Origin of the sequence: Ochrobactrum sp. XJ1 (assembly GCF_024701725.1) — a bacterium.
Classification (GTDB): domain Bacteria; phylum Pseudomonadota; class Alphaproteobacteria; order Rhizobiales; family Rhizobiaceae; genus Brucella; species Brucella anthropi.
This window is the reverse complement of sequence record NZ_VDGD01000017.1, coordinates 1-55708: the sequence shown is the minus strand read 5'-3', so window position 1 is coordinate 55708 and position 55708 is coordinate 1. Positions and strand designations below refer to the sequence as shown.

Sequence of the window (55708 nt, the reverse complement as noted above, 5' to 3'; positions counted from 1 at the left end):
CGAATGGATGCGAGATTGTCGGACGAGATCAGACAGACGCTGCGTTCGAATCGGTTCTGTGCTTCCAGCCAGGCCAACGCGGCGCTAAGTGCTTCCGATGCATAGCCTTTTCCGCGCGACGAGGGCGAAAGCACCCATCCAGCCTCCGGAATGCCCCGTAACGACGGATCCACGTCTCGGTGAAAATCAGCAAAACCCAGATCTCCAACATAAAGGTTCGTCGCCTTTTCCCGGACGGCCCAATACCCGAATCCCAGAAGCGGCCACAGCCCCTTAAAGGCCAGTAGGCGCATCCACGATTCTCGAAGTGTAGATGGTTTGCCGGAAATATGTTCCACGACGGAAGGCTCCGCCCAGATGTCGGCAAGACGTCCGAAATCCTCAGCCTCATGCCCGCTCATAATCAATCGTTCTGTTTCCAGAACTGGTGCGGCGTCATTCGGCACACTGCAATGTTTCATGCAACCAGCCTTTCAAAACTAGCCCACAAGTACTGTAAATATGGCATCGTAAAGTTAAAGGTTCTGTTGCAAAAAATCGATTGAAGGCTGAGAGAGCGCTAACAATTTACAGCGAGACTTTTGATGAGCGATTTTAAGTGGCGTCATTTTCGGGGTGAAATCATCCTTTGGGCGGTCCGCTGGTACTGCCGCTATGGGATCAGCTACCGGGATCTTGAACAGATGATGGGTGAACGGGGCGTGCCCGTTGATCATTCCACGATCTATCGCTGTGTTCAGAAATATGCGCCGGAAATCGAGAAGCGGCTGCGCTGGCACTGGCGCCGTCCGCAATCGACGAGTTGACGTGTCGATGAGACCTATGTGAAAGTTCGCGGTAAATGGACATATCTTTATCGAGCCGTCGACAAGTTCGGCAACACGATCGATTTCTATCTGTCGCCGACGCGCAATGCCAAAGCAGCCAAGCGATTTCTCGGCAAGGCTTTGAATGGCTTGAAGGACTGGGAAAAGCCAACGGTCATCAACACAGACAAGGCGCCGACCTATGGGATCGCAATTTCGGAATTGAAGGCCGAAGATAAGTGCCTTCTGCCTTTGGTCCGACTACGCCGCAGAAATGACGGCTGGAAAAGGCAACCGCCGCGCGCCCGTGCAACCAATCACAAACAGCTTGGCAACACCGTTTCCAGTATCTTGTCGTCAATGAGGTGCTCGCCAGTTCAGTGCGTATCGGGTGAATCGAAGCTGACCGCTGCGTATCAACGCGCCCTTGTCGACCAGATCCTGCAAATCGCGGGTGGCGGTAGCGCGTGAGGTCTTTGTTATGGCCAGATAGTTCTCGGCACTGAGGCCACCGATAAAGCCATCCGGTCCCGCTTCGAACAGACGCGCAATGACTTTCTCCTGACGGGGATTGAACGCTCCCCTGAACCGGTCGTAGAAATGTGCCTTGGCGATGTAAAAGGCGACGCGATCCAGCGTAGTTTGTTGAGCAGTCAGCACGGTTTGGGAAAACCATACCAACCATTCGGTGACGTCGAGGGTCCGCTGATGGGTTTCCAACTGATCGTAATAAGCCTTCCGTTGCTGTTCGATGGTGAAACTGAGCATGATCAGGCTCGGTTGCCCCAGCGATTGGCCGAGCGCTTTCTCGGCCAGTGCGCGACCAAGTCGTCCATTGCCGTATTCGAACGGGTGAATGCTTTCGAACCACAAATGGCTGAGCCCGGCGCGGGTAAGCGCGGGGAGGGGCGTACTGCCTGTCAGAGCACTTGCGTTGAACCACGATATGAACTGATGCATTTCGTCTCGCACCTGCGCTGATGGCGGCGCCTCGAAATGAATCGTCGGACGGTCCAACTGGCCAGAGACGATCTGCATAGCGTCGGAATGGCTGCGATAAGCACCTATACTTTCCAGATGCCGACTGCCTGTCATCAACATCGTATGCCACCGAAACAGAGTGGCGTCATCAAGCGGCAGGGCATAGGTGCCATAAACGTCGACCATCATTTCCGCGATCCCGTGTTCACGCGGTTGCACCGAACGCCGGTCCGTGTCCAGGCCGAGTTGTCGCCGCAGTGATGACTGGACGCTCAAGCGGTCCAATGTTTCGCCTTCGATCGCGCTCGTCTTGATCGCTTCGTCGCTCAAGAGTTCGATGCGCAACCGGTCGCGGTCGTCGGGATCGATGTGACGCACAGCGCCGATGACTTCGCCGGAGGAGAGCAGAAATCGCTGTTCCAGTGCCGAGAGTGCAGACGCGTCATAGCGAAAATGCGGCCAATCAGGCTGTGTCCAGTTCCAGGGCATGAGCGATAACATCCATTTCTATCGCTCACTATATCAGATATTAATGAGTAATAGAAGTCGCCCCTGATACTCACCGCCCTGTTTGTGGAGAATATGTTGTGCGTCCGCTTTGCGCTTTTTTCCAGACATTAGCGTAGCATTCTCACGCGTTCCAGAGCCGGTCGTTCCGCTTTTTTGCTGCTAACTAACATGATGGGGTGGGAAGCGGATGAGCGGGTTTAGGGTTCGAGTCTTCGTAAGCGGACCTTTAACTGGTCGGTGGCCGCGGCAGACTTGAAAGCGCATTGCATATAATGACGTTCCAGGGCAGCTGAAAAACCCACTTCGATCTAATTGGGACGCAGCGCCTCAAAACTGATAATCTCGTCGTCCCTATGCGGTGCTCTTCCATGCTGGTAGTTGCCTGACACCACTATATCGACAAAGCCCGTGCGCTGCAGCGCCATCAAGAACTCTTCGACTCCCCACCACCGCAACTTAAACAAATCGAGTTCGGATTTCACAAGATTTCCATCTCGCCAGAGTTCATAGCGCAGATGGGTCAGTGTGGTTTGCGCGATATAGTCGGTTTCAACCCGATGATCTGTGAGTGTTAGCAGATCTCCGTCCTGGGTTTTCCAACTTCGGACCGAACCGGTCGGCCCAAGAAAACCGCCTATGGGATCGAGGTCTATGATTAATTTTGCCCCTGGGACCAGGCAATCATAGAAGCGCCTTAGCACGCCGGTCGCCGATGTCAGATCCGTGATCAGCTGAAACGACCCCGCCGGAATGATGACGGCAATAAAGCTTTTGCTATAAGAAAACTCTTCGAAAGTCTGTCGTGTCACGCTTGCGGAAAGGTTTCTCTTCCTGCATTCGTCCTGGCAGTAACCAAGCATCTCGTCAGACGCATCGAACCCCTCTATCGAAAACCCGGACTCAAGCAGCGGCACATAAACACGACCGTTGCCGACAGCAGGTTCGAGGATCGGACCTTCGGCGCCAGCGAGCCGTCGCTGATAATATTCCACGTCGCCGAATGAACGCCCGACCGGTTTATCCAGATTATAGACCCAGGAAGCCAGTGTTCCGTAACGATTATTCATTCCAGCCTCGTAGGATCGATTTAGCCGTAGCACTTTCACCATACGCGAAATCAACCGCGATATATTTAAAGGAAACGATCCTGGCAAGTTTTAAGTGACTAGAAGGGGCTGGAAACCCTGTCGGTGAAGCGGCCACTCTGGGTTTAAGCGACGTCCAATTCTTGACACTGCGTAATCTGATCTGCGCGTTTGCGAGGTGGTTCCCTGAAGAAGTTATAGTGGACGCAGACAGTCGAGCACGCACAACTCAACCGCGTTGTCTGCCGACGCCCGAGAGCTGGAACTACATGGTCCGCCTATATCGGCCCCAGACGCAAATTCTCGACGGAAGCTGGAAGTTCCCCGTTTTGGAGGAAGTGAAATGAAGCGTCGCACTTTTCTTGCAGGCGCCACCGCATTGATGGTGCTGCCGTCACTTCCGGCTTTCGCGCAGAAAGACATCAAGACTGTCGCCCGTGAGGCTTACATATACACCTATCCGATGGTGAAGATCTACCTCACAATATATCAATACGCACTGGAATCGGGCGGTAGCCAATATAAAGGGCCACTCAATACTCTGGTCAGCATCGCCAGGGTCTACACGCCTGAAGATACGGCAATCATCACGCCGAATTCGGACACTCCCTATTCCTTCATCGTCTTCGATCTGAGAGCGGACCCCGTCGTGGTGACGATGCCGCCGATCGAGAAGAACCGCTATTATTCGCTGCAATTGATCGACCTCTACACCAACAATGTCGACTATCCGGGAACGCGAGTTGACGGCAATGGCGGCGGCGATTTTCTGATTACCGGCCCGGACTGGAAGGGCGACGTGCCGAAAGGCATAAAGCGCGTGATCGAAATGCCGACTGCACTCGCCATAGGCATCGTCAGAACACAACTATTCTCGCCTGCCGATCTCGACAAGGTGAAGGAAATCCAGGCAGGCTATAAGGCCGCACTTCTTTCCGCCTATGCAGGAACGGTTGCTCCAGACGCTCCTCCGGTCGTCGACTGGATGCCCATCTCGGATGATCTGATGGTCACGAACTAATGGCAGCTCGCTGCATTCCTGCTTCAGTTTGCTCCCCCTTATCCGGACGATCAGCGGCAACGGGGAAATATTGACAAACTCGGGATCAGGGAAGGGGGGACATGGCCCGGGGATGATCTTTCAACCGAAACTGTGGCTCTGATGAAAGAGGTCGCGGTCGCAACGGAAAAAGAAATACGCGACGAGGCTGCACGGTTGACAGATTCTTCAAAGACCTTCGGAACGCCTGAATTCATGAAGGGTAGATACTTGACGCGAGCCGCGGCGGCGCAGGGCGGCATCTATGGTAATTCCGTGCAGGAAGCGCTCTATGTCATATATGCTGTCGATGCGCAAAAGGCCATACTTGACGGTAAGTCCGGAAAATACACACTGACATTCCGGCCAGAGACATTTCCGCCGGTCGATGCCTTCTGGTCACTGACCATGTATGACAGAGCCGATCAACTCCTTGTCGCCAACTCAATCAACCGTTACCTGATCAACTCGGCGATGCTTGCGGACCTCAAGAAGAACGACAAGGGGGAGACAGCCATCCATCTGCAGAATGATAGCCCAGGACCTGAGTTGGAATCGAACTGGTTGCCAGCTCCGGCCGAAATCTTTTATGTCGTCATGAGGCTGTATTTGCCCAAGATGGAAGCGTTGGAAGCACGGTGGTCACCGCCGCCAATCGAAGCTCTTCCGTGAAATCTCATGCCCAAATTATCTCATGTCAACTTTGGAGATCGACGACTTTTACAAAGCTCTGTGACAAAGATCTCCCATTCAAAGGGAGTCTTATGCCTTCCATCGTCAGACGGTCTAGCCTTCGAGCTTTTGGATATTCTAGAACGCGTCGAGGCGCTTGGCGTCGATGCCGCCGCCGCAACGTTGATCGAAGATGCTCGGGACCAGATCAGGCGTTCGGGAGACGAAGTCGAAGAGCGTAAGCGGGAGCGTGACGAAGAGACGGACAGCGATGCGGATTGGACCCATATTGTAACGCAGAAGAAGGAGGATGCTATCGTTTCGGCGGCCCTTCCAACGACCCGCTCGATATTCGACGACGTGGACAAATAGAGACCTAACGGGTTCGCCAAGTGGCCAGGTAGAAGCGAAGAACGACCGGTGGAGGCTGGACGCTCAAGCAGTTGGCGAGTTTCTTGAAGAGGTCGGCAGATTAACGGCGGTTATTTGCGCAAGTGCAGCGGAAACCGGCCAGTCCGCTGTTGGCCCCATTCAAGACCATGTCACCCGTTCGAGCTCATCAAAACGGCCGATCAAGCGGATGGCGTTATACTCTTTTTAACTGTGAAAGGGCTCATAAAGAGCAGCGCCCGCTTTGAGGGCCGCTAGTTTGAGCCGCTTGTCTCGGGTCCAAAGTGATGTGCGCTGATCAAGTAGGACAGAAGCGAGCAAGTGAGCATCCGTGTAGCCAATACCCATGCTAAAAACGCTATGCCTCTCAATGAGAGTCATAACCTCGTCGTTGGTTGCTACGATAGCCTCACGCTGTGCGCGGAGAAAAGTTAACACAGCGGTCCTGTCGCGTAGGCTGCCCAAAGCAAGTTCGCCAATGACTGCCGGATGGCAAAGCAGAAGATCGTTACCAATAATTTTTACAAGATCGTTATCACCTCGGCGGAAATGATCAATCCAAATGGAAGTATCTGCTAATATCACTTATTCACTGAGCTCCGACGGCGGGGGGCGGCTTCAGCGTCCGGCATGGTACCTCCAAGAGCGATAAGCCGTTTACCAGTCTCGACGCGCACGAGTGCTTCTAACGCTTGGCGGACCAAAGCGGCTGTCTCCTTTGTGCCCGTCAGGGATCTGGCTTTTTCCAAGAGATTATCATCAAGATTAATGGTTGAACGCATAAAACTACCTCCTGCAGTTGAGTCAATTTATCACCAAATGGTGCTGATTTCAACACCTGGGTGTCACTCTGATTAACATGACGTGGCTAGCGTGAGTTGTTATGAGGAGGCTCGGCATTCTCACACTCCTGACTGGTAATCATAATCACCGGTCTGGCCTAGAACGTTAAATGGATAGGTAGCTAGTGAAGATAACATTGACAAACTTTGCCAATCTGCGATTTTAATTGCAGTGAAGGGAGAATTTGATGGTAACGATGAACGTATCGCTCCCTCATCCTATGAAAGAATGGGTTGAGGCTCAGGCCAAAACGGGACGCTATTCGAATGCGAGTGACTATGTGCGCGATTTGATCCGCAAAGATCAAATGCGCAGCGATAAGATCGCAGCGATGCAGCGCTTTGTTGACGAGGGTTTACAAAGTGGCCCAGGAAGTCGTTCACAGGATGAACTCTTCGCAGTGGCAGTCGCTAACGCCGAAAATCTCTGAAACGCAGCTGATGGAATTTAAACTCTCTGTTCTTGCGGAAGACGATATCATTGCTATCGCCGAGCAGGGTATAGCAATGTTTGGGCCTGTGCAGGCGAAACGCTATCATGTAGAGTTGTTTAACATGCTGGATTTAATTGCAAACAATCCACAAATAGCACGTGCACGTGAAGAAATTTCTCCACCTGTGCGGGTGCACCCGTTTAAAGCCCACCTCATTATTTATCAAATTGAAACAGACGGAACAGTTTTTGTAATTCGGATACGTCATGTATTTGAAGATTGGGCCAGGGATTCGTTTTAATCTTTGCTTTGATCGTTTCAGATTTCGATGCAGCATGGCCTGGATTTCATACACGAGATGAATGTTTCTGACGCGGAATCCGAGCAGATACGCTACAAGCCGTTATCGTCGCAATCGGCAGTAGGCTCGTAGTCGTCGCCCAAATCGTGGCTCATGGGGGGACGAAAACTCGACTTAAATAAAGTTGCCAGTTGGAGTTTATTCTGAATAATTATAGTAGCTCGTTCAGAGCTATAGCGGCATCACCATCGATGATGAGGCCGTTGACGATGCCACTTTTCAGCAGCGCCTTAGCTGCTGCCGCTTTTTCCTGCCCGGCGATGAGCAGCACCACCTGAACCTTTTTCAGTTCGGCAAAGCTGAGAGCGATAGTGCGCTGGTTCATCTCGTGCTCGACCTGTTGCCCGTCTTTATCGAAGAAAATACCGTTGGTGTCGCCGATTGCACCGGCGGCACGCAGGCCTTTCAGTTCCGATTTGCTGAGCATGTTCTGGCGGCGTAACAGGGAATCCTCTGTCAACTCGCCAGCACTGATGAAGCAAACCGAGGCCGTGCGGGCGATCGCCAGCGCACGCGCTACAGAACGCTGCGAAATGAGGACTTTTCGGTCGTCTGCGGAATCAGCGATGAAGGGAACCGGCAGGAAGAAGCCTTGCCCACCCGTCCGCCGCGCCAGCATGTGCACAACTTCAAACGGATTATAGGCGGAGTTCGCGGTCAGCGATCCCATGACGGAAATGAAGCGCGCCTGCGGTGCGCGTACACCTGCAAGTTGCAATGTCATCTGCTCGATGGTTCGGCCCCAGCCGGTGCCGATGGTCGCTTCCTCATTGTCGGCCAGAAAGCTTTTCAAATAGGTGGCGGCGGCAACACCCACGGCACGGAATGAAACCTGCTTGCGGATTTCGGATGCCGTGTCTTCATCGGCGTGAAAGCCAAATGGCGGCGTTGAAATACAAAAATCCAATCCATGGCGGCGCATCAGTTCGTTTTCAACGGGCAATGTGCCTGCGTTCTGGTGGTCGATGGAGATGCTGACAAGGCCGCTCTCGCGGGCTTCGCCCAGTATTTTGTTCACGCGCGCCCGGGTAAGACCCAGCCGAGATGCAGTCGCCTCCTGGTTGAACCCGCCAACGTAATAGAGCCACGCCACGCGCACCATGAGGCTGTCTTCGGATTCACTCATCTGTCCCTCATTCAATTCCTGTACGGTAAATTACAAATGTATTTCTGTTTGACATTTGTAATACGACGACGCTTAATACCAATCGTTCCGGCGGACAAGAGCGCGAAAGAGCGGGCAGGTCAATCGGAATGGAACCTGAAGCAAAGGCAGCCGAATGGCGTTTCTGGAGGAGCAGAGACCGGCATTCGCCAGTGCGACGGGTGTGGAGGAGTGCGGAACGGCGATGACGCCCTCCGTAACAGGCACTGACCAGCTCGAACTGAACTGCATGTGTGCCGGGAAACAGCAATTCAAAGCCAGTTGTGGAGCCAACCACATGGCTTGTGGGAGGAAAAAATGGGTTCGGGACTTTTCAGGAAAACCATGGCTGTCGCAGCTCTGGCCATGCTTATGGGCACGGCAAGCGCGTCGGCCACCAGTGTGGCCTGGGTGCATTCCAATGCTGCGGCGCAGTCCGAGCAGCGCGCAAAAGCGGGCTTTGATGCCTGGCTCAAGGAAACCAACAAGGATTGGAGTATCAGCGTCCTCGATAGCGGCGGCTCGGGCGAACGCACCGCGTCGAACATTCAGGATGCCGCGTCGCGCGGTGTGGACGCTATCATCGTCAGCATGTCTGATCTGCGCGCATCGCGTGCAGCCATTGATGCCGCTGTTGCGGCCAAAATCCCGGTTTTCGCCATTGATAGCGGTCAGGTCGACGGCGTTGTGGTCGATGTCACCACCAATAACTGGGCCATGTCGGCCGATGTGTCGCCCTACTTGCTCAATGAAATGGGCGGCAAGGGCAATCTGATCTTCCTGCGCATGGCAGAGCACCACGGCACCCGCAAGCGCGGCGATGTGATGGAAACCGTGCTGAAGGAATATCCGGAAGTGAAGGTCATTGCCGAGCACAATATCGATTACACGGCCTTCTTCGAAGACACGACCAAGACCATGCAGGACTATGCATCGCGCTTTGGCGAAGACATCAATGCCGTCTGGGCGCCGTGGGATGAGCCTGCACAGGCAGCCATAAATGCGCTGAATGCCGCCGGATTGAAGAATGTCAAAGTCATTGGCATTGATGGCCATCCGCAGGCTATCGAAGAAGTCTGCAAGCCTGACAGCCTGATGATTGCAACGGTCTCGCAGCCATTCGAAAAGATGGGCGCGCAGACCGGCGAATGGATCGAGAGCATCGTGGTCAAGAAGGAAGATGCTGCAAAGGTCATTCCGTCGAAGACTGTTTATCTCGATGCGCCGCTCGTCACCAAGCAGAACTGCAAGGACTTCCTCCCGAAGAAGTAGGCAAGCCCCCAAAGTTGCCTGCATCTGGCCGGAGCGTGAACGTTCCGCGTTCCGGCCCCTTTAGAGTAGATTGAATTCATGGGAGTTCTCCGATGGCGGTAAGCCTGTCGCAGATCGTTATGTCCTATCCCGGAACGCTGGCGCTGGATCAGGTGAGCGCCGAGTTTCGGTTTGATGAGGTGCATGGACTGATCGGAGAAAACGGCGCCGGAAAGACCACTCTGGTCAGTATTCTTGGCGGTAGCAAAAGCCCGACTTCGGGCACGATCACCATTGATGGCACCGAGGTGAAGCTTGCAAGTGCCGGTGATGCGCTGCGCAAGGGTATCGCGCATGTGTCGCAGGAGGGCAGTCTCGTTCCCGGCTTGACCGGCGCGCAGAATATTCTGCTGGGTGACGAGCCTCGCATGGGCCTCGGTGTCATAGACAAGCGCAAGCTGCTGTCGCGCGCCAATGACTTGCTCAAGCGCTGGTTCCCGCAAGTTTCCATCGACCTCGACGAGCAGGTCGATATGCTGCCTATGGCAGATCAGAAGATCATCGAAATTGTCCGCGCACTGCGTGGCAATGTCCGTCTGCTCATCCTCGATGAACCCACGGCAACGTTGCCCGCGCGCGAAAAAGAGAGCCTTTGGGAGATCATCAAGACTTTACCGCAGCAAGGGGTCGGTATCGTTTTGATCAGCCATTTCCTTTCTGAAATCAAGGCATTGAGCGATAGAATTACAGTTCTGCGCGATGGTCGTCACATTGCGACGCTTCAGGCTACGGAAGCAAGCGAAGCCGGGTTGATCGATATGATGCTGCAACGCTCGGGTGGCAAGACGGCGATAGCGCAGGAAGCCAGTGACAATCGCAGTTTCGGTCCTGTGGTGCTGGAAGTCAGCGATTGGCAAGCCGGTGGTCTGTACGTTGACAAATTTTCCATCCGTGCGGGCGAGATCGTCGGGCTGATTGGCTTGACTGGCGCTGGCCATTTTGGCTTTGCCCGTTCGCTTTATTCGGCGAGCGGCGTCACCAGCGGCACCTGCCGTTTTCAGGGTGACACGATTGCCCGGATCGATGCGCGTACCATGCAGAAAAAGGGTGTTGCGCTGGTTCCGGATCACCGCATGGAATATTCGCTGATCGGCGATTGGGATGTGCGTGAAAACCTTGCCATGGTGCATCCGTCCTTTGCGGCCTTGGGCGGCACAGGCGTTCTGTCGATGCGCCGTGAAGCGCAGGAAGCTGACCGCACCATTCAGCTTCTGAACGTGAAGGCGCATTCGCGCAATCAGTTTGTGAAGGATCTGAGCGGCGGCAACAAGCAGAAGGTGTCGATCGGCAAGTGGCTTTACGGTGCAGACGACCACTACCGGTTGATGATTTTCATCGAGCCGACGGAGGGTGTCGATATCGGCGCGAAGCGTGAAATTCACGCACAGATGCGCAGGCTTGCCGACAAGGGCGTGGCCATTCTGGTCACCTCGTCCGACCTTCTGGAAATTGCCGACGTGGCAGACCGCGTCATCCCCTTCGTGAATGGCTCTCCGGGTGCGGAAATTCCGCGTGAGGCCTTTTCCGAAGCGAAGTTTATTGCCGCAATGGCAGGAGTTATCCAATGAATACACAGAACCCCGCCGTTGCCCCGCAATCGTCGCGTCATGCGCAGAGCTTCACCAAGAAGCTCAAGGGCGAATGGCTGCTGAAATATTCGACGCTCTTCGTGTTGCTGCTATTGTTCGCGGGCTTCTCGTTGACGGTGGACCGTTTTCTGACAGCCAATAATCTCCTCAACATTCTTCAGCAGATTGCCATGCTCACCATCGTCGGTGCGGGTCTGACCTTCGGTTTTGCCGCGCGCGAAATGGACCTTTCGGTCGGCTATATGGTCGGGATGGCGGGCATTTTGGTGCCGCTGCTGCTGGTCGCGGGCACGCCACTGCCATTGGCCTTGCTTGCTGGATTGGGGGCAGGGTTTGTCGTGGGGGCCGTCAATGCGGCGCTCGTCACCCTTGTCGGCGTGCCTTCGCTAATTGCCACGCTGGCCGTCGGCTCCATTCTTTATGGCATCAACTTTCTGATGACCGGCGGACGGGCGATTTATGGTGGCCTTCCGGCCAGCTATCTCTGGCTGGGACAGGGACAGCTTTTCGGTATTCCCGTGCTTGCCTATGCAATGGTCATCGTCGTGTTTGTCGCCTGGTTCATCATGGAGCGCACCGTCTTCGGCCGCTACATTTACGCGGTCGGTGGCAATCTCAAGGCTGCCGAACTTTCGGGCGTCAATGGTCGCTTCTATCGTGCGGCTGCGCTGATCGTCTGCTCTATCTTTGCAGCGGTCGCGGGGGCGCTTTTGGCGGCGCGCCTCGGTTCCGGCCAGCCCAATGCCGGTGAGCGCTATCTCCTCGACGGCCTAGCTACGGTTTTCATCGGCATGACCATGTTCCGACCCGGCACGGCAACGGTTGCCGGAACCTTCTTCGGGGCGCTGTTTATCGGCGTCATCAATAACGGCCTCAATCTGATTGGCATGGACACTTACATCCAGAGTATCGTGAAAGGCCTCATCATTCTCGTCGCGGTCGCGGTTGTTTCGCGCACCACCAAACTAAAGCTCCTGTGAGGGCACTGAACCGGACATCATGAAAAATTTGCAACAGACAGGTCTGTCGGAGGCGCACGTGCAAAATCCGAGTAATTCCAATCTTCTCGAACTCTATAGAACGATGCGTCGCATCCGCACTTTCGAAGAACGCGTCGGCGAGCTCTTCGTGCGCGGCCAGACGGCAGGTTCGATGCTTCACCTTTCCATTGGTGAAGAAGGTGCCGCCGCCGGTGTAAGTGCTGCCATGCAGCCGCAGGACACATTCACGACCCATCATCGGGGCCACGGTATCTTTCTGGCGCGTGGCGCTGATCCGAGGCAGATGATGGCCGAAATCGGCGGCAAGGAAACAGGCTATTGCCAAGGCAAGGGCGGTTCCATGCACATTGCCGACATGGCGCTCGGGCATCTGGGTGCCAACGCCATCGTCGGTGGCGGTATTCCCGCCGTCGTTGGCGCGGGACTATCGAGCAAATATCTGAAGAAGAATTCCGTTTCGCTCGCTTTCTTTGGTGACGGTGCGATGCAGCAGGGCATTCTTTATGAGAGCATGAACATGGCGGCCCTCTGGGGTCTGCCGGTGGTGTTCGTCTGCATCAACAACCAGTACGGCATGGGAACGCGGGTCGATCAGGCCACCGCCAACACGGCTTTCGATCAGCGCGCGCATGCGTTCGGCCTCAATGGGGCTGTTGTCGATGGCATCGATGTCGAGGAGGTCAAGAATGCGGCTCAAGGGTTGATCGACGATGCGCGGCTCGGCAAGCCGGGCTTCCTGTCGGTCACCTGCTACCGGTTCTTCGGTCATGCGCGCATGGACAAGAGCCCATATCGCGCAGAGGCAGAGGAACTTGAAGGACGCAAGAAGGATCCGGTGAAGTTTACCCGTGATCGGCTTGTCTCGTCCGGATTGGCGCAGGAAGCCGCACTCAACGCCATGGATGGCGACATCACGGCCGAGATGGACGCCACCATCGATTTCACTGTCGAGTCCATAGCGCCGCCGCTCACCTCCATGTTCAAGGATGTTTACGCGGTCGGCGAACCTGAGCCCGAACCCGTTCGCACCCGTATCGACCGCGTACTTTCCAAGGATGAAGCATAATGGTTGCCATGACTTACCGCGACGCGCTGCGCAAAGCGCTGGATGACGCCATGGCGGAAGACAACACCATCGTCGTGATCGGCGAAGAGGTGGGGCGCTATGGTGGTGCCTATGGTGTCACCAAGGATCTCATTGGCAAATACGGTCCTGAACGCCTGATTGATACGCCGATCTCCGAACCGGCCATTGTCGGTGCTGCGGTTGGCGCTGCTATGACCGGGCTGCGTCCGGTTGCCGAGCTGATGTATATCGATTTTCTCGGCATGACGATGGACCAGCTCGCCAATCAGGCAGCCAAGATCCGTTATATGTTCGGCGGCCAGATCGGCGTGCCGATGGTTCTGCGCACCCAGGGCGGCACCGGACGTTCCGCTGGTGCCCAGCACTCGCAGAGCCTCGAAGCCTGGATCATGCATACGCCGGGGCTGCGTCTCGCCATGCCAGCCACGGTTCAGGACGCTTACCATCTGCTGCGCCAGAGCCTGACGAAGCCCGATCCTGTGGTCTTCATCGAGCACAAGGCGCTCTACACCCGCAAGGAAGAGGTCGATCTCGACGCCGAGCCGTTGGCATGGGGCAAGGCCGCTGTGCGCCGAACCGGCAAGGACCTCGTCATAGTCACCTACTCGCGTCAGTTGCATTACGCACTCGATGCTGCCGATAAGTTGTCCGCCAAGGGCATTGAAGCGACGGTCATCGACCTGCGCACGCTCAATCCGCTGGATTTCGACACCGTGCGCGAACATGTCGAACGCGTCGGCAAGGCGATGGTTGTCTCGGAAGGCGTGATGACAGCCGGTGTTGCGGCAGAGCTTGCCGCTCGCATTACCGAGGAATGCTTCGACTACCTCGAACAGCCGGTGGTACGTGTTGCCGGTGAGGACATTCCGATTTCAGTTTCGCAGGAGCTTGAAACCGGTAGCGTTCCGACGACCGATTTCATCCGCTCCGTTGCCGAGAGAATGTTGTCATGAGTGAACGGATTTTGAAAATGCCGCGCCTTGGCGAGACGATGGAGGAGGGTAAGATAGTCGGCTTCCTCGTCAAGCCGGGCGACAGTTTCAAGCGCGGGGATTCGATCATTGAAATCGAAACCGACAAGACCGTAGCCGAGTTTCCGGCATTGGGTGACGGCACGCTCAATGAATGGATCGGCGCTATTGGCGACCATGTGGTTGTCGGCGCGCCTCTGGCCCGCATCGACATCCGCACTGGACCCGATTGGACCAGCGACGGTGAAGATGAAGCGCCGGAAGCCCAAGCGGCGACCGCTCAAGACGTTGAAGCAGCTCAGGATTTGGTGGAAACTTCCATCGCCAAACGTACCGCTTCGATAAGCAGCGGCGAGCGTGTTCGCGCAACGCCGCTTGCTCGCAAGGTTGCTCGCCAGAATGGCATCGACATCAATTCGCTTTCGGGCAGCGGGCGTCGGGGACGGATCGAGAAGGAAGACGTGCTTGCGGCTTCCAGCGGTTCGAAATCCAATAGTGTTGTGCATTTTGTCGATCTTGCAAATGGCCGTGTCGCCTATCTGGATCAGGGGTTGAAGAACAGTCGTACAATCCTCTTGCTGCATGGTTTCTCTGGCGACCGAACGACCTGGAGTGGCATTGCAGCGGGTCTGCGACGTGCGAATTGCCGCGTTATCGTGCCTGATTTGCCTGCCCATGGACTGACGACAATTGATGCGGCGGACGCGGCTGAACTCAGCGCCTTCCTGCCTTCGTTTCTTGATGCTCTGGGAATTGCCGAGGTTGACGTCGTCGCGCATTCTCTTGGTGCCGTCGCTGCGGCGCAATTTGCGGATGCCCATGCAGATCGCATTTCGAGCTTGACGCTTATCGCGCCTGCTGGACTTGGTTCTGAAGTCGATGCTGGCTTTATCTCCGGTATGGCCAATGCAACGACGGCTGGCGAAGTCAGCCATCTGTTGCGCCGGATCGCGGCCAAGCCAGTGGAGCTTTCACCCGAACTGGCGGAGGAGTTTGCGAAAACCATGGCCAAGGGGCGTCTCAAGACGCTTTCCGCAGCGATTGTCGGCCCTTCGGGGCAAACCTCCGACATCGTTCCGGCGCTGGAAAAGCTTTCCCGGGCAAAGCCGGTGCGTGTTCTGGTTGGTCTGCTGGATCGTATCATCCCATGGCAACAGGCGACCGCATTGCCATCGTCCATTGCCATACATTTCCTCGGCCAGTCCGGCCATATGCCGCAATGGGATCAGTCCAAAGAAGTGCTTGATCTGATTATAAATTCCACGGGAGGCTCGCATGACTGACGATGTCAGGCTTCGTCTGAAAGAAGCGCAAGTACGGCTTGGCGCTTTTGCAAAATCAGCACCCGAACTGATGAGTGGCTTTGCCAAGGTCAGCAAAACCGCAACGGCGGCTGGCGCGTTTTCTTCGGCGCAGCGCGAACTGATTGCTGTCGGCATTGCCGTGGTCAAGGGGTGCGAAGACTGCATCCTCTACCACGTGGACGCAGCAATTCGGCACGGCGCAACCGAAAAGGAACTGATCGAGGCGCTTGAAGTCGCCGTTGAAATGGGGGGCGGTCCGGCAGTCATGTATGCGGGCAAGGCGCTGGAAGCATTTCGCGGCCTGAGTTGAAAATTGCGCGATGAGGCATGCGAAGACTGGAGGAGTTTTCGCAGCCGCCTCGGGAGGAATTGAATGGCTTATTTTCTCACTGCCGACGGAGGAACGGAAAGCATCCGGGCGCGGGTTTATGACCTGTCCGGCGCTTGCCTTGCAAACGCGGCGGTTCCCTACGAGACGAAGTTTTCCAGCGGCGCGCGCGCAGAGCAAAGTCCGGAAGACTGGTGGTCATGCTTTGTCCAGGCCGCACGCAAGGCGATAGCGGAATCGGCTATCGACCCGTCGGCAATTGAAGCGATCACGCTGGCGACGACCAGTTGCACCGTCGTGGCTCTGAATGCGGATGGCAAGCCGCTGCGTCCGTCGATCATCTGGATGGATGTTCGCGCAAGTGCCGAGGCGGATGCCGTGCTTGCCACCGGTGATCAGGCCTTGCAGGCCAATGGCGGCGGGAGAGGGCCTGTTTCAGCGGAATGGATGATCCCGAAGGCGCTGTGGATCGCACGCAATGAGCCGGAAATCTTCGAGAAGGCAGATACAATCTGCGAGTATCAGGATTTCATGACCCTGCGCCTGACTGGTGAAAAGGCGGCGAGCCTCAACAATGTTTCGCTTCGCTGGCACTATTCGACAGATCGCGGCGGCTTTCCGGTTACGCTTCTGGAGAAACTCGGCCTCGGCGCTCTGCTGCGGAAATGGCCGTCCCGCGTGGTCGCGCCCGGGGAAGTTATCGGTGGGCTTTGCGCTTCGGCTGCTTCCGCATTGGGCCTTTCGCAGAGCGTAAAAGTTGTGCAGGGCGGAGCCGATGCGCTCATCGGCATGATTGGTCTTGGCGTTTCTAAACCGGGTCAGCTTGCGCTGATAACCGGTTCATCTCATTTGCAATTTGGTGTTGCGGACAAGCCTTTGCACGCACCGGGCATTTGGGGTAGCTATCCCAACATGGTCTATCCGGACCGCTATATTATCGAAGGCGGTCAGACTTCTACCGGCTCGATCATCGCATGGCTGGGACGCATGATGAACGGTACTATGGATATGGAAGCGTTGAACGCCAAGGCGGCTGCGCTGGAGCCGGGTGCAGAAGGCCTTCTCGTGCAGGACCATTTTCAGGGTAACCGCACACCCTATACCGATGCCTTGTCTCGCGGCGCAATTGTCGGTCTGACGTTGGCGCATGAACCGCACCACATCTTCCGCGCCATTATGGAGGGTATCAGTTTCGGCACGCGCGCCATTCTCGATGCGATGGCCGAGGCCGGTTATCGTGGGCAGGAAATTACGGTTGGCGGCGGGGCTAGCGCATCGCCGCTCTGGCTGCAAATCCATGCCGACACGGCTGGGTTGCCGGTCTGCGTGCCGCAATCGCGCGATGCGCCTTCTGTCGGGGCTGCGGTTCTCGCCGCGCATGGGGCTGGCCATTTCGCAAGCATTGATGACGGCATTGCCGCGATGGTGAGGCCGGGCAAACGCATCGAGCCACGCCCGCGCGAGACCGCACTCTACAATGAAATCTACCAGCAGTATCGAGCACTCTATCCGGCGCTGAAGGCCGTACAGGCTGCCTGAGGCATTGTGGCGGGAGGACGAAATGCTCAAAGATTTTCAACTGGCTGGTAAGCATGTTGTCATAACGGGTGGCGCAAAGGGTATCGGGCAGGCCATTGCCGAGCTTTTCGTTGAAGCTGGCGCGACGGTCATCATCACGGACCGTGATGAAGCGGCGGGCAAGCAGACGGTCGCGGAGCTCAATGCGCGCCGTCCTTCATCTGCAAGCCTCTACATTCTGGATGTTACGGATCGTGATGCAGCAGAGCGAACCGCCGAAGCGATTGCTACCGAGGTCGGCGTTCCCGACGTTCTGGTCAATAATGCGGGAATTGTTCGCAACGGCCCGGCGAGTGAAACGTCCGAAGCAGACTGGCGCGCCGTGATCGACGTCAATCTTAACGGCGTCTTCTATTGTGCGCAGGCCTTTGGCAAGCGTATGGCTGCTGTGGGGCGCGGCGCCATTGTCAACATCTCTTCCATGTGCGGCGAGATTGTCGTCTATCCGCAGCCGCAGGTTGCCTATAACGCTGCCAAGGCGGGGGTAAACCTCATCACCAAGTCTTTGGCTGTTGAATGGGCAAAGCAAGGCGTGCGGGTCAACGCGGTTGCGCCGGGTTACACTGCAACGGAGCTCACGCTTGCTGGCCGCAGCAACGAAGAATGGTTTTCAACCTGGATGCGCATGACGCCACAGGGGCGGCTGGGAGAACCACGCGAGATCGCGAATGCCGTTCTTTTTCTGGCGTCCGACGCCGCAAGTTTCGTGACGGGAACAGTACTCGCCGTAGACGGCGGTTACACTGCGCTTTGATTTTGGGAGAATGAGATGACTGAACAGGCAAAAATTGCTCTGGTCACCGGCGCAAGTCGCGGTATTGGTCGAGCTATCGCAATTGGCATGGCCAAGCGCGGCTTCGATGTGGCGATCAACGATATCGAACGTCAGAAGGATGCTTTGCAGGAAGTGGCGCAGGAGATTGAGGCTACAGGTCGTCGTGCGCTGGCTGTTTATGCTGATGTGAGCAACAAGGCTGACGTCGAGGCCATGGTCAAGAAGACGGCTGATGTATTTGGTCGTATCGATGCAATCGTCAACAATGCTGGTATTCTGATCGCCAGCGATGTTGAGCACCTCAAGGAAGAGCATTGGGATAGCGTTCTAGATGTCAATGCGAAGGGAACGTTCCTCGTCGTGCAGGCTGTGCTGCCTTACATGAAGCAGCACAAATACGGTCGTATCGTCAATATTGCTTCCATCGGTGGCAAGCACGGTGCACCGGAACAGGCCCATTATTCGGCATCGAAGGCTGCCGTCATGGGCTTCACCCGCGTTCTTGCGCAGGAGGTAGGCACCTACGGGATTACAGCCAACTGCATCTGCCCGGGGATTATCCTGACCGATATGGGGCGGGTCAATCTGGATGACTTAGCCGTGCGCCAGTCCTGGCAGGAAAAGACCGCCATGCGCCGCATCGGTAATCCGGAAGACGTTGTCGGACCGGTCGCGTTCCTGGCGTCCGATGATGCGGCTTTTGTGACAGGACAGAGTCTGAACGTGGATGGTGGTATCGTGCTGACCTAGAGCGGATCGAATCTGTGTTATTCGGTTCAGCATACGTCAATGGCTGTAATGAGGAGAGCTTGTCATAAGAACCGGTGCCGATCTCTCAGTCTTGATCGCGACCGCCGCCGCGTGGCTTCTGTTCGAAACAGAACCCTTGATTATCTGTTAAACAACGAATGAGGAGATATTGTTTATTGATGTGTTTCGGTTGTATTTATATTGATATTAATGGCACTATGTGACCATTGCGGCAGCGCGCACCACATTCAACAAAGACGAATTTGAAAGCGATAGGGTGATCGGAAAACTTCGGTCAATCTCTTCCAAGAGATATTTTGCCCAAACACAATAATTATCGCGGAGAACGGATGTTTCTCCGCTTTGGAACATCTATCATCCGCAGAGACAATTTTTAGACTGCGGATCATGACATCACCCCATGGGTTATGCCATGAGAGTCTCAATATCGACTGGCAATCGGGTAACGTCATCGAGCGTTTGAGTTTGATTTCTGGCTGTCATTTTTATTCTAGAATCCTGATTCAAAATGAGGAATTGTGGCTCGTTCTTCGTTAGCCGTCAGAAACGGACACCGTTTCAGTGCCTTCTTATTTGAGATAGTGAATATGAGGCCGTCCGCTATAGGGAGAAGGTTCCACACGCGCATCAATCGAGAAGACTTGCTTGAGAATATTCTCGTTGATTACTTCCTCTGGTGTTCCCGAAGCCACAATCTTTCCAGAGAGCATAATGATCAATTCATCGCAGAACATGGCGGCATGATTGAGATCGTGCAATGCAATGATAGTCGTGATCGGTAGTCCGGAAACCAGCTTCAACAAGTTCATCTGGTGCTGAACATCCAAGTGATTGGTCGGCTCATCAAGTATGAGCTCCTTTGGCGTCTGCGCCAATGCTCTTGCTATATGGGCACGTTGCTTCTCACCGCCGGACAGGGTTTGCCATTGGTCGTTCCTCTTGGCCATCATGCCGGTAAGTTCGATAGCATCTTGTACAGCTGTCTCATCCGCACCCGTCCAGCCCGAGAACATTGATCTGTGTGGAAAACGCCCAAGTCTTACAACGTCCAGGACTTTCAGACCCGCGTTTGTCGTGGCGTGTTGTTCAACAAAAGCCACACGCTGCGCGACGCTACGCCGGGCAACCGTATTGATATCTTTTTCGTCAAGCAGGACATGCCCGGAATGGGGGCGTTTTAAGCCCGCGATCAGACGCAGCAGGGATGTTTTTCCAGAACCGTTCGGTCCTAAAAGCCCCAGCATCTTTCCAGGCTTTGCTTCGAAAGACACGTCATCGATTATCGTTTTCTTGCCAATTTTCCAGACAAGATTTTCGGCTCTGATCGTCATGATGGGCGCTGAAACCGGTATAGAATGATCGAGAAGAAAGGCACGCCGACAAGTGCTGTCACCACGCCGATGGGGAGGACCTGTTGCGGTATCAACGCGCGTGAGGCGATATCGGCCAACACCATGAAGATAGCACCGACGATGGCGCAGGCGGGCAACAACCTTATGTGTAGCGGACCGACAATGAAGCGTGCAGCATGAGGGACAACGAGCCCGACGAAGCCTATCGAACCGACCATGCTGACGATGGTGGCTGTCATCATTGCTGTGAGCGCAAAGAGAACAGTGCGCGCACGGGCAACATTCACGCCGAGCGATGAGGCGGCTTCATCGCCGAAAGCGAAAGCATCCAGAACATGGGCATAGAGAAGGCAGGCGATAAGACCGCAGGTGATGACCACCGACACCAGCATGAATTCTGGCCAGCGAACGCCACCGAAGCTGCCAAGGAGCCAGAACATCACGTCACGCGCCTGCTGCGCATTGCCGGATGTGGTGACGATGTACGAGGTCGCAGCGTTGAAAAGCTGTGAAGCCGCAACGCCTGCCAGAATGGTGCGATCCGCACCGCCCCTTGTCCCATTGGAGAGGAGCGCAACAAAGAAGAAGGCTGCAAACGCGCCAACGAATGCGCCTGCTGATAATGAAACTGCGCCAGCACCGATGCCGAGGATGACAACTGTTACAGCGCCGGTCGATGCTCCAGCCGAAATACCCAGAACATAGGGTTCAGCCAGCGGATTACGCAAAAGCGATTGCATGATCGCGCCTGAAAGCGCGAGGCCTGCACCGCAAAATGCTGCTACCAATGCACGGCTCAGACGGTAATCCCAGATCACCGTCTCATGAATGCGATTAATCTCGACAGAACTCCATCCCAGGCGATTGGTTATCGCTGCAAAGGTTGTCGATAAAGGGATCGGCAAGTCGCCAATACCGACGCTGATACCCACCACGAATCCGATTGCGATAAGCGACGCCAGCAGCATTATGCTGAAAGCGCCCCAGTGCCTTAAAGACTGGCCAGAAACACTCACTTGAGAATACCGAGCGCTTTTAACTGTTCGGCGAGCTGCTCTGCACCGTAAATCGTACGGATGGTCGGGTTCATGGCTTGACCATCCATGACGGCGATGGCCTTGTTCTTGACCGCTGGCATCTGGCTCACCGCAGGGTCTGTATTAAGAAACTGAATCTTGGCTTCAGGCTTGTCGAGCTCCCAACGATTACGGTCGAGATTCGCAACAACAATCACATCAGGGTTCGCGGCGATAATGCTTTCCCAACCAAGCGTCGGCCATTCGGCTTCTGCCTTGATAGCATTCTCGCCGCCCAGAACGTCAGCGATGAAGCTCGATGCGCCATTTCCGCCGCCCAAATAAGCGTCTGCGGATGGCGATGGGCTGGAGAACCAGAATAGGTAAGAAAGTTTCTTACCGCTTGCAGGAACGCTTGCGCGCAAAGCTGCCTCGCGTGCCTTGAAATCAGAAATGAGCGCCTGACCACGATCTGAAACATCGAAAATCTGTGAGAGTTCGTCGATTTCCTTATACAGAAGCTCCATGTTCCATAGTTTGTCGCGGCTGCCATACTCATCCTTGACTTGCTCTGTACTCAGACACGTGCTTGGCGAAAGATAGGTTGGAACACCGACCTTATCGAAATCGTCGCGCTTTGCGACCTTGCTATTTGGTCCGATCAGGCTTGGAAGGGCCGCCGCTACAAAATCCGGGTTCTCTGCAAGGATGGATTCAAATGTCGGGAATTCAACGGTCAGAAGTTTCACCTTGGAATTGGCAGCCTCGAGCTGCGGTAAAACCTTGCTTGGCCAGAACGCGGTTCCCGCCATTTTGTCTTCAAGGCCCAGCAGCAACAATATTTCGGCGCTGTTTTGACCAAGGCCGATAGCGCGTTCAGGCGCCTTTTGGAATGTAACTTTCGCTCCGCAATTATCCAGTGTCAGGGGGTACTGCGTGGCAGCTTCCGCTGGGTTGTTTTGAAGAGCGAACAAGGCGACAAAACTCGTAGCGGCCAGAAGGGTTTTCATTGCGGTCACTGATAATATCCCGAATTGCGAGTGGCGGTTTGCCGTTAGCCGTGTGAAACTGGCTTCTCTATAATCCGAATGATAATTTTGAAACAAGAGTTAATTAGTCTTGTTTATCCCTTGATTGACGAAGCAGGGCACCAAGAGACAACAGATTTTGTGCTTGCGGCGAAAGAAGGTCAAAAGGGATGGCTAGCGCTCGTACTTTATAAAAACGGGAAGTGTTGTTGCCACCTCGAGAGAAGTTTTTGACTGGCAATGAAACAGACTGTCGAAAAAATGCTTCGCGTTTTCGGCAGGTTGAACTGACCTATTAATCTGTCCGTATTTACCCAAAACACCCTGGCCAATATTTAACATGACGGTTACTTATGAAGTGAATAAGAAAGAGCACTCATATAACGGATCTCAAATAAGCCGAACTATCGCAAAGTTCCATATAACAGTCATCAATCGATGCGAACACCAGTGGTAGGATCAAACAGATGCATCCGTTCGAATGAGATACCCAGTTCGACGACATCGCCCACTGCTAGCGACATTTCGCTGTCGACCACAGCCATCAATTTCTCGGATCCAACCTCAAACCCAACATGGGATTGTGCACCGGTTGGCTCGATCAAACGCACTTTCGCCGGAATGCCGCCATCACGCTTGACTTCCAGATGTTCAGGACGCAGGCCTAGCACAACTTTGCCGCTTCTATCAGTGTCGCTGTCGGGCATTTCCAGTTTCGAACCGCTTGCCAGACGAATAGCGGCACCTGATGAACTATGCTCGACCGTCGCTTCAAGAAAGTTCATGGCTGGCGAACCGATGAAGCCCGCGACGAAGATATTGGCGGGTTTTGTGTAAAGTTCCATTGGCGTGCCTTGTTGCTCGATCCGCCCCTTGTTAAGCACCACCACTCTATCGGCCAGTGTCATCGCCTCAATCTGATCATGCGTGACATAGATCGACGTGATTTTTACCTTCTGATGCAGTTCCTTGATCTCTGCTCGCATCAAGACGCGCAATTTAGCATCCAGATTGGAAAGCGGCTCATCAAACAGAAAGACAGAAGGCTTTCGCACAATGGCGCGCCCCATTGCAACGCGCTGGCGCTGGCCTCCCGATAACTGGTGCGGTTTGCGGTCCAATAGGGCCGTCAGATCGAGCATCCGAGCTGCTTCCCCGACCCGATCCCGTATTTCCGCTTTCGAGCGGCCCGCAAGTTGAAGGTTGAACGCAATGTTGTCAAAGACAGACATATGCGGATAAAGCGCATAATTCTGGAAAACCATGGCAACATCGCGCTCACTAGGATTAGCACGGTTCACATTCCTGTCGCCAATATGCAGATCACCGGATGTGATTTGTTCAAGACCGGCGATCATGCGCAGTAAAGTCGACTTACCGCATCCCGAAGGTCCGACAAGCGCAACAAATTCAGCATCCGCAATCGTAAGATCGATGCTTGGAATGACTTCTACATTGCCATAGGATTTTTGAATTGAACGAAGTTCGACCGAGGCCATGAAGTCACCCTTTCTGCCGATTGGCCGGCGAAGACTGCCGATCCGCGACGAGAACTGCAAGATCGGGTCGATCCGTCGTCAACTGACCGATTGGCTTGCTCAACCAATGTTCTAGCTCAGTTTCTGTGTTTGGCACCCAACATCCAAGCCTTGGCGTCCCTACCTCCGCAACACACTGATCCAATATAATCTCCAGCAAGGTCTTCTCGAAGGCCAGCACCGTTGCAACATCGTTGCCGCGCTTGAGCACTTTTTCAAATCCACCGAAAAACTCCGCCGAGCGCCGGTCAATCGACATCAGCAACTGCTGGTCTGGAAATTTCATACGGACATCTTCCAGCACTTCCGGCACGAAGCAGGTGAGGAAGACACGATCCAGCATATTACGCTCTTGAGCAAGCGTGATGATCTTTTCGGGCATACCCGGATAGGGCCTTCCCCGCTCGTCGATCTTGATCTCCAGCTCGAGCTCCAGCTTGGTGGGAGCGAAGATATCCAGCACAGCCGCTAGAGTGGGTATGGTTTGACCGCGGCTGTCGTTCAAGAGGACTTTTCCAAGCGCCTCTGCGCTTTGCGCTTGAACCGGTCCTCTGCCATTGGTGGTGCGATCAAGCAATGGGTCATGGATCACAACCGGCACACCATCGGAACTCAAATGTACGTCGAGTTCCACTGCATCGACATCCAAAGCAAGCAGGTTTTGAAAGCCCGCGATACTATTTTCCGCCCACAGATTACGCCCACCGCGATGACCAATGATCTTCACCATTTTTGTATTCTCCAATTGTTCATTATTTGCCACTGTCGACGAGACCCTTCACGAACCATCGCTGCATGATGAGGATCACCAGCACGGGCGGAAGCATGGTCCAAAGCGAGGCGTTCATGAGAAGGTGCCATGTCGGAAGACCATCCGACTGCGGCATGACCTGTTTCAAACCGACAACGGCGGTAGCCATATTGGGGTCTGTCGTCATCAACAACGGCCACAGATACTGGTTCCAGCCCATCAGAAAGAGAATGATCGACAATGCCACGATGTTCGACCGGGAAAGTGGAAGCAGAATGCGGAAGAAGAATTGCATCGGTTTGGCGCCGTCAATCCGCGCTGCTTCGCACAGATCGTCAGGAATTGTCAGAAAGAACTGCCTGAACAAAAATGTCGCCGTTGCTGAAGCGATGATAGGCAGGATAAGTCCAGGATAGGTGTTCACCATGTTCCAGTTCAGCTCGACCGAAATGCCGAGCCAAGCAAAGATGATATTCAGCGGCAGCGCCATATTGGCTGCTGATTCATAGGTTGGGACAATTCGCACCTCAATCGGCAGCATCATCGATATGAATATCAGCCAGAAGGCGGTCATTCGGAACGGAAAGCGGAAATAGGTGACTGCAAAGGCGGCAAGTACCGACAAAGCCAGTTTTCCGACAGTAATTCCGAGCGCGACGATAAACGTGTTCACCAAAAGCTGCCCGAAACTGATCGTTGTCAGAACTTCCAGCGAATTGAACAAAAACTGGTCGCCCGGCAGCCAACTCATCGGGACTTTCAACACATCCTGCTGGCTCAACGAACCCGTGACCATCACGAAATAAAGTGGTAGGCAAACCAACACGATCCCGATTATGAGAACGGCATGGCAAACCACATCCAATATCGGTGTGCGTTCGTTCATGATTTACACCGCATAATTGACGCGCCGTTCGACCAGGCGAAACTGCGCGAATGTGAGGGCGAGAGCGAGGATCATCAAAATGACCGACTGCGCAGCAGAAGAGCCCATGTCCAGATTGACGAAGCCATCCTGATAGACCTTATAGACAAGGATCGAAGTCGCCCCTGCCGGTCCGCCTCGTGTGGTCGCATCGATAATCGCAAATGTGTCGAACAAGCCGTAGACGAAGTTGATGACAATCAGGAAGAACAGCGTAGGCGCGATCATCGGCAAGGAAATGCGCTGGAACCGTCGAATGGGTCCCGCGCCATCGATGGCGGCAGATTCCAGGATCGAACGCGGTACGGCCAACAGGGCGGCGACGATAAAAATGTAATTGTAGCAAATGTGTTTCCACGATGCTGCAAGAATGATGAGGATCATCGCATCGGTAGTGTTCTTCGTCGGGTCCCAACCGATACCCAGCATGTGCAGTATTTGCGCGATGGGTCCGACACGGGTGTTGAACAGAAATGCCAGCATTATGCCCGCAACTGCAGGAGCGATAGCATAAGGAAGCAGCAGGATCGTACGATAAGCGCCACGAGCACGAATGACATGGTTGGTCGCGAAAGCAAACAGCAACGCAACCGAAAGCGTGATTGCATTCTGCGCCAGCGTGAACCAGAGCGTCATTTTGGCCGACATCCAGTAGGACGGGCTGGCGAGCAATGCCGCAAAGTTCGAGAAACCAACCCATTGCACTGAACCGCCAAACGGATCATTGAGCTGAAACGCCTGGATTAGCGCCCTGAATGACGGAATGAAGAAGAAGAACAGCAAGACGAGCATTTGTGGCGCCAGCAATAGGACTGGCGTTTTCCATTCTCGAAAATGCGCGCGTTTCAGGCCGCTTTCCTGCCGCTCCCCCAAAGAGGAGGGCAGATGGAAAGCTCCTCCATCTTGTGCTTTCATCGCCTTATTTTCCTGCGCTTAGCTTTTCAAAGCGGCGAAGCACTTCATTGCCGCGCATGACAGCGGAATCTAACGCTTCCTGTGCCGGTTTCTGCCCCAATGAGGCTGCCATCACTTCTTCCATAATGAAGATATTGGCCTGATTGGAGTTACCGAAGCGAAAGCCCAGAGAATTATCGGAGTTTGGCTTACGCATAAGCTGTTCAATCGCAATGGCGCGGGTGGGATGCTGTTCGAAATAGCCTTCGCTTTTCAGCGCTTCATAGGCCGTCGTCGTAACGGGAACATAGCCGGTGTTTTTGCTCCACCACACCTGAGTTTCCGGCTTTGCTAGAAAATCGAAGAAAGCGGCAGCACCTTTATATTCATCATCAGAATGACCCTTCATTGCCCATAGAGCGCCACCACCGATGACGCTGTTATGTGCTGTTCTGTCCTTTTCATGGGGAAGAAAAGTCGCATTCCACGGGAATTTTGCTGAAGCCTCCACTGCTGCATGAGACGCAGTCGATGCAATAATCGTCGAACAGGTGCCTGAGGTGAACAACTGAACCGGCTGAATTCCCTGACCCGCGATTTCCATGACACCGCTCGAAACAAGGTCATGCATGCGCTTCACTTGACGGGTCAGAGACTTGTTGAAGACAAACTCGGTATCGATGCCGTCGATGCCATTGCGCTTTGTGCCATAGGGGTAGTCGTTCACGGCAGCGTAGTTTTCTAGAAAGCTCCACTCATAGTCACCCGGCAAAACCATGGCACACTTCGAAATGCCCTTGTCATGGATCGCGTGCAACTGTTGTGTCAGCTCATCCCAGTTATCAGCTGGCTTTTCAAAGCCTGTGGCCTTAAAATGATCCTGATTGTACCAGAGGATTGGTGTTGACGAGTTGAATGGCAGAGCCTGCAACTTGCCCTTGTCGCTATAGTAAGCGGCAACCGGTGCAATCACCGTACTCCAGTCGATAGTGTAGCCTTCCTTGGCCATCAGGTCGGCGACGGGTATTACTGCCGATGAATTCAGCATGGTCAAAAATGCGCGCTCATTGGTTTGCACAATGACCGGCGCGCGCTTCGCGCGATAGGCTGCAATCATCGCATTGATAAGCTCTTCGTATTTGCCCTTATTGACCGGGACAATTTCATACTCATCCTGAGAATCATTGAACTTCTTCGAAAGTTCATTCACGCGCTCATTGAGCACGCCTCCCATCGCATGCCAGAATTCGATCTGCGTTTTTGCCTCAGCCGTTATGCTGGACAGCATTGAACAGCCCAACATTAAGGAAGCCACTAAAAGACGCTTCATCGTATCCTCCCATCTCGATCAAGTGCTTTTAGATTGAGCATACGCTCTGATAAGCGTTTGTCCAGCCCATAATTGAAGCGTCAAAATGATTACCCATATGGCCCTTTAATAAGCTTATAATTGCGCTGGGCGCGCAAGGCGATATTGCTCTTCCAAACGCGCCGTGTTTATCATACGCTCACATATCAATCATTTTCTCATGAGTCGCTCGATGGTTATCACCCCAATGAACCCTGCCTCGCTAGCATTCGATCTGGTCATTTTTGACTGTGACGGGGTGCTGGTCGACAGTGAGATCATCAGCTGCGGCGCAGTGGCCGATGTGCTGAGCAGGCACGGCGTACCGACGGACCTCAACTATGCCTTGCGGACTTTCCTGGGACGCCCGGCGTCGGCAGTGACCGATGCCTTCACGGAACAAACAAACAAGCCACTCCCCGACACATTTGTTTCAAGCTGGCGAGAGTATCTTTTTACGCGCTTTGAACAGGAACTGGTTGCCGTTGATGGAATTCTTTCGGCGATTGAAGCTATACCACTGCCCCGCTGCGTCGCCTCATCTAGCGATGAGGAACGACTTCAGATATCATTGGGGCGAACAGGTCTACTGCCACTTTTCGAAGGCAATATCTTCAGTACAACGATGGTTAGACACGGCAAGCCTGCTCCTGACCTCTTTCTTTATGCGGCCAGACAGATGGATGTGTCGGCCCCACGATGCGTCGTTGTCGAAGACAGCCCCAGCGGCGTGAAGGCTGCCAAGGCAGCGGGGATGACGGCTGTCGGATTTACCGGTGGGAGCCACTATTCGGTGCTGGACAATACTGAAACATTGCTTAATGCCGGTGCGGATCACATTTTGAAGCGTGCTGCCGACCTGCCTTCCCTACTGAGAGAAATTTCCGCCGATGGCCGATAACGACAAGCCCAGACTGGACGATGCCGCAAGAGCGGGTTGGCTTTATTATATTGCCGGCAAGACACAGGACGAGATCGCACAGATGCTGGGCGTTTCACGCCCGACGGCACAGAGATTTGTATCGCAATGCCGGTCTGAAGGGCTGATCACGTTTCGGATGAACCATCCAATAGCAAATTGCATGGAACTTGCAGGCAGGATGTCGGAGAAATTCGATCTAGCTTATTGCGACGTTGTTCCCTCGGAAGGGACTTGGCCGGAAGGCTCAATGACCGTCCCCGAAGCCGCTGCCGTTTTCATAGAGCGGCAGTTACGGTCCAGAACTGCCATTGTGATGGCGCTTGGCACCGGCCGCACTATGCGCGCCACGGTCCAGCGCGTTTCTCCACTCAACGGCTCGGTCCATCGACTGGTGTCACTGGTGGGGCATATTGGCATTGACGGATCGGCGAGCCCGTTCGACGCCTTGATCAAGCTTTCGGAAACAGTCAGCGCACAGCATTATCCGCTTCTTTTGCCGCTCTACCTATCTTCGGTGGAAGAAAGGGACGCGTTGCTGGCGATTGAGCCGGTGAGGCGCGTCCATCAACTCGCATCGACTGCCGATCTCTGGGTGACGGGGATCAGCGATCTGGCGGCGGATTCGCCACTTGCAAAGGAAGGGTTTCTGAGCCGCGATGAGCTTTTTGAACTTAACAGGCTCGGAGGCGTTGGCGAAATTTGCGGCTGGGCATTTGATATCGATGGGAAAATCGTCGAAGGTGCCACGAATTTGCGTATCACCAGCGTTGCGCCGCAGATCAATGTGAGCAGACAACGTATTTGCGTGGCTTCAGGTGAAAGGAAAGTGCAACCATTGTTGTCTGCGCTCCGCGGCAACGTAATCAACGGACTCATTACCGATGAAAACACCGCGATGAGTTTGCTGGCCCGATAATCCAACACCTTAATAAAAGCCTCGTTTGCATCGGTTCGACATATCCCTGTCGTCGGCGCTCTCACATTGTTTAGGGTTCTGGCGCGCCGGGACGTGTACGTTAGAGCTGGTTCCAAAAAACGGTTGGTAAGTTCAATCCACGCCATCATCTCTCCATCCAAATGCTCGCCAGCAATATGAACGACGGCTTCTCCCAACTAATCGCTACTATTCTCTGCGGTGCAGGATTGTTTCTATCCATGCCACATTGACGGTCTGCTGCACAGATCAAAGAAGGCCTGTCGTAGCAATACGTAAACAAGCTTGATACGAATTTTGACTGGCAATCATCGCATCGCGAGAGTTCCTGGTTGGCTGACAGTCCTGTTCCATTCTATACGACGAAGGCTGTTTTGATATGCCGGCTTTTCACGGCACAATAGATCAGAGCGCAAATAATCGTCGATCAATCATCCTGCAAATCATTTGATAAACGGTACTACTCTTGCGCCTCTGCGGATGATAACAACTGTCAAGGATCATCAGTTGTGAAAATGGTATGGCTCTGAAATCGGCTACCCTTAAGGATGTGGCGGCACTGGCGAATGTATCGCGCGCCACGGCTGCTCGTGCACTCAACAGTTACGGCTATGTTGGTGATGAAACGGCGCGGAAGGTTCAGGCTGCTGCGGAGAAACTGGGATACAGAGGCAATCGGTTGGCTCAGGCTCTGCGCAGCGGGCAGTTGCCAATTATTGGCTGCGTTCTTGGCGACATACAGAATCCGTTTTTTGCAAAAATAGCCCATGATGTTGAAGTGCTGGCGCGAGAAGAAGGGCACAATCTCATCATTGCGAGCAGTGAAGAACAACTGGATCAGGAAAAATCACTGCTGGCCAGCCTTCAGTCATTGAGCATTCGCGGTTTCATCGTGGCGCCGACATCAGCCGAAGACAGTTCGCATCTGCAACGTCTTATAGACGAAAACGTACCCCTGGTCCTGATTGATCGCGCAGCGCAGGCTGTCGAGTGCGACAGTGTTGTGGTCGACAATGAAGGCGGCGCGCGCAAGGCCATTGAATATCTGATCGAAATGGGACATCGTGATATTGCGCTTTTGCAGGATGATGCACGCATCTTCACATCACGCGAGCGGTTCAATGGCTATAAGACTGCGTTGCTTGCCCATGGCATCGAACCCAGTGAAAAATTGATCTGCGTTGCACAGTCGACGGTTGAGCATGCCGTGGATGCAACTATCCGCCTGTTCAGTCAAAAAAAGCCTCCAACGGCACTTTTTACCGTCGACAGTTTGATGACGCAGGGAGCGCTTTTAGCATTCAGAGCAATGGGAATATCGATTCCCCACGATGTCTCTCTGATCGGTTTTGATGATTTTAATCTGGCGACTTTTACCGATCCACAGATCACAGTCATTGCCCAGCCCGTCTCTGAAATAGGTCGTGCTGCTGGCCGGCTTCTGCTTGAAAAAATAGCAGGCAAAAAGAGACCGCCGGAGAAAATAAGCTTTGAAACCAAGCTGATAGTCCGAGGTTCGGTCAGCCGACGATGAGCCGACGAAGCTTGATCTTGGGCCTGCAAAAAAATTTCTGAAACCTACTTGCCACAGGAAAAATCTTGTGTGCTAAATATATGTGAGATCGATCTCACATTGTCTCAACGAGTTTCAGGCGCAAAACCGGTTCGGGCTTTTCTCGAGTTTTTAACTGCGCAAATGGGAAGGTAGTAATGCTCAACTTCGATAAAGATCGCTTTGTGAAAATACAGGGCGGCGCGGTCGCAATCGCAGAGGATGTGCGCGCTTTGATGCGCAGGCTGCTCGACGATGGCATAGAGCGCATTTTGTTCATGGGAACTGGTGGCGTACAGTTTTTGACCGAGCCCGCAATCGAGATCGCCCGCAACGCAACTGTTTTCCCGGTGTCATCAGCGTTTTCCGCTCAGGTTGTTCTAGAGGCGCCCGCCGGGTTGGACGATAAAGCTCTCGTAATCCTTCCGTCGCTGTCCGGGACGACCAAGGAAAGCGTGCAACTTCTTGCATTCTTGAAGAAGAAAGGCGTGAAAACGCTGTCACTCACTGGTCACAAGGATACACCCTTGGGCCTTGATGCCAATTACAACTTCACCAATTTTGCAGAAGACGACACTTCTTCGGAATCGTTTTACCTGCAGACCCTCTTGATCGTGCTGGCGCTGCTGGCTGAACGCGGTGAATTTCCAGAATACGACGAAACCGTCTCCGAGTTGAAGCGCCTGCCGGAACTACTGGTTTCGGTGAAGGAGAACTTTGAAGAAAGCGCAGCCGCGCTCGCGCAGGAAATAAAGGGCGAGAAGTATCATATCTTTACCGGCGCTGGCACGGCGTGGCCAGAAGCTCACTATTACGGCATGTGCATTCTCGAAGAAATGCAATGGATCCGCACGCGTCCGGTTCATGCTTCCGACTTCTTCCACGGTACGCTCGAACTGGTTGAGCCAGGCGTCAGCCTGTTCATATTCAAGGGAGAGGATGCATGCCGTCCTTTGACGGACCGGGTCGAAAACTTCGCAAAGCGCTACACGGATAAGGTTCGTATTCTAGATGCCGCTTCTGCCAGCCTTCCAGGCATCTCCCAAAAAACACGCAGCCTGATCTCTCCAATCATCCTGGCAACCATGCTGGAACGTTTGAGTGCTCATCTGGAAGTGCTGCGCGACCACCCGTTGACGACGCGGCGCTATTACAAACGTGTCGAGTACTAAGAGCCGTCCCCGATCCGGTTCCGCCGGATCGGGTTCCTACATTCTGACGACATAAAGAAACAATAGTTAAAAGAGAGGAACTTCGAGATGAAATGCAAAACGCTTATGAGCACAACAAGCCTTGCTTCACTCCTGATGTTTGGATTGTTGGCTGGCAACATGAATGCAGCTCTCGCCAGTGACGCCGTGGTTGCAGAACCTGATGCTCCCGTCGAATATTCTGGCACGTTGAGCATTTTGACGAAGTTCGGCCTTCAGCAGCTTTCCCCCTACTTCGTCAACGCTGCCAAGGAATATGAGAAGCTTCATCCGGGCGTCAAAGTCGAGCTTATTCAGGAAAGCGACGATAGCGTGAAGGGGAAAACCAAGGCCCTGGTTGCGTCTAACTCGCTGCCAGATATCTACTTCACCTGGACTGGGAGCTGGGGCGAGAATTTTGTGCGAGGCAATCGCGCTGTCGATCTGACCAAGATTATTGGTCCCGATACGCCATGGGGAAAACAGCTCGCCCATGCTGCCGTCAGGGCATTCCAGTATAATGGCAAACTATACGGTATTCCGCTTTATCTGGATGCAAAGTTCATGGGCTATAACAAAGCCCTTTTTGACAAGGCCGGTGTGGCGGAACCGAAGAGTTTCGATGAACTGATCAGTGCATGTGCAGCTCTGCGCAAGTCCGGTGTGACGCCGATTTCGTTCGGTAACAAGGAAGGCTGGCCGGCTGTGCATTTTGCCGGACAGTTGCTTGCCTATAATGTACCACAAGCGACGCTTGAAAAGGATTTCAACCCGAAGACAGCCGAATATTCGGATGCAGGCTATGTTGAGAGCCTGACACAACTGAAGAAGCTCATCGACGATTGCTCGGACGGCGCAGGTACAAACGGCTCATCCTATGCTTCGGCATTGCAGCAGTTCAGCAACGCCAAATCCGCAATGTACTATCAAGAAATTATCGAGTTTGATCAAAGCACGGCAGATGGTGCACTGAAGAAGGAAGACTTTGGCTTTTTCAAACTTCCAGCAGCGAAAGACGCAAAGGGTGATGTCAAATCAATCGAAGGTGCACCCGAAGGCTATATGATCAATTCAGCTTCGAAGAACATTCCGCTGGCTGTGGATTTCATGAAGTTTATCACCTCGCCCGAAAACGGGAAGGTTTTGTCGGCCCCACCTTATGGGCAGCCAAGCGCCACTGTTGGCGGATATTCGGCTGAAAGCATGAACCCGTCTGTCGTTGAAGGTCTCAAGGTTATCGCGGATTCGTCCTATCTGATGCCGTGGCTTGATACGGCCAATCCACCGCGCGTTGCATCTGTCTGGCTTTCGGGCCTGCAAGCCCTGATTGGTGGATCCATGACACCGGAACAGGTCATGGAAAAGGTAAAAAAGGCTGCAGCCTCTTCCCGATAAGGATGTTATTGGCCGATGACTGTCATGAAGCGTGAATATAGAGGGGAGGCTGTCAAAAACGGCTTCCCCCTGCCGGACGGGTCGCAATTCGACAAGTCCGGTTTGCTGGCGAAGCTGCTGTCGTTCCGTTGGGTTCTGATCGCGTTCGTTTTAATCCTATGGTTTGTCTACTATCCCATCATCGACAACTTTATCGTCAGCACGACAAATCAGGATATTTTTACTGGCGAAACTGCCTTTGTCGGTCTGGATAATTATCGACGTCTGCAAGACGATCCGGTGATCTGGACGGCGATCTTGAACAACATGCTTTATGCCGTCATTTCGGTCGTGTTCCAGGTGTTCGGTGCATTCGTGCTTGCGGCGATTATTGAAGGCCTGCAACATGAAACATGGCGCAGGTTCTGGCGCGCTGTCTATTTCATACCATCAGCAATTTCGATCACGGTGACGGGGCTGCTGTTCTACTTTATTTATCAGCCCGATATAGGCCTGCTGGATTCCGCTTTTACCCATATGGGACTTGGCGCTTGGTCTCGGGCATGGCTGGGAGAAGAACAGACCGCGATCTACTCAATCATTGCCATGAGCCAGTGGCAGGGCTTTGGCTATTCAACCCTTCTATTTGCCATCGCGATCCAGAAGATCCCGCGCGAACTTTATGATGCGGCGACTATGGACGGCGCAGGTATGTGGCGTCGGCTGTGGAACATAACCTTTCCACTGACACGCGAAATGACCGGTCTCATGGTCATCGTTACGATTACCGGAGCGTTTCAGGTCTTCAACGAAGTCATGGTTATGACAGGCGGCGGCCCCAACAACAGCAGTCAGGTGTTGGGAACCTGGCTCTATCAACAGGGCTTTATTGAAAATGACTTCGGTTATGGCGCTGCGATCGCGTCGGTGATTTTTATCATCACGCTGCTGACCGGTTTTGGACAGCTCTGGCATACTAGAAAGCGGAGGGTGGAACTATGAGCAACGCCTCCTATCAGTCGCGCGAGATGCAACCCACGGATTTTGTGCAGACGCTTGTGCGTGTCTGTCTGGTTACTTTCCTCATTAGTCTTGGTATCGTTGTAATCTATCCGCTGCTGTGGATGGCCTTGAATGGGTTCAAGGCCAACTCCGAGATATTTGGTGAGCCGTTTGCGCTGCCAACAGGCTTCACGCTCGACAACTACATCTCAGCCTGGAACCAGGGCATCAGGAACTATATTGCAACGAGCATCATCGTCACGCTGGTTTCAGCTGTTTGTACGGTTCTGGTAAGCGCCTGGACTGCTTATGGCTTGACGCGATCCAAACTGCCGGGCAAGCCGTTCTTTGTGGGTCTGGTGCTTGGCGGATTGATGTTGAGCCCAACGGTTGCGGTTATTCCGCTGGTGCGGATCATGCAAAAGCTTGGTCTCTATAACACCTATTGGGCGCTTATCATTCTCTACACGGCGTTCCGCATCCCGTTCACCACGTTTCTTATTCGCGCCTATATGCTTGGTCTTCCGCGCGATCTGGACGAAGCCGCTGTCATGGACGGGGCAAGTGAAGGTCAGATTTTCTGGCGTGTGACCTTACCTCTTTGCAAGCCGATACTCGTCTCCTGCGTGATCCTGCACGTTCTGTTTGCCTGGAATGAATATCTCTTCGCCATGATCTTCACCAGTGGTGCGGATGTGCAGACCCTGCCAGTCGGCCTTACATCAATCATGGCAAAACACGGAACTAATTATGCCGTTGTCTTTGCTGCAATGACACTTTCGGCACTTCCGATCCTGATCGTCTTCTTCGCCGCACAGCGTTTCTTCATTCGCGGGCTGGCGGAAGGCATCGGCAAATAGCGTGGTGGAAAATGTTAAAACGTGAACAGTTGATCGGTGCCAACTTTTCGTTCCAGCACTATCCCTTTCAATGGGTTGTCGAACAGCTTCGACTGATGGGCTTTCAACGTATGGAGCTATGGGGAATAGCCCCCCATCTTGATCTGTTTCATGCTGACCGTGCACGGCATTCAGGTGTCCGGTCAATTCTGAATGATAACGGGATCAGCGTGCATTGCTTCACCCCGGAACAGGTTCTTTATCCGGTCAACATAGCCTCAGGCGACGTAGCTTATCGTGAAAAGAGTGTTGAATGCTTTCTGCGAGCAGCCGATTTCAGTGCCGAACTGGGTGCGAGCTACCTCTTCTTGACACCCGGACGGGGTTTTGAGTGCGAGAGCCGCGAACGCGCGTGGAACCATTCGCTTCAGTCGTTGGAGAGAATTACGACACATGCGGCCAATCTGGGGCTTCGATGTTTGCTTAAGCCCCTACAGCGCACTGAAAGCAACATCGTCAATAATGCCGCCGATCTTGAACGTCTCTGGCAGGATCTGAATGTGGAAAATGTCGATCTGGTACTTGATCTGGTTGCCATGGCAGCGGCTGAAGATAAGGTCAGTGATTACTTTTCGAGATTTGGCAAACGTCTTGCCCATGTTCATGTCGTCGATGGAACATCAGCGGGACATTTGGCGTGGGGGGACGGAAACTTGCCACTTGACGGCTACCTTGCTGAAATCGCTCATCATTCATTCCGGGGCACATTGACCTTCGAGCCGTTTGGCAATGGCTCATATGCACTGGATCCGGTTGCAGTCTGGCGGCGCTGCCTTGATGCGATTTCCCCTCATTTTGATACTGCGGAATGATGATGAAGAACGCAAATCTCAATCTTGTTGCTGTGGGTGACAACTGCCTTGATGCTTATCTGAACAAGGGGGTCGTTACTGTTGGTGGAAATGCCCTTAATGTTGCTGTGCAGTGGAAACGGCTTGGGGTCGGTGCCCGGTATATCGGCGCACTGGCACCCGACAGGGAAGCAGAGATCATGCTTGGTGTGATCGAAGATGTCGGACTTGTGCCAAGCGATATTGAAACTATTCAGGGAAATTCAGCTGTAACGCTTTTGACCGATAATGACGGTGAACGGCATTTTCTGTTTGAATCTCTGGGTGTTGGTGAAAACTACATTCCAGATCAGCAGCGATATCAGGCATTGCTCTCATCCGATTGGACTCATCTTGGGACCAATTCCAGTGAAAAACTGGTGCGTCAGCTTGTAGAGGACGGTGTCAGATTCAGTGTGGATGTCTCTACCCGGCATTTTGACCTGACGCTTGAGGGCGTCCCGTTGGTTTTTGCATCAGGACCAGACGACCCGGACGAACCGGTTCAACCATTGATTACACAATTCAAACGGGCTGGAGCTCAACAGGTCGTTATTACCTGCGGCAAACGCGGTTCTTTCTATGACAATGGACGCCAATTGTATTCCGCAGGTTCCGTACCCGTGAACGTGGTCGACACTTGTGGAGCTGGTGATAGCTTTATCGCCTCATTTCTGGTGGCGCTTTTCTTCGAAGGTTGCTCTGAAGAAGAGGCGCTGCAAAAGGCTGCTGTCAGTGCGTCTGAAACCTGCACGCACCCGGGGGGCTTTCCCCAGCCCTTGCAGTCAATCCCACAATGGCTGCTCGACAAATACCACGAAGTGATTGCAACAGCGCAGAAGGTCTGACTATGAGCTCTATCACAATGAGACCACCCGTTGTCGCGGCGAAGCAGGATCGTTCCTTCTGGCTGCAAAGTATTGGCGCAGATCCGGTCACCGCACCTTTAACGGGTCAGCAGCAATGCGATATTGCAATCGTTGGCGGGGGATATGCCGGGCTTTGGACGGCACTGCGGATACGAGAACAAGAACCAAATTCGCGTATCACAATCCTGGAAGCAGATTTTTGCGGTTCGGGCGCATCCGGGCGTAATGGCGGACAAGTCCACAGCTGGTATGCTGAAATCGATATGTTGCGCGACCTTGTGGGCGACGAAGATGCGCGCATGCTTTGTCAGGCAACCTGCGATGCAATTGATGAGCTGAAAGCGCTGCAAGATTGTGGAACCATTGACATGGATCTGCGTCTTGATGGCTGGCTGTGGACCGCAAGTTCTGTCGCACAGGAAGGTGCGTGGGCGAAAGCACTGGATATCTGTCAGAAATCCGGGTTCAACCCGTTCCAGACACTGAATGCGCACGACATTGAACGGCGCACTGGCTCTAGCGCATCATATGCCGGTATTGTCGAGGAGCGGGCAGGGACTGTCCAGCCTGCCAAGCTTGCTCTTGGCCTTCGCAAACTTGCGCTTTCCAAGGGGATTGTCATTCATGAAAAAAGCCCTGTTTTGGAGATCGTTCCGGGTGAGCGGCTCGAACTTAAAACACAAGACGGGACATTGACTGCCAACAAAGTTGCTTTAACGGTCAATGCTTGGGCTTCCGCGATCCCTGAGCTTCATCCCTATCTTTATGTGGTGAGCAGTCAACTCGTTGCGACAGCGCCTGCTGGAGATATACTCAAGCGTATCGGTTGGACTGATGGTGCTTCGATCTGTGATGCGCAGCAACACGTGCTCTATTATCAGCGCACGCCGTCGGATCAGGTCGTATTTGGACGGGGAACGGGTGGAATTGCCTATAATGATCGGATTGACGAACGTTTTAATCGCAGCGGCGACGGCGGTGCAGACAATATACGTGAACTGCACCGCGTATATCCTCAGCTAAAGGACGTGCCGATCCTTCATGACTGGAGCGGTCCGATCGACTGTACGGCGCAGCATCTACCGGTATTCGATCATTTAAGGCATTACCCGAATATTTTCTATGCTCTGGGTTTCAATGGGACCGGCATTGCCCAGGCGCCTGTCGCAGGTCGGATCCTTGCAAGCCTGATCCTGGGACGCGTGGATAAATGGAGCAGTTGTGGTTTGGTGGGGATCAAAAACCGCACCAAGCTTCCGCCCGAACCTGTGCGTTATCTGGGTGCGAAAATCGTCCGCGCGGCTATTCGAAGAAAGAACGATACCGAAATCCTCAACCGTGTCCCGGGCCCCATAACGAGGTTCCTGGCAAGTCTGGCTCCGTGAGCAACACAACCCAAGCGAAACAAGAATAAAAGGAATGGGAACGATGGCCGACCTGTCGCTGAAGAATATACGTAAATCCTACGCCAACCTGGAAGTACTCCATGGCATTGACCTTGATATTACATCGGGGGAGTTTGTCGTTTTCGTCGGGCCGTCCGGTTGTGGAAAGTCAACCCTGTTGCGCTCAATTGCAGGCCTTGAGACGATAACGTCGGGTGATCTTGTCATCGCCGGGGAGCGTATGAACAATGTCGCTCCGTCGAAACGGGGTATTTCGATGGTCTTCCAGTCATATGCACTTTATCCTCATATGACAGTCTATGAGAATATGGCTTTCGGTCTGCGTATTGCCGGCGTGACGAAGGCAGAGATAGACAAACGGGTCAAGAAAGCCGGCGAAATTCTTCAGCTTAGTGAATATCTGCAACGCTTGCCAAAGGCCCTTTCGGGAGGACAAAGACAACGTGTTGCGATTGGACGCGCAATTGTCAGAAACCCGCGTGTTTTCCTGTTTGACGAACCCTTGTCCAATCTTGATGCAGCCCTGCGGGTGGCTACACGCATCGAGCTTGCAAAACTCAAGCAAAGCATGCCCGATGTCACGATGATTTATGTGACCCACGATCAGGTGGAAGCGATGACACTGGCGGATCGGATCGTTGTGTTCAAGGATGGCAATATCGAGCAGATTGGAACACCAGTAGAGCTTTACAAAAAGCCAGCCAATCTTTTCGTTGCGCAGTTTATCGGTTCTCCAGCCATGAACATACTCGCGGGCACTATATCGGAGACCTCGGGACGTAGTTATACCTGTCATCTTGATTGTGGGACGAAACTTGCCCTTGAAGCCAGTGATGGAACTTTCGCACTCAATGATAGAGTTAGCGTTGGAATTCGACCCGAGAATACCAGGATTGCCCGCGAGGAAACTGGCAGCCCCCTCTTTTCGGGAACCGTGGATCTTGTAGAGCATCTGGGCGAGGCGCAAATCCTTTACATCGACATGGTCGGTTCCGACACCAAATATCTGATCAAAACCCCTGAGGAAGCGGATTTTAGGCTCTCAGATACATTACGATTTACAGCTTCGACGAAGGACATGCATATCTTCTCCGCCAATGGAACAGCCGTTCCGGTTCAAGTAATCTAGAGTTTTGAATATCATCTTTGGGCAGTGATTTCGGCGCAGCGGTATATAGTGCGGTTTTGAAAAGGTAATGCAGTGATCTCTGGCAAACGCAATTGATTGTCGTACGGTGTTGGTCGGAAAAGATCGTAGCGGCGAGTTCCGCATTATGGAGGCCATTCACCGTATAGCGAGCAGCCATGGCAATGTCGGGAACGGTAGTAGTCCCGGCCCAACTTCAACGAAGATTGAGCCGGGGTGCTGTTAGTAGTCGGTGATCTTTTTCATGTAGCGGCGACCGTCCAGCATGACCTGTTCACGTTTCGCCGCCAACTTATAGGCAAATTTCCAAAGAGCATCGAAGAAAATCAACGGCACGAAATATCCCTTGAAAGTGTCATCTATGTCAGCGAGATCGAGTTTCGCTGCATCCAGCACCAACATATTGTCCGGCTCGCCGAAACGGTACAGGAAATCCCGGCCACGCTCGGCCAGCGCACGCGTTTCATCGAGCCCAATCATGACGACGAAGCAGGCATTTTTATCGACGACTTCGAATGGGCCATGGAAGAACTCATTGGCGTGGATAGCTTGCGAGTTGATCCACAGCATTTCCATGAGCACGCAGATGGAGAATGAATAGGCTGCGCCATAAACCGGACCGCTAGCCATGGTGTACACGACTTTTTCGCGGCCATAGCGCTCTGCATATCTGGTAAAGGTTTCATCAAAATGCTGCTGACCGCGTTCAATGGCCGGTTGCAGTGCCGGCAGGCTTTCCAGCAGTTTGGGCAGCAGGCTGGTCTTGTCGCGTAAATCGACAATGCCCGCCAGCAACATGTAAAGCACGCTGTAATTGCTGTCGGCACCATCGATCGGAATGCCGGTGGTGTAGGACGCCTGGTATTGCAGCACGTGGTCGGCGGCGGCGGCGAGCGGCGATTGCGGATCCAGCGTCAGGGAGATCACGCAGGCGCCCCGGCGACGGGCATGTTCTGCCGCCCGCACCGTTTCCTTGGTGGTGCCCGTCTGGGAGCACAGAATGACAATGGCATCGCTGTTGAGGCGACGCGGGTCGCGTGTGACGAACTCGTCGCCATTATAGACATCAGAGGTCAGCAGTCCCGAATGGCGATCCAGAAAATACTTGCCCGGATGCATGATTGACAGCGATCCGCCGCAGGCAACCAGAAACACATGCGAAAAATCCCGCTGCGCAAGCGCATTCAAGGTTTCAGCAATATCGGTAGGAAGTTGTTTGGGCATTCTATTCCTCTTTTCAGCGTCTTGAAGAGCCCGGCTGTGCCGATCGGCAGCCGTTCCGGTCCAGTGCAACATTTCCCGGTACCAACCCCGCGATACGTTGACAGTTCTACTTTAGTGTGCGAACGTTCTCACATCTTGTCAATTGGGAAAATAAGAATGATCAAAATCGCGGCGATGGGCGATAATGTCGTCGATTGTTACATTTCGCGTCGGGAAATGTTTCCGGGCGGTAACTGTGTCAATGTCGCTATCCATATGAGCCGTTTTGGGGCCGAGGCGGCCTATATCGGCGTGGTTGCCGCAGATGCGGCCGGAAGGGTCATTCAGGCCGCACTGCGCGACGAGGACGTCGATACTTCGCATCTGCGCATGGAGGCCACAGGCAAGACGGCCTATTGCATCATTGGTCATCGCGGTAACAATGATCGCTATTTCATCCGCTTTGATCTCGGAGTGTCGATGTTTGAGCCGAGCGCCGCCGATATTCAGTTTGCGCGCCGGTTCGATGCCGTCCATATCGGTCAGTCGAGCGGCCTTGACGGCTGGCTGGATGCCATTGCGCCGCAACGTCTGTCCTATGATTTCTCCACCCGTCGCGACGTGGAACACTATCGACGCATCGGCCCGAAATGCTTTCTAGCCGCTGTTTCGGGCGGTGAGCTTTCGCCGGACGAGGTTACGGCGACCATTGCCTGCCTGCGCGAGAGCGGCGCGGATTGGGTGCTGATCACCCGCGGCACCAAGGGCGCAGTTCTTGCCGGTGCGCAAGGGGTTTTCCATGCCGAAGCAACACCGATTGTGGCGGTTGACACGTTAGGCGCTGGTGACAGTTTCATCGCCCGCACCCTTTATGGCCTGGTGAAAGGCGAGGCGCCCGCAACATTGCTACAGGCGGCGTCACGCGTTGCTGCGGCGACATGTGGCCAATATGGTGGTACAGGTCATGCCGCGCCGATTGATCTCGGCGAGCCTATAGCCGAGTTGCAGGATTGAGCTCGCTGCGCGTGTCTTTTTGAGGTTAAGACCGGCCAGATCAACCGGGATGGCGGGCGAGCGAACAACGGGGCTGCCATTCGGCATGCAGCACGATATCCTGCTGCGCCCGATCGGCGCTATCGAGCCGCTCCAGGACCAGACGAGCCGCGGCTTCGCCAACCTCGAGCAGCGGCTGCCGGATTGCCGTCAGTTTAGGGGTAAAGAACGACATCCAGTCCAGATCGTCGAAGCAGACCACGGACAGTTGCTGCGGAATGGAAATATCGAGTTCGCTGATTGCCAGCATGGCGCCGGCTGACATCAATCCATCGGTGGTAAACAGCGCTGAAGGCGGGGTTTCCCGGGTCAGCAACGCGATGGCGTGCTGGCGGGCAATATCGATCGAATAGCTGCCCACCTGGGCAACGAGGCTCGGATCAAAGGCGATCCCGGCTTCCTCATGCGCTTCGATATAGCCGAGCAGACGTTGCCAGCTCGGATAAAGCGATGAAATATCGATTTTCTTGTGCTGGCGGTCGTGAAGAAATGCGTTGAGATTCTTGTAGCGGCCATGCTCGAGTTCCGCCAGTACGCCAATCCGACTATGGCCGTCGAGAATCATTTGGGTCACTGCGGCGTGGGCGGCCTGGCGGCCATTGACGGTCACCGAATCCGCCTTCAATCCCTTCACGCGGCGATCGATCTGAACCACCGGACAGCCGCTGGCAACGACATCGTGCAAGTGCTGCGCCTTGAGAATATCACAGGGCGCAATGATGATGCCGTCGGCCTGCTTTTCGCGCAGAAGATCCACTGCCTCCAGCTCACGATCGATCGATTCATCGCTGTTGGTGACGATCAAGCCAAAGCCGCGCGCACGAACCACATCGGAAATACCGCGCAGAATACTGGCGTAAAACGGGCTTTGCATGTCGCCCGCGACAACGCCTATGGTCTTGCTGCGCCCGGTGATAAGACTGCGTGCCAGCAGATTGGGGCGATAGCCCAGCATATCAGCGGATTTCTTCACCTTGTCGCGGATTTCTTCGCTGGTATAGCCATAGCCGCCCAATACACGTCCGGCGGTCGCGGTGCTGACGCCGGCCAGGCGCGCCACATCGGCAATGGTCGTCTTGTCGGCGCGTCGTTCACTCATGTCTGCGCGTTCCTTCCAAGCAGTTTCACGCTGCTCAATACCTGTACCGTTTCATAGGCGATGATGGGCCTGATCTCAACTTTCAACTTGACGGATGCGATCAATCAATGGCTATATTGTGAGAACGTTCGCATATCATTTTCAGCAACGCAAGTAGAAGACGAGCCTCGCACGGGGATAAAGTTCCAATCAAAGGGGAGATAAATGACCAATCGTCGCAAAACCGCATCCCGGCGCATGATGGTAGCGCTGGCGGCGCTGGCCACGGCCGCCAGCATCACCTCGGTGCATGCCGCACCGATCAAGGCACTACAGGACGCTGTGCCGGAGAATTATAGGAAGGGCGTCAAGATTGCTGCCTTCAATGACTGGCCACCGGACGAGTTTGTCGAAGACGGCGTCCTGAAAGGCTGGAGCATCGACATGGCCAAAGCCATATCGGAACGCATTGGCGTACCATTCGAATTTACCGCAACCAGTTTCGACGCCATCATTCCGGGCCTGGCCAGCAAGCGTTTTGACGCCGGATTTTCTTCCTTCGGTGTGACGCCGGAACGGCTTGATTCGCTTGATTTCATTCCTCAGCGCAAGGAAGGCACCGCCTATGCCTTCTTGAAAGGCAAGGATTTTTCCATCAAGTCGGAAAAAGATCTGTGCGGCCATAGCGTTGCAGTGATGACAGGTGCCTGGGACTACCAATATCTGAAGGAAAAGAGCGCGGAATTGTGCGAATCCGCCGGTGAGAAGCCGATTAACCTGCAGCAATTCACCACCCAGAACGCCGCCGAACTGGCTGTGTCCTCGGGGCGTGTTGAGATGGTGGCGGCCGGATCGGCAAAAATGCACTATATGGCCAAGATTACGGGGCGCTTCAGCGTATCTGAACTGGTCAGCAATCCGGTCTTCAACGGCATTGGCGTGCGCAAGGGTGATGCGCTTGGGCCAGTTTTCCGTGATGCCATCCAGTCCATGATCGATGACGGCTCCTACAAGGAAATCATGGCAAAGTGGGGCGTTGATGGCGCCGGCACCCTGGAAAAGGCGGTTCTGGTTACTAAGGACAATCCGGAGCCAAAATAGTCAGGGCCGATTGAAGGAGAACGCCCGTCAGCCGGCGGCGGTGCGAATACAGCCGCGGTCCATTACGCAAGGGCCGGCCCGGAAGACGGGCCGGCGGGTTTGGTAAGTTCGAATACGAATTTCGCTAAACACGATACGGTAGTCTGGAGTAAATCATGGCAAGAACAGCAAAGACGGTCGCGCACCGGCCGGATATACATAGTGTCAAACCGATACCCGTGCGCCATCCGTCTCGATGGATCACCGGCGCCGTGCTCATTCTGATCGCATTGAGTTTTGTCAATATGCTGGCGACCAATGAGAACCTGCAATGGAACATTGTTGTGCGCTACATGTTTCATCCCGACATTCTCGCTGGCTTGGCGCGCACGCTGTTCCTGACTTTTGCCGCAATGATCTTCGGTTTTGCAATCGGCATCATACTGGCCGTGATGCGCCTTTCGGCCAATCCGGTGCTGCAATGGGCAAGCTGGCTGTGGATATGGTTCTTTCGCGGCGTTCCACCCCTGGTTCAGCTGATTTTCTGGTACAATCTGGCGCTTCTGGTTCCCAATCTGACCATTGGCATTCCGTTCGGGCCGACATTGTGGTCCTGGGACATGAACACGCTGATCACGCCGATGAGTGCAGCACTGCTTGGCCTGTCCTTTACAGAAAGCGCCTATGCCGCCGAAACCATCCGCGCTGGCATCCAGGCGATCAATCCGGGCCAGACCGAGGCCGCCGCGACACTTGGCATGACGCGGTTTCAGATCATGAAGCGCATCGTGCTGCCGCAGGCAATCCGTATTATCATTCCGCCGATCGGCAATGACACCATTTCAATGCTGAAATTCACGTCGCTGGTCAGCGTGCTTGCCTTGCCCGATCTGCTCTATTCGGCGCAGATGATTTATTCGCGCACATATCAGACCATTCCGCTGCTGATCGTGGCTACGATTTGGTATCTCATCCTGTCAACCGCCCTGACTATCATCGAACACCATATCGAGAACCACCTGAAATCCCGGCAGATCACCCGTTCCGCGTCATTCCTGTCCAGACTGCTGCCCTTCAAATTTGCGCTTGGATATCAAAAATGAATGAAACGCCCGCGAGCTTGCCACTGCTGCAGGTGGAAAGACTGACCAAATCTTTTGGCAATCACCGGGTGCTCGACGGCATCGACATAACGGTGGAAAAGGGGGACGTGACCTGCATTGTCGGCCCATCCGGCTCCGGCAAAAGCACATTGCTGCGCTGTCTGAACTATCTCGAAGTGCCGGATTCGGGTGCCGTGTTGCTGGAAGGCGAGCCGATCGGCATGCGTTGGCAGGGTGAGCGGCTTTATACGATGTCCTTCAACGAACTGGCACGCCAGCGCCAGAAAATGGGCATGGTGTTCCAGGGCTTCCATCTCTTCCCCCATAAGACCGTGGTGGAAAACATCATCGAGGCGCCTATGATCGTGCGTAAGATTAGCCGTCAGGCGGCCATTGCTGCGGCGATGAAGTTGCTGGAAAAAGTCGGCCTTACCGAGCGCGCGAATTATTATCCCGACCAGCTCTCCGGTGGGCAGCAGCAACGCGTGGCGATTGCCCGTTCATTGGCCATGCAGCCTCGGCTGATGCTTTTTGATGAACCCACATCAGCTCTTGATCCGGAACTCGTCGGTGAGGTTCTGGCGGTGATGCGCCAGTTGGCCGAAGATGGCGTGACCATGATTGTCGTCACGCATGAAATGAACTTCGCCCGCGAAGTCGCCGACCACCTGATTTTCATGGATGGTGGCGTGATTGTTGAATCCGGCCCGCCTAAAAAGGTTATGGGCAATCCACAACATCCGCGTACTAAAAGTTTTTTGAAGCGCGTGGCGTGACAGGAACGAATGATGATAATTCTCAATGCACAGCAAACCGAAGCCGCGCTCGATTATCCGGGATTGATCGAAGCCTTGCGTCAAGCGCATGCGAGCGGCAAACGACCGCAAAGCGACACTACCGTGCTTCAGGATCGGAAAAGCGCAGACAACCAGTTTGTGTCCCTGGTAGCTTGGCTCGAAGGGGAGGCGGTTGCCGTCAAGCTGGTCGGTGTTTTCCCTGCGAATGTCAAACTTCCTGTGGCCCAACCTTCGATCCAAGGCACGGTAACGCTGTTCAGCGGTCAGACCGGCGAAGCACTCATGGTCTGTGATGGCGCCATTGAAACCTTCAAGAAGACGGCGGCAGATTCGGCACTTGGCGCCAGCCTGCTGGCGCGCAAGGACGCCCGTACCTTGCTGGTGGTTGGTGCCGGGGGGCTAGCGCCCCATGTGGTGCAGGCTCATTGCGCCAGCCGACCGTCGATCGATCAAGTCTTTATCTGGAACCGCAACTTCGACAGGGCGCAAAAACTTGCCAGCCGACTTGACATTGCTGGCGTCGACATCGTTGCCGTGGAGAATCTCGATAACACAGTATCGATGGCGGACATCATATCGTGTGTCACCATGTCGACCAATCCGCTGGTTAAGGGAAAACTCCTCAAAGAGGGCGCTCATGTCGATCTGATCGGTGCCTATATGCCGGACATGCGTGAAGCCGATGATGACGTGTTCCGTCGTGCCGGACGGGTATTTGTTGATACGCGCCATTGCTGTGATGGTTCGGGCGAACTCGGAATTCCGCTCGCCACTGGACTGATCAAGCATGAGCAGATCGAAGCTGATTTGATTGAGCTATGTCAGTCAAAACATCCGGGCCGCAGCGATGATCGCCAGATCACGGTCTACAAGAATGTCGGTGGCGGGCATCTCGATCTGTTTACTGCCCAATATCTGTACAGCACTTTTTAGAGGCGGCGGGGCCACGTTTAACACACACGATATTGAACACCGGATGGTTGCGAAGGCCCGTTGTTGACTGGCAATCAAAGCCGCGATTGCCTGCTTAGTACCTTCATGCCGGTCGCTCGGGTGCTGTGGGTGAAAATCCGAAAAGGGGCGTCCAGTAGGGTCGTGTCACTATACAAGTTGGAAGAGATATCGGATTTAGACCTTTCGTTTACTTGACTGAATTAACGGTTAGAGCGGAATTTATTTCCGATGGAGTCAAGGTTGCTACCGAAGTGGGATATGCTGCACGACAATCCCCTGTTGTTATTCAGGGGGTTGTCGGATTTGGCAGATGTTTGGTATTGATTACTTGTAAGCGGAAACCACAATCTCTATCAGCGTATCACCACCCAGATCGGCAACGCCAACAGTTGCACGGGTTGGCAGCAGAGAAGGATCAATCCATTCCTTCCAGACCTTATCCATTTCAGGCTTCTTGTTGAGATCCGTTACGAAGATGGTTGCTGCCAGAAGCTTGGTCTTGTCCGTGCCTGCCTGCGCCAGATAGCTGTCGAGCTTGGCGAGGATTTCGCTGGTCTGACCGGCCATATCCAGGCTTTCGTCATCACAGGTGGTTCCACCGACATAGACAATGCCATTGTGTTCGACGACGCGATGCATAATCGGCGTCTGAATGAAACGCTCAGCCATAGTTTAGTCCTTTCAGATGGTTGGGGAGTTATCCGGTTGTTCGCCGGTGACGGCGAAAACAGCATCGGGGGTTTGAGGCAGTGCTGCGATTTCGCAGAGCGGTACCGGTTTCACCGGAGTGCGCAGACGATAGAAACCGACCGTTTGAGGTGCACGGTTTTGCACCTCGGCCAATATTTCCGTGACGGTGGAACTGCACATGCGACCCTGACAGGGACCCATGCCGCAGCGGAACATGGTTTTAAGCTGGTTGGGGCCGACAATATTGCAGGCCGCCGCGTCGCGGATTGCGCCTGCGGTCACTTCCTCGCAACGGCAGACAATCGTTTCCCGATCCATTGGCGCGCGAAATGCCTGTGCAGGCAGATAAAGCGCATCGATAAAGGCGCGACCGCGTTCGACGCGACGCGCTTGTGTATGCAGCTTAGCGATTTTCGAATTCAACGTTGAGGCCAATGCCGGAAAGATATCCTGACAGGCTGCGAGTGCTGCGATGCGCCCGCTCTGCTCGGCAACCAATGCACCGCCGATGCCGCTGCCGTCACCAGCAATGTAGATGGTCGGAATAGACGAACGCCCGCTGCCGTCGAGTTGCGGTTGAAAGCATTTCTGGCCGTCGTTCCAGACCAGAGCGCAGCCGGAAGCATTGGCGAGATTGTTATTGGGGATCACACCGTGATGCAGGAATACGCTATCGACCGCAAGCCTGTTTGTTTTGCCCTTTGCCGAAAAGCAGATCGCTTCCGCTTCGTCTTTTCCTTCAATGGCGATATCGGTGACACCGGAATAAACTGGTACCGACTTGCGTACCTTTAAGAGAAGCGAAAGCCCCTTCAAGGCATAGGGCGAGAAAAGGAACGAAAACAGGCTTGGCGCGGCTTTCATGTAATTTGCGCTGGGAGTCGTATCGAGCAATGCAGCAACCTTGCCGCCCGCCTGCAACAGCTGCGCGGCGAACATGTAGAGCAGCGGGCCGGTTCCCGCCAGAACCACATTTCCGTTGGGCAGGAGGCCGGAAGCCTTCAACGCAATCTGTGCTGCGCCGATGGTCATAACACCCGGCAATGTCCAGCCCCTGACAGGCATCGGGCGCTCCATCGCACCGGTCGCGAAGATCACGCGGCGCGCTGAAACAATCCCGCTCTTGCCGCTTACCGATACGCGCAGATCAACGCCGTTGTTGTCGCCATCCTGTGGTTCCACACTCCAGACAAGGACCTGCGGCACATAGGTGGCATTGCTGGCGATAAACGCTTTCAGGACATCTTTGCCTCGCCAGTAGTCGGTGCCGAGAAACGGCCTGCGGGCAGTCGTATTGTGTTCGATGCCACGGTAAATCTGGCCGCCGGCGGCAGGGTTCTCATCGAACAGAACCACATTAGCGCCAGCGGCGCTTGCCTCTGCGGCTGCCGACATGCCTGCTGGTCCCGCGCCGATAATGGCGAGGTCATAAAACGCGTTGAGCGCATGAATACTGGAAACTCTCTTGAGCATTGTCGTCATGGTTCCACCCGACGCGCACCGGTCTGGGAAGAAATGATCATTCCATTGGCCACAAGCGTCATGCAAGCCTGGCGGTTCTGAACACCATCAATGGTGACCAGACATTCAAAGCAGATGCCCATCAGGCAATAGGGCGCTCGCGGTTGATCACCAACGACGCTGTTTCTGAGCCGGTTGATACCCTCTCCAAGCAGCGCTGCGGCGACAGTTACATTGGCAGGTACCGTCAAGGTACGCGCATCGAATGTGATCGTTACGGTTTCCTCTGGTGTCTCAGTTTTAAGAAACATTTTAGGAGACATGAAACCTCCGGCCGGAGAATGCATCACCAGCAAGTTGTTTGGCATCGGCTGCTATTTCCTGCGCCAGGATCAGGGCATGGTTGGCTGCAAGCGTGACGCCGGAATGGCACATGACGGCGTAAGCCCCCGGGTGGCTTTCGGACTGTTCGTAAATCGGCAGGCCGTCCGGTGTCTTGATCCGAAACCCGGTCCAACTGCGAATGACATTGACCTCGGCCAGATGTGGGAATGTCCGCACTGCTCTGTTGGCCAGAACCGCGTTGATATCCTGATTGGTGGCGATCCGATCCGTGTGAGTTTCCTGACTGTCGCCGATCATAACGCCGCCTTCATCCGCTTGCCGCAGCGTGGCCGCTGTATAGGGGAAGAAGGGCGCGCATTTCTCCGTTACAAGAATTTGGCCTTTGCTACGCACAACTGGCGTAGCAAGACCGACACTCTTGGCAAGCTCTGCATTGCCGTTGCCCGCTGCCAGAATGACGCGCTCGGTGAAGACTTCACCCCATGCGCCACTCAGGAGAAAGCCGCCGTTTTGCGGAGTGATGGACGAGACTTCACAATGCGGTTCATAGGAAGCGCCGAGTTTGATTATGCCTGTATGCAAGGCGCGAAACAGGCGCAGTGAATTCACGTCGCCGTCCATCGGCGAATAGATCGAGCCGATCACATCCCGACCGATGGAGGGGACCATTTTGGCCGTTTCCTGATGGTTGAGCACGACATGTTCGGGGGCGTCATTGCCAAGCTCCCGCGCTACTGTCGCGACGTCTTCGGCAAACATTTGAAGCTCGCGCTTGTCGAGGCAAAAGGTGAAAGCGCCTGTCTGTTTCAACGCGACATCAAGGCCGGCGACATCCCGCAATTCATCTGCGAAAGCGGGCCACAGGCGCGCCGATTGCATTGTCCAACGGGCATAGTGTGGTGCGCCTACGCCTTTGCCCTGTACCCAAATGAGCGCGAAATTGGCACGGGATGCGCGCAGGGACAGGTCTTCCCCATCGAGAAGCATTGGACGCAGACCGGATCGGGCGAGACCCCAGGCGATGGCAGAGCCAACCAGTCCCGCTCCGATAATGACTATGTTTTGGTCCGGCAATCTGCGCATTCGTAAATTCAATCTGTTGTCACAGCGTCGTCAGTGGTGGGCCAGACGAGGGGCTGGCCCGATTGTGTTGGTTCAGTTTTGCGGGCTTACGTCCACTTTGAACCACTTCTCGGAAAGCTTTTTCACCGTGCCGTCGGCAATTGCTGCCTGAATGGCTGTATCGAAGCGACTCTTCAGGGCGGTATCTTCCTTGCGCAGACCGACGCCGATCATGCCGAAGACTTTGCCGGAAAACAGCGGCCCGGCCAGCTTCGCGCCCTTCATGTCGTCCTTTTCCAGCGCAGCTGCAAGAACCGTCGCATTGGCGACAACCGCATCCACACGTCCGCTGGTCAGGTCGAAATTGTGCTCTTCGGCGGTCTTGTACTCACGGACATCCGCGCCATCCTTGAAATATTGTTCCATGAAGGCCGAAGCGGTTGTGGAACCCTGAACGCCGACGGTCTTGCCGTTGATTTTCCTGGCGATTGCTTCGAGAACCGGCTTGGCTGCATCGGAATCGACATTCAGCGGCTTGCCGCCTTCCGGCATATCGGCGAGGTCGCTGTCTTCCATGACTGCGAAGGAATTGATGGCCGCCGCATAAGGCGACGAAAACGCGATCACTTCCTCACGCTTCGGTGTGATGCTCATGCCCGCCATGATGGCGTCATACTTGCCAGCGGTCAGCGATGGAATGATGCCGTCCCAGTTCTGGGCGGTAATTTCGCATTTCGCTTTCAGGCGCTCGCAAAGGTCTTTGGCAAGATCAATCTCGAAGCCTTCCAGCACGCCATTCGGGCCGGAAAAATTCCACGGCGCATAAGCACCTTCGGTGGCAATGCGCACGATGTCTTCGGCCTGCGCGGTCGGTGCGACGGCGAGAACGCCAAGGACGGAAAGGACGAATTTCAGTTTCATATGTTCACCTCTGTTAAAAACCGATCGATCGGTTCATGCGTTTTGTTTGGAAATGAATTGCCGGAACCGTTCGCTTTTGGGGTTGCCAAAAACCTCGTCGGGCGTGCCTTCTTCTTCAATCAGGCCCTGACGCAGAAACACGACACGGCTGGACACATCCCGGGCGAAGCCCATCTCGTGGGTCACAACCAGCATGGTGCGTCCCTCTGCCGCCAGATCGCGCATGACCTTCAGCACCTCTGCCACCAGCTCTGGATCGAGTGCGGAGGTTGGTTCATCAAACAGCATGATCTTCGGACGCATTGCCAACGCGCGGGCAATCGCCGCGCGTTGCTGCTGCCCGCCGGAAAGATGTGCGGGATAGAAGTTGCGCTTATCGGCAATGCCGACACGCTCCAGCAGTGCTTCAGCCTCGGCAATGCTCTCCGATCGGTTTCGCTTCTGTACATGGACAGGCGCTTCGATCAGATTTTCGAGGATAGTCAGGTGCGACCACAGATTGAACGACTGAAATACCATCGTCGCCTGACCGCGCAGCCGCTGAACCTGTTTCACATCGACTGGTCGAGGCGCGCGTCCGGGCTGTTGGTCGAGCTTGTATGGCTCGCCGTGAATAGCTACGCTACCAGCATCCGGTACTTCCAGCATATTGATGCAGCGCAGCAGTGTGGATTTGCCGGAACCTGACGCGCCCAGAATGGAGATGACTTCACCCTGGTGGGCCTGCAATGAAACGGAATGCAGAACCTTGTGCGCGCCATAGCATTTTTCGAGGTTCTTGATCTCGACCGCAGGCGTTTCGAAACTTTGCATTATGAGTTTCCTCCGGCGGCATGCACGATGACAGGCTGACGCTGGGCCGCCGACAGGCGGTATTCCAGCAGTTTGAAGATTCTGGTGACCACGAAATTCAAGAGGAGATAGATCGCGCCCGCGCAGATAAAGACTTCGACAAGGCGGTAGGTGGCAGAAATCAGCTTGGCCGCCAGCCCTGTTACTTCCATCATGGTGATGGTTGATGCCAGCGCCGTGGACTTCACCATCAAGATAACTTCATTCGAATAGGCGGGCAGCATCTGCCGCAGGGCCTGTGGGGCCAGAATACGACGGACGAGGGTGAAGCCGCTCATGCCATAAGCACGCGCTGCTTCGATCTGCCCGGTCGCGACCGACAGAACGCCGCCTCGTATGATTTCGGCGCTATAGGCAGCCGTATTGAGAGCAAGGGCCAAGACCGCGCACCAATAGGGTTCGCGTAGAAACGGCCAGAGAAAGCTCCTGCGCAGTTCGGGAAACTGGCTGAGACCGTAATAGATGATGTAGAGCTGTACCAGCAGCGGGGTGCCGCGCAGCACGAAGATGTAACCTCGCGCAATGAGGTCCAGTATCAGATTACCCGACAGACGCATCGTGGCCAGTATCGTCGCCAGCACGGCGCCACTGATAACTGATAGCGCCATTAGCTGCAGCGTCAGCGGAATACCGCGACAAAGCTCAACGAAACTGTCGAACATGAACGGGAGGTCGAGAAAGTTCATACCGCCCTCCGGATGCCGCGCATGGCGCGTTTTTCGGCCGTCTTGAACAACAGGCCCGATACGAATGTGATGACAAGGTAAAGCAGCCCGGCGGTCAGAAAGAATGTAAACGGTTTGCGGGTCGATCCGGCGCCAATTTGGGCTTGACGCATCAGTTCAACCAGTCCAACGACAGAAATCAGCGCGGATTCCTTCAAGACGAGTTGCCAGACATTGCCGATGCCCGGAATGGCAAAACGTGCTGCCTGCGGAACCATGATACGGCGGAACAGTAGGTGCGTTGGCATGCCATAGGCCTTGGCGGCCTCGATCTCGCCTTTAGGGAGTGCAAGTACGGCACCGCGATAGACTTCGGCTTGATACGCGCCCGAAACCACGCCAATGGCCAGCGCACCGGTTATGAAAATTGGCGCACTTACGAAACCGTGCCCGCCAAACAATGCCCCAATTTGGCTCAACACAGCGCTACTGCCGAAATAAAATAGGTAAATGACGAGAAGATCGGGGATGCCGCGAAGCACCGTCGAATATCCGTCAGCCGCAATTCTCAGAATACGCTGGGATGAAAATGAAGAGGCAGCGGCAACAATGCCAAACACCGCGCCTGCTGCGAAACCGCAGAAGGCTACTGCAAGTGTCATGCCGGTAGCCCGGAGCATATCGTAGCCCCAGCCGTCTTCGGCAAAACCCATCAAATCCAGATATGCGCTGACCGCACCCAACTGCTTTGTTCCCTTTTTTTGTCCGGTGCATCGTCACGCCGGTACGTTTATGGGAGTGGTTTGACAGCGGGACTTAATACAGTCAAATTCGAAATGAAGCCCAGAGCATAACCAAATATTATGGTGAAACATGAACCTGCGTCAGGTCGAAGCGTTCCGCACTGTCATGCTGACGGGTAAAATGACGGCTGCAGCGGAACTGATGGCGATCACCCAACCCGCCGTAAGCCGCCTGATCCGCGACTTTGAAATCGACACGAAACTCAAACTGTTCAACCGGCGCGGGAACCAGTTGACGCCAACGCAGGCGGCCATGACGCTGTTGCAGGAAGTCGAGCGGGCCTATGTCGGGCTCAATCGCATCAGGAGTTTCGCCGATGAGATCAGCCGTCAGAATGCGGGCATGTTGCGTATTGCTGCCATGCCTGCGCTTGCAAATGGGATCATGCCGCGCTTCCTCGCCCGATTTCTCAGGGAGCGTCCCAATATCCACGCTTCTTTGAACGGCATTTCATCCGCTCTGGTTGTGGAGGCCGTCGCATCCGGTCAGGTCGATCTTGGTTTTGCCGACGGTCCGCTCGACAGACCCGGTTTCGATATCGAAACGAGGGCGATACCGGCCGTCGTTGCAGTTCCATTGGGACATCGTCTTGCAGATTATTCGGAAGTTTCCCCGGAGGATCTCGCTAATGAACGCATGATCACGCTGGAGCCGGGTTCGCTGTTTGCCATGCGTGTAGAGGTTGCGCTTGCACGCATCCCACGGTCGGCCACCATCGAGACCCGCCTTTCGCACACAGCGCTGACACTCGTCGCTGAAGGTGTCGGCATAACAATCATTGATCCGTCCTCAGCAACGGATTTTCGCGGACGTGGAGTGGCGATCCGACCTTTTACGACCTTTGTCGATGCTGGCTTTCTGGTCATCCGCCGGAGTAACGGCCCTGACAACAGCCTGGCTCAACGTTTTATAGATGAGTTCTGGGCCTATCATGAGACGTTGCTGGCGGATGAATGAGGGGCACGCGTGGTCGTGGTATTGAAGAAGAACCTCAGCGCCGACACGTCACTGTTCATCGTCGTCACCGGGACGCCCTCGCTTTGCTGCCATATCTGGAAGCGGCGCAAATCATCCACGGACGCGGTATCGGGGGGGCTCCCGAGAAAGCTGGCAAGTCGTCCGATATCGCGCAGATAGTTGCGTTGGGTCTTGTGCCCGAAGTGGCGCAGGTTCATGTCGTCGATCAGGCGTTGACGAAGCGGGCTGATCGCGGGCGAATTCAGTTGGTTGTGCATGGTCAGGCTTCTTGTTGAAAAAGCCTGTCATTCTCTACTCGCTCCGTGCGACACTCAATGCAGAGCGCAATGGTCGCTCTGTGCTTGCGACCTCAGTCGCACGCGTCTTCCCGCGAATCGGGTTCGTTCCGGCCTCGTTCAGGTCATTCAAAAGTTAGGTGAGGATGGACGGGGCGTCCAGCTAGGTTCGGGGGTGCCGCCCACGCGCGTTTCAGTCGCACTGCCCATGACAATACTGAGAGGCTAATACTTGAACATCGAGTATCTATGGGAGCTTCGATGCGTAAGGCCATTGTTTTGGGCGGATACGGGCTCATCGGCAGAGCGTGCATGCGGGCTTTGGCGAATGCCGGATTTGAAGTTGTCGGTGTATGCATAACGGCAATCTAGGTGAGATTCAGCGTCAATCAGGATGAGACTCGCGCCGGGGTGTGACGGAGTGAGGGCGT

Annotated in this window: 57 protein-coding genes and 1 pseudogene (1 of these 58 cut by a window edge); 33 read left to right on the top strand and 25 right to left on the bottom strand. The window is 54.4% G+C overall.

The genetic code is table 11. The features are described 5' to 3' along the window. Nucleotides 1–461: the 5' portion of a GNAT family N-acetyltransferase gene (locus tag FG152_RS23550; protein WP_036586936.1), read on the bottom strand. It extends 100 nt beyond the left edge of the window; the window shows 461 of its 561 coding nt (coding positions 1–461); its start codon is at nt 459–461; its stop codon lies beyond the left edge, outside the window. Nucleotides 462–584: 123 nt separating this feature from the next. Between FG152_RS23550 and FG152_RS23545 the strand changes: the two are divergent. Continuing rightward, nucleotides 585–1049 (top strand): annotated as a pseudogene (locus tag FG152_RS23545) (IS6 family transposase); the annotation flags it as partial. 114 nt (nt 1050–1163) lie between these two features. Here FG152_RS23545 and FG152_RS23540 read toward each other — a convergent pair. After that, nucleotides 1164–2276 (bottom strand): Fic family protein, encoded by a 1113-nt coding sequence (locus FG152_RS23540; protein ID WP_036587193.1) that lies wholly within the window; start codon nt 2274–2276, stop codon nt 1164–1166. Nucleotides 2277–2605: 329 nt separating this feature from the next. Continuing rightward, nucleotides 2606–3364 carry a methyltransferase domain-containing protein gene (locus FG152_RS23535; protein ID WP_036586938.1) on the bottom strand — a complete coding sequence of 253 codons (759 nt, stop codon included), beginning with the start codon at nt 3362–3364 and terminating at the stop codon, nt 2606–2608. 361 nt (nt 3365–3725) lie between these two features. Between FG152_RS23535 and FG152_RS23530 the strand changes: the two genes are divergently transcribed. From FG152_RS23530 to FG152_RS23520, 3 genes are all read left to right on the top strand, one after another. After that, the gene (locus tag FG152_RS23530) at nt 3726–4403 is read left to right on the top strand and encodes a DUF1254 domain-containing protein (protein ID WP_235994245.1); all 678 of its coding nucleotides are present in this window, start codon (nt 3726–3728) and stop codon (nt 4401–4403) included. A gap of 234 nt (nt 4404–4637) precedes the next feature. Further along, a complete protein-coding gene (locus FG152_RS23525; protein WP_247644263.1) occupies nt 4638–5093 on the top strand; it encodes a DUF1214 domain-containing protein in 456 nt (151 codons plus the stop codon). Nucleotides 5094–5222: 129 nt separating this feature from the next. Then, a complete protein-coding gene (locus tag FG152_RS23520) occupies nt 5223–5465 on the top strand; it encodes a hypothetical protein (RefSeq protein WP_181152416.1) in 243 nt (80 codons plus the stop codon). A 225-nt stretch (nt 5466–5690) separates the two neighbouring features. Here the strand turns inward: FG152_RS23520 and FG152_RS23515 are convergent, their stop codons facing one another. Together FG152_RS23515 and FG152_RS23510 are read right to left on the bottom strand one after the other, a co-directional pair. Next, entirely contained in the window at nt 5691–6068 is a 378-nt protein-coding gene (locus FG152_RS23515) for a type II toxin-antitoxin system VapC family toxin (protein WP_036586941.1), read from the bottom strand. Continuing rightward, the gene (locus FG152_RS23510; RefSeq protein WP_010660355.1) at nt 6065–6265 is read right to left on the bottom strand and encodes a type II toxin-antitoxin system VapB family antitoxin; all 201 of its coding nucleotides are present in this window, start codon (nt 6263–6265) and stop codon (nt 6065–6067) included. The genes FG152_RS23515 and FG152_RS23510 overlap by 4 nt, the downstream gene beginning before the upstream one ends. Before the next feature lie 248 nt (nt 6266–6513). Here FG152_RS23510 and FG152_RS23505 point away from each other — a divergent pair, with 248 nt between their 5' ends. Beyond that, entirely contained in the window at nt 6514–6756 is a 243-nt protein-coding gene (locus FG152_RS23505; RefSeq protein WP_036586943.1) for a type II toxin-antitoxin system ParD family antitoxin, read from the top strand. Nucleotides 6757–6766: 10 nt separating this feature from the next. Further along, entirely contained in the window at nt 6767–7060 is a 294-nt protein-coding gene (locus FG152_RS23500) for a type II toxin-antitoxin system RelE/ParE family toxin (RefSeq protein ID WP_036586945.1), read from the top strand. A gap of 211 nt (nt 7061–7271) precedes the next feature. On the opposite strand, the gene FG152_RS23495 is transcribed toward FG152_RS23500, so the two are convergent. Next, nucleotides 7272–8246 carry a sugar-binding transcriptional regulator gene (locus tag FG152_RS23495; protein ID WP_036586948.1) on the bottom strand — a complete coding sequence of 325 codons (975 nt, stop codon included), beginning with the start codon at nt 8244–8246 and terminating at the stop codon, nt 7272–7274. Nucleotides 8247–8582: 336 nt separating this feature from the next. Between FG152_RS23495 and FG152_RS23490 the strand changes: the two genes are divergently transcribed. The 10 genes from FG152_RS23490 (at nt 8583) to FG152_RS23445 (ending at nt 18958) form a co-directional block, all read left to right on the top strand. After that, a complete protein-coding gene (locus FG152_RS23490; protein ID WP_036586950.1) occupies nt 8583–9536 on the top strand; it encodes a sugar ABC transporter substrate-binding protein in 954 nt (317 codons plus the stop codon). Between the two features lie 92 nt (nt 9537–9628). Next, nucleotides 9629–11143 (top strand): sugar ABC transporter ATP-binding protein, encoded by a 1515-nt coding sequence (locus FG152_RS23485; RefSeq protein WP_036586952.1) that lies wholly within the window; start codon nt 9629–9631, stop codon nt 11141–11143. Beyond that, nucleotides 11140–12144, top strand: a complete 1005-nt coding sequence (locus FG152_RS23480) for an ABC transporter permease (RefSeq protein ID WP_036586953.1) — start codon at nt 11140–11142, stop codon at nt 12142–12144. The genes FG152_RS23485 and FG152_RS23480 overlap by 4 nt, the downstream gene beginning before the upstream one ends. Nucleotides 12145–12202: 58 nt before the next feature. Beyond that, entirely contained in the window at nt 12203–13231 is a 1029-nt protein-coding gene (locus FG152_RS23475) for a thiamine pyrophosphate-dependent dehydrogenase E1 component subunit alpha (protein WP_105529429.1), read from the top strand. Beyond that, nucleotides 13231–14205, top strand: a complete 975-nt coding sequence (locus FG152_RS23470; protein WP_036586956.1) for an alpha-ketoacid dehydrogenase subunit beta — start codon at nt 13231–13233, stop codon at nt 14203–14205. The genes FG152_RS23475 and FG152_RS23470 overlap by 1 nt, the downstream gene beginning before the upstream one ends. Further along, complete coding sequence (locus FG152_RS23465; protein WP_036586958.1) at nt 14202–15506, top strand: acetoin dehydrogenase dihydrolipoyllysine-residue acetyltransferase subunit; 1305 nt, start codon at nt 14202–14204, stop codon at nt 15504–15506. The genes FG152_RS23470 and FG152_RS23465 overlap by 4 nt, the downstream gene beginning before the upstream one ends. After that, entirely contained in the window at nt 15499–15837 is a 339-nt protein-coding gene (locus FG152_RS23460) for a carboxymuconolactone decarboxylase family protein (RefSeq protein ID WP_036586959.1), read from the top strand. The genes FG152_RS23465 and FG152_RS23460 overlap by 8 nt, the downstream gene beginning before the upstream one ends. Nucleotides 15838–15900: 63 nt before the next feature. Next, nucleotides 15901–17394: an FGGY-family carbohydrate kinase gene (locus tag FG152_RS23455; RefSeq protein ID WP_036586961.1), complete on the top strand. Its 1494-nt coding sequence runs from the start codon at nt 15901–15903 to the stop codon at nt 17392–17394. A gap of 22 nt (nt 17395–17416) precedes the next feature. Then, nucleotides 17417–18187: an SDR family NAD(P)-dependent oxidoreductase gene (locus tag FG152_RS23450; protein ID WP_036586962.1), complete on the top strand. Its 771-nt coding sequence runs from the start codon at nt 17417–17419 to the stop codon at nt 18185–18187. 15 nt (nt 18188–18202) lie between these two features. After that, nucleotides 18203–18958, top strand: coding sequence for an SDR family NAD(P)-dependent oxidoreductase (locus FG152_RS23445; protein ID WP_036586963.1), 756 nt, complete (start codon nt 18203–18205; stop codon nt 18956–18958). A gap of 590 nt (nt 18959–19548) precedes the next feature. Here the strand turns inward: FG152_RS23445 and FG152_RS23440 are convergent. From FG152_RS23440 to FG152_RS23405, 8 genes are all read right to left on the bottom strand, one after another. Next, nucleotides 19549–20310, bottom strand: a complete 762-nt coding sequence (locus FG152_RS23440) for an ABC transporter ATP-binding protein (RefSeq protein WP_036586964.1) — start codon at nt 20308–20310, stop codon at nt 19549–19551. Next, on the bottom strand, nt 20307–21299 hold the full coding sequence (locus tag FG152_RS23435; RefSeq protein ID WP_210271836.1) for a FecCD family ABC transporter permease: 993 nt from the start codon (nt 21297–21299) through the stop codon (nt 20307–20309). Before FG152_RS23435 ends, FG152_RS23440 begins: the two co-directional genes overlap by 4 nt. 44 nt (nt 21300–21343) lie before the next feature. Continuing rightward, nucleotides 21344–22366, bottom strand: coding sequence for an ABC transporter substrate-binding protein (locus tag FG152_RS23430; RefSeq protein WP_036586968.1), 1023 nt, complete (start codon nt 22364–22366; stop codon nt 21344–21346). Nucleotides 22367–22806: 440 nt separating this feature from the next. Then, complete coding sequence (locus FG152_RS23425; RefSeq protein WP_036586969.1) at nt 22807–23874, bottom strand: ABC transporter ATP-binding protein; 1068 nt, start codon at nt 23872–23874, stop codon at nt 22807–22809. Nucleotides 23875–23878: 4 nt separating this feature from the next. Further along, nucleotides 23879–24643 carry a glycerophosphodiester phosphodiesterase family protein gene (locus FG152_RS23420; protein WP_036586970.1) on the bottom strand — a complete coding sequence of 255 codons (765 nt, stop codon included), beginning with the start codon at nt 24641–24643 and terminating at the stop codon, nt 23879–23881. Between the two features lie 22 nt (nt 24644–24665). Beyond that, complete coding sequence (ugpE, locus tag FG152_RS23415) at nt 24666–25550, bottom strand: sn-glycerol-3-phosphate ABC transporter permease UgpE (RefSeq protein ID WP_036586972.1); 885 nt, start codon at nt 25548–25550, stop codon at nt 24666–24668. Between the two features lie 3 nt (nt 25551–25553). Beyond that, entirely contained in the window at nt 25554–26504 is a 951-nt protein-coding gene (locus FG152_RS23410) for an ABC transporter permease subunit (protein ID WP_043062508.1), read from the bottom strand. Between the two features lie 4 nt (nt 26505–26508). Beyond that, complete coding sequence (locus FG152_RS23405; protein ID WP_043062507.1) at nt 26509–27813, bottom strand: extracellular solute-binding protein; 1305 nt, start codon at nt 27811–27813, stop codon at nt 26509–26511. Between the two features lie 211 nt (nt 27814–28024). Between FG152_RS23405 and FG152_RS23400 the strand changes: the two genes are divergently transcribed. From FG152_RS23400 to FG152_RS23350, 11 genes are all read left to right on the top strand, one after another. Continuing rightward, complete coding sequence (locus tag FG152_RS23400; protein WP_051517823.1) at nt 28025–28732, top strand: HAD family hydrolase; 708 nt, start codon at nt 28025–28027, stop codon at nt 28730–28732. Continuing rightward, the gene (locus tag FG152_RS23395; protein WP_036586973.1) at nt 28722–29669 is read left to right on the top strand and encodes a sugar-binding transcriptional regulator; all 948 of its coding nucleotides are present in this window, start codon (nt 28722–28724) and stop codon (nt 29667–29669) included. Before FG152_RS23400 ends, FG152_RS23395 begins: the two co-directional genes overlap by 11 nt. A gap of 538 nt (nt 29670–30207) precedes the next feature. Further along, nucleotides 30208–31221 carry a LacI family DNA-binding transcriptional regulator gene (locus FG152_RS23390; RefSeq protein WP_036586974.1) on the top strand — a complete coding sequence of 338 codons (1014 nt, stop codon included), beginning with the start codon at nt 30208–30210 and terminating at the stop codon, nt 31219–31221. A 176-nt stretch (nt 31222–31397) separates the two neighbouring features. Then, nucleotides 31398–32411, top strand: coding sequence for an SIS domain-containing protein (locus FG152_RS23385; RefSeq protein WP_036586976.1), 1014 nt, complete (start codon nt 31398–31400; stop codon nt 32409–32411). Between the two features lie 105 nt (nt 32412–32516). Further along, nucleotides 32517–33824, top strand: coding sequence for an ABC transporter substrate-binding protein (locus FG152_RS23380; protein WP_235784312.1), 1308 nt, complete (start codon nt 32517–32519; stop codon nt 33822–33824). A gap of 24 nt (nt 33825–33848) precedes the next feature. Continuing rightward, nucleotides 33849–34805: a carbohydrate ABC transporter permease gene (locus FG152_RS23375; RefSeq protein WP_235994247.1), complete on the top strand. Its 957-nt coding sequence runs from the start codon at nt 33849–33851 to the stop codon at nt 34803–34805. After that, nucleotides 34802–35665 (top strand): carbohydrate ABC transporter permease, encoded by an 864-nt coding sequence (locus tag FG152_RS23370; RefSeq protein ID WP_051517824.1) that lies wholly within the window; start codon nt 34802–34804, stop codon nt 35663–35665. The genes FG152_RS23375 and FG152_RS23370 overlap by 4 nt, the downstream gene beginning before the upstream one ends. Before the next feature lie 11 nt (nt 35666–35676). Beyond that, nucleotides 35677–36516, top strand: a complete 840-nt coding sequence (locus FG152_RS23365) for a sugar phosphate isomerase/epimerase family protein (protein WP_105529389.1) — start codon at nt 35677–35679, stop codon at nt 36514–36516. Beyond that, nucleotides 36513–37382 carry a PfkB family carbohydrate kinase gene (locus FG152_RS23360; protein WP_080692064.1) on the top strand — a complete coding sequence of 290 codons (870 nt, stop codon included), beginning with the start codon at nt 36513–36515 and terminating at the stop codon, nt 37380–37382. Before FG152_RS23365 ends, FG152_RS23360 begins: the two co-directional genes overlap by 4 nt. A gap of 2 nt (nt 37383–37384) precedes the next feature. After that, nucleotides 37385–38788 (top strand): NAD(P)/FAD-dependent oxidoreductase, encoded by a 1404-nt coding sequence (locus FG152_RS23355; RefSeq protein WP_036586985.1) that lies wholly within the window; start codon nt 37385–37387, stop codon nt 38786–38788. Nucleotides 38789–38831: 43 nt separating this feature from the next. Next, entirely contained in the window at nt 38832–39938 is a 1107-nt protein-coding gene (locus FG152_RS23350; protein WP_036586987.1) for an ABC transporter ATP-binding protein, read from the top strand. A 240-nt stretch (nt 39939–40178) separates the two neighbouring features. Here FG152_RS23350 and FG152_RS23345 read toward each other — a convergent pair whose 3' ends face one another. Then, nucleotides 40179–41180: an SIS domain-containing protein gene (locus tag FG152_RS23345; RefSeq protein ID WP_036586989.1), complete on the bottom strand. Its 1002-nt coding sequence runs from the start codon at nt 41178–41180 to the stop codon at nt 40179–40181. Between FG152_RS23345 and FG152_RS23340 the strand changes: the two genes are divergently transcribed. After that, nucleotides 41112–42173: a PfkB family carbohydrate kinase gene (locus tag FG152_RS23340; protein WP_255447027.1), complete on the top strand. Its 1062-nt coding sequence runs from the start codon at nt 41112–41114 to the stop codon at nt 42171–42173. The two genes, FG152_RS23345 and FG152_RS23340, sit on opposite strands and share 69 nt — an antisense overlap. 40 nt (nt 42174–42213) lie before the next feature. On the opposite strand, the gene FG152_RS23335 is transcribed toward FG152_RS23340, so the two are convergent. Further along, nucleotides 42214–43311 (bottom strand): LacI family DNA-binding transcriptional regulator, encoded by a 1098-nt coding sequence (locus FG152_RS23335; RefSeq protein WP_036586993.1) that lies wholly within the window; start codon nt 43309–43311, stop codon nt 42214–42216. A 204-nt stretch (nt 43312–43515) separates the two neighbouring features. On the opposite strand from FG152_RS23335, the gene FG152_RS23330 reads away from it, so the two are divergent. The 4 genes from FG152_RS23330 to lhpI all read left to right on the top strand — a co-directional run bounded on the left by FG152_RS23330 (nt 43516) and on the right by lhpI (nt 47203). After that, the gene (locus tag FG152_RS23330; RefSeq protein ID WP_036586994.1) at nt 43516–44391 is read left to right on the top strand and encodes an ABC transporter substrate-binding protein; all 876 of its coding nucleotides are present in this window, start codon (nt 43516–43518) and stop codon (nt 44389–44391) included. Between the two features lie 155 nt (nt 44392–44546). Further along, nucleotides 44547–45473 (top strand): amino acid ABC transporter permease, encoded by a 927-nt coding sequence (locus FG152_RS23325; protein WP_051517825.1) that lies wholly within the window; start codon nt 44547–44549, stop codon nt 45471–45473. Then, a complete protein-coding gene (locus FG152_RS23320; RefSeq protein WP_036586995.1) occupies nt 45470–46249 on the top strand; it encodes an amino acid ABC transporter ATP-binding protein in 780 nt (259 codons plus the stop codon). The genes FG152_RS23325 and FG152_RS23320 overlap by 4 nt, the downstream gene beginning before the upstream one ends. Before the next feature lie 12 nt (nt 46250–46261). After that, nucleotides 46262–47203: a bifunctional Delta(1)-pyrroline-2-carboxylate/Delta(1)-piperideine-2-carboxylate reductase gene (gene lhpI, locus FG152_RS23315; RefSeq protein WP_318269027.1), complete on the top strand. Its 942-nt coding sequence runs from the start codon at nt 46262–46264 to the stop codon at nt 47201–47203. Between the two features lie 345 nt (nt 47204–47548). Here lhpI and FG152_RS23310 read toward each other — a convergent pair whose 3' ends face one another. The 8 genes from FG152_RS23310 to FG152_RS23275 all read right to left on the bottom strand — a co-directional run bounded on the left by FG152_RS23310 (nt 47549) and on the right by FG152_RS23275 (nt 53933). Next, nucleotides 47549–47893, bottom strand: a complete 345-nt coding sequence (locus tag FG152_RS23310) for a RidA family protein (RefSeq protein ID WP_006468219.1) — start codon at nt 47891–47893, stop codon at nt 47549–47551. 12 nt (nt 47894–47905) lie between these two features. Further along, nucleotides 47906–49396 carry an FAD/NAD(P)-dependent oxidoreductase gene (locus tag FG152_RS23305; RefSeq protein WP_036586998.1) on the bottom strand — a complete coding sequence of 497 codons (1491 nt, stop codon included), beginning with the start codon at nt 49394–49396 and terminating at the stop codon, nt 47906–47908. Then, complete coding sequence (locus FG152_RS23300) at nt 49393–49686, bottom strand: (2Fe-2S)-binding protein (RefSeq protein ID WP_021585398.1); 294 nt, start codon at nt 49684–49686, stop codon at nt 49393–49395. The genes FG152_RS23305 and FG152_RS23300 overlap by 4 nt, the downstream gene beginning before the upstream one ends. A 1-nt stretch (nt 49687) precedes the next feature. Then, nucleotides 49688–50803 (bottom strand): NAD(P)/FAD-dependent oxidoreductase, encoded by a 1116-nt coding sequence (locus FG152_RS23295; RefSeq protein WP_036586999.1) that lies wholly within the window; start codon nt 50801–50803, stop codon nt 49688–49690. 72 nt (nt 50804–50875) lie between these two features. Beyond that, nucleotides 50876–51703, bottom strand: a complete 828-nt coding sequence (locus FG152_RS23290) for a lysine/arginine/ornithine ABC transporter substrate-binding protein (RefSeq protein WP_036587000.1) — start codon at nt 51701–51703, stop codon at nt 50876–50878. Nucleotides 51704–51736: 33 nt separating this feature from the next. Beyond that, nucleotides 51737–52516 carry an ABC transporter ATP-binding protein gene (locus tag FG152_RS23285; protein WP_036587001.1) on the bottom strand — a complete coding sequence of 260 codons (780 nt, stop codon included), beginning with the start codon at nt 52514–52516 and terminating at the stop codon, nt 51737–51739. Next, nucleotides 52516–53241, bottom strand: coding sequence for an ABC transporter permease (locus FG152_RS23280; protein WP_036587003.1), 726 nt, complete (start codon nt 53239–53241; stop codon nt 52516–52518). Before FG152_RS23280 ends, FG152_RS23285 begins: the two co-directional genes overlap by 1 nt. Further along, nucleotides 53238–53933: an ABC transporter permease gene (locus FG152_RS23275; protein ID WP_036587203.1), complete on the bottom strand. Its 696-nt coding sequence runs from the start codon at nt 53931–53933 to the stop codon at nt 53238–53240. The genes FG152_RS23280 and FG152_RS23275 overlap by 4 nt, the downstream gene beginning before the upstream one ends. A 160-nt stretch (nt 53934–54093) precedes the next feature. Here FG152_RS23275 and FG152_RS23270 point away from each other — a divergent pair, with 160 nt between their 5' ends. Next, nucleotides 54094–54981 (top strand): LysR substrate-binding domain-containing protein, encoded by an 888-nt coding sequence (locus FG152_RS23270; RefSeq protein ID WP_006468226.1) that lies wholly within the window; start codon nt 54094–54096, stop codon nt 54979–54981. Here the strand turns inward: FG152_RS23270 and FG152_RS23265 are convergent. Further along, nucleotides 54954–55259, bottom strand: coding sequence for a phage integrase N-terminal SAM-like domain-containing protein (locus FG152_RS23265; RefSeq protein WP_080692065.1), 306 nt, complete (start codon nt 55257–55259; stop codon nt 54954–54956). The genes FG152_RS23270 and FG152_RS23265 overlap by 28 nt on opposite strands. Between the last annotated feature and the right edge of the window lie 449 nt (nt 55260–55708).

Bases quoted from the DNA above. Each gene is read 5' to 3' on its own strand.
- FG152_RS23540 (WP_036587193.1), bottom strand. From the start codon at position 2,276: ATGCCCTGGAACTGGACACAGCCTGATTGGCCGCATTTTCGCTATGAC.
- FG152_RS23535 (WP_036586938.1), bottom strand. From the start codon at position 3,364: ATGAATAATCGTTACGGAACACTGGCTTCCTGGGTCTATAATCTGGAT.
- FG152_RS23530 (WP_235994245.1), top strand. From the start codon at position 3,726: ATGAAGCGTCGCACTTTTCTTGCAGGCGCCACCGCATTGATGGTGCTG.
- FG152_RS23525 (WP_247644263.1), top strand. From the start codon at position 4,638: ATGAAGGGTAGATACTTGACGCGAGCCGCGGCGGCGCAGGGCGGCATC.
- FG152_RS23510 (WP_010660355.1), bottom strand. From the start codon at position 6,265: ATGCGTTCAACCATTAATCTTGATGATAATCTCTTGGAAAAAGCCAGA.
- FG152_RS23505 (WP_036586943.1), top strand. From the start codon at position 6,514: ATGGTAACGATGAACGTATCGCTCCCTCATCCTATGAAAGAATGGGTT.
- FG152_RS23500 (WP_036586945.1), top strand. From the start codon at position 6,767: ATGGAATTTAAACTCTCTGTTCTTGCGGAAGACGATATCATTGCTATC.
- FG152_RS23495 (WP_036586948.1), bottom strand. From the start codon at position 8,246: ATGAGTGAATCCGAAGACAGCCTCATGGTGCGCGTGGCGTGGCTCTAT.
- FG152_RS23490 (WP_036586950.1), top strand. From the start codon at position 8,583: ATGGGTTCGGGACTTTTCAGGAAAACCATGGCTGTCGCAGCTCTGGCC.
- FG152_RS23485 (WP_036586952.1), top strand. From the start codon at position 9,629: ATGGCGGTAAGCCTGTCGCAGATCGTTATGTCCTATCCCGGAACGCTG.
- FG152_RS23480 (WP_036586953.1), top strand. From the start codon at position 11,140: ATGAATACACAGAACCCCGCCGTTGCCCCGCAATCGTCGCGTCATGCG.
- FG152_RS23470 (WP_036586956.1), top strand. From the start codon at position 13,231: ATGGTTGCCATGACTTACCGCGACGCGCTGCGCAAAGCGCTGGATGAC.
- FG152_RS23465 (WP_036586958.1), top strand. From the start codon at position 14,202: ATGAGTGAACGGATTTTGAAAATGCCGCGCCTTGGCGAGACGATGGAG.
- FG152_RS23460 (WP_036586959.1), top strand. From the start codon at position 15,499: ATGACTGACGATGTCAGGCTTCGTCTGAAAGAAGCGCAAGTACGGCTT.
- FG152_RS23455 (WP_036586961.1), top strand. From the start codon at position 15,901: ATGGCTTATTTTCTCACTGCCGACGGAGGAACGGAAAGCATCCGGGCG.
- FG152_RS23450 (WP_036586962.1), top strand. From the start codon at position 17,417: ATGCTCAAAGATTTTCAACTGGCTGGTAAGCATGTTGTCATAACGGGT.
- FG152_RS23445 (WP_036586963.1), top strand. From the start codon at position 18,203: ATGACTGAACAGGCAAAAATTGCTCTGGTCACCGGCGCAAGTCGCGGT.
- FG152_RS23440 (WP_036586964.1), bottom strand. From the start codon at position 20,310: ATGACGATCAGAGCCGAAAATCTTGTCTGGAAAATTGGCAAGAAAACG.
- FG152_RS23435 (WP_210271836.1), bottom strand. From the start codon at position 21,299: ATGCTGCTGGCGTCGCTTATCGCAATCGGATTCGTGGTGGGTATCAGC.
- FG152_RS23425 (WP_036586969.1), bottom strand. From the start codon at position 23,874: ATGGCCTCGGTCGAACTTCGTTCAATTCAAAAATCCTATGGCAATGTA.
- FG152_RS23420 (WP_036586970.1), bottom strand. From the start codon at position 24,643: ATGGTGAAGATCATTGGTCATCGCGGTGGGCGTAATCTGTGGGCGGAA.
- ugpE (WP_036586972.1), bottom strand. From the start codon at position 25,550: ATGAACGAACGCACACCGATATTGGATGTGGTTTGCCATGCCGTTCTC.
- FG152_RS23410 (WP_043062508.1), bottom strand. From the start codon at position 26,504: ATGAAAGCACAAGATGGAGGAGCTTTCCATCTGCCCTCCTCTTTGGGG.
- FG152_RS23405 (WP_043062507.1), bottom strand. From the start codon at position 27,813: ATGAAGCGTCTTTTAGTGGCTTCCTTAATGTTGGGCTGTTCAATGCTG.
- FG152_RS23400 (WP_051517823.1), top strand. From the start codon at position 28,025: ATGGTTATCACCCCAATGAACCCTGCCTCGCTAGCATTCGATCTGGTC.
- FG152_RS23395 (WP_036586973.1), top strand. From the start codon at position 28,722: ATGGCCGATAACGACAAGCCCAGACTGGACGATGCCGCAAGAGCGGGT.
- FG152_RS23390 (WP_036586974.1), top strand. From the start codon at position 30,208: ATGGCTCTGAAATCGGCTACCCTTAAGGATGTGGCGGCACTGGCGAAT.
- FG152_RS23385 (WP_036586976.1), top strand. From the start codon at position 31,398: ATGCTCAACTTCGATAAAGATCGCTTTGTGAAAATACAGGGCGGCGCG.
- FG152_RS23380 (WP_235784312.1), top strand. From the start codon at position 32,517: ATGAGCACAACAAGCCTTGCTTCACTCCTGATGTTTGGATTGTTGGCT.
- FG152_RS23375 (WP_235994247.1), top strand. From the start codon at position 33,849: ATGAAGCGTGAATATAGAGGGGAGGCTGTCAAAAACGGCTTCCCCCTG.
- FG152_RS23370 (WP_051517824.1), top strand. From the start codon at position 34,802: ATGAGCAACGCCTCCTATCAGTCGCGCGAGATGCAACCCACGGATTTT.
- FG152_RS23365 (WP_105529389.1), top strand. From the start codon at position 35,677: ATGTTAAAACGTGAACAGTTGATCGGTGCCAACTTTTCGTTCCAGCAC.
- FG152_RS23360 (WP_080692064.1), top strand. From the start codon at position 36,513: ATGATGATGAAGAACGCAAATCTCAATCTTGTTGCTGTGGGTGACAAC.
- FG152_RS23355 (WP_036586985.1), top strand. From the start codon at position 37,385: ATGAGCTCTATCACAATGAGACCACCCGTTGTCGCGGCGAAGCAGGAT.
- FG152_RS23350 (WP_036586987.1), top strand. From the start codon at position 38,832: ATGGCCGACCTGTCGCTGAAGAATATACGTAAATCCTACGCCAACCTG.
- FG152_RS23340 (WP_255447027.1), top strand. From the start codon at position 41,112: ATGCGAAAAATCCCGCTGCGCAAGCGCATTCAAGGTTTCAGCAATATC.
- FG152_RS23345 (WP_036586989.1), bottom strand. From the start codon at position 41,180: ATGCCCAAACAACTTCCTACCGATATTGCTGAAACCTTGAATGCGCTT.
- FG152_RS23335 (WP_036586993.1), bottom strand. From the start codon at position 43,311: ATGAGTGAACGACGCGCCGACAAGACGACCATTGCCGATGTGGCGCGC.
- FG152_RS23330 (WP_036586994.1), top strand. From the start codon at position 43,516: ATGACCAATCGTCGCAAAACCGCATCCCGGCGCATGATGGTAGCGCTG.
- FG152_RS23325 (WP_051517825.1), top strand. From the start codon at position 44,547: ATGGCAAGAACAGCAAAGACGGTCGCGCACCGGCCGGATATACATAGT.
- FG152_RS23320 (WP_036586995.1), top strand. From the start codon at position 45,470: ATGAATGAAACGCCCGCGAGCTTGCCACTGCTGCAGGTGGAAAGACTG.
- lhpI (WP_318269027.1), top strand. From the start codon at position 46,262: ATGATAATTCTCAATGCACAGCAAACCGAAGCCGCGCTCGATTATCCG.
- FG152_RS23310 (WP_006468219.1), bottom strand. From the start codon at position 47,893: ATGGCTGAGCGTTTCATTCAGACGCCGATTATGCATCGCGTCGTCGAA.
- FG152_RS23305 (WP_036586998.1), bottom strand. From the start codon at position 49,396: ATGACGACAATGCTCAAGAGAGTTTCCAGTATTCATGCGCTCAACGCG.
- FG152_RS23300 (WP_021585398.1), bottom strand. From the start codon at position 49,686: ATGTTTCTTAAAACTGAGACACCAGAGGAAACCGTAACGATCACATTC.
- FG152_RS23295 (WP_036586999.1), bottom strand. From the start codon at position 50,803: ATGCGCAGATTGCCGGACCAAAACATAGTCATTATCGGAGCGGGACTG.
- FG152_RS23290 (WP_036587000.1), bottom strand. From the start codon at position 51,703: ATGAAACTGAAATTCGTCCTTTCCGTCCTTGGCGTTCTCGCCGTCGCA.
- FG152_RS23285 (WP_036587001.1), bottom strand. From the start codon at position 52,516: ATGCAAAGTTTCGAAACGCCTGCGGTCGAGATCAAGAACCTCGAAAAA.
- FG152_RS23280 (WP_036587003.1), bottom strand. From the start codon at position 53,241: ATGAACTTTCTCGACCTCCCGTTCATGTTCGACAGTTTCGTTGAGCTT.
- FG152_RS23275 (WP_036587203.1), bottom strand. From the start codon at position 53,933: ATGGGTTTTGCCGAAGACGGCTGGGGCTACGATATGCTCCGGGCTACC.
- FG152_RS23270 (WP_006468226.1), top strand. From the start codon at position 54,094: ATGAACCTGCGTCAGGTCGAAGCGTTCCGCACTGTCATGCTGACGGGT.
- FG152_RS23265 (WP_080692065.1), bottom strand. From the start codon at position 55,259: ATGCACAACCAACTGAATTCGCCCGCGATCAGCCCGCTTCGTCAACGC.